The sequence below is a fragment of the Salinivibrio kushneri genome, from assembly GCF_005280275.1.
Classification (GTDB): domain Bacteria; phylum Pseudomonadota; class Gammaproteobacteria; order Enterobacterales; family Vibrionaceae; genus Salinivibrio; species Salinivibrio kushneri.
Map to the genome: position 1 here is coordinate 1,172,605 of NZ_CP040021.1, position 57,671 is coordinate 1,230,275.

Here is a 57,671-nt window from a genome sequence, read left to right on the forward strand (position 1 = left end):
TTGGCCAGTAATCCTCGGCGGCGAATACGCTCAGATCGCCCGCGTCACCGTCCGCCATGACCCACACTTGCGCTTTGGTTGCGCCTTCAGGCACATCGGCATATAGGTAGCGACGTTGATAAACGCTAATACTGTTGGGGCTGGCGACGTTAAGCTGAGCCGGGCGCAAGTCATCGGTGCCAGCTGGCGTTTCAGGCTGTGGTTCTGGCGTTGGCTCGGGTTGCACTTGGCCTTCCGCATTCACTTTGACGGTGACATCGGTAAAGTCACCACGCCCGGTGACACTTAAGGTATAGCGGCCTGGCTCTACATCGTTAAGGGTCACGGTTTCATTACTCGTCTGGTTCCACTCGGTGGCGTCAAAATCGTAATAGTGCGCTTGACGATCTTTCGCCACGTAGAGATCGGCATTGCCCTGTCCTTCAATGCTAAATGTCAGCGCGCTAGCAGGTTGGGTAAGGTCAATTTGATACAGGTGCTCACTGTAGGCTTGTCCACTAATGGTGACGGTTTGACCTAGAGACAGGGTTGTGATGTCTGGTTGTTCTGGTTCCGGCTCTGGCTCGGGATCAGGATCTGGATGAGGCGGCTCGCCGCTATCTGAACTATCCAGCGTGGTCAGCCATTGTGAAAATGCGGGACCATACTGTTCACCATAATCCTTTACCAAGTTCGACCATTTTTCAAAGTGTCCAGCTCGGCCGGCTGCGAGCAACGCATTGATAGCTTCTGGGTGCTTTTCAAACAAGAAGCGTACCGCCAAATATCCCCAGCGATAAACGCGGTTCACATCGTGCTGATAGGTGGTGGCAAATACGTCACTGAGTGAATAGCCGCCTTCTTTGCCCAAGCGTATGGCGTCGGCATAGTCATCGCCATGGGCCATGTATTCAGCAAAGCCTTCTAGCCACCATACGGTGTGGCCGTGGCGAAGTACGTCGTTAAAGTCGCCATACATATTAAAGCGGCCATCGAGATAATGAACGTACTCGTGCTCGAGGTTCCAAATTGAAAGCGATTGGCCATTATCATTGCGGTAAGCGATAAAACGGGCTTGGTTGTCTGGATCGGCAGGATTTCCTTCTAGGTATTGGCCGCCATTATCGGTCGAGTTACCAAACAAAAAGGCTGAATAGGTTTTGTAGTCCGATGGGTTATCAAACACCACGACTTCAACGCTGTCGTTCAGATCGTCGGCGACCGCTTGATAACCTGAGTTCACGGTTTGATGAAAGGCCACTTCTTTATCGTGCAGGCTTTCACATGCCTGCTGCGATTGCGCTTGTGTCATGCTTTGTGAACGAATAATGGCCGGGCCGTCACATTGATGGCGATAAGGCACCACTTTGGCTTCCAGTGTTGCTTTGGCATCAGACAAACCTAATTCCGTCACCTTGTCGGGAGCGTAAGCATCCACCATTTCTGCCATGCCCACCCATACGGCGTCGTTTGTGCCGCCTAGCGGGAAACGCGGTAATAGATCACGATAATGGCTAATCACACGATCTCGCACGCTGGCTTGGGGGGCCATCAATAGCCGTCCCATTTCGCGGACAGTGTTTGATACCAATAACGCCCCATGGTCGCTATTGGATAGCTGAGGATGATTAACAACGAACTGATAAAGGCGGTCAATCAAGGAGAGATCGGCGGCGAGCACATCGTAAAAGGCTTGACGAGACTGGTGACCTGCCATGGCACGGAAAAGGTTGTTGAGCGCATCGGCGTAACGGCGGTCGTCTAGGCGGTCTGGGTTGAGGTTTTCCAGCAGTTGAATTTGTAGGTCCAAAGTTTGCGGCAAGCGCTTGATGCTATCGGCCATCAGCGTTAAGCCATGCAAGGCATCAGTTTGGGCGCGACCTTTTGCCGTGGCGTAAGGCGAGCGTAAAAATGCATTGATGGTATCCGCGAGGCGATCGTCTAGCGCATCAGAAAAATCAGCGTTCGCTTTGTCACCGTAGAAGCGTACATAGTAGGCCGCGCGCACGTACTCGGCTAAATTAGCAATTTGGCGAGCTTGGCTGTCATCACCCTGATAATGGGTAATGGTCTGCGATAAACGCTGTGCCACTTTACTCACAAAGGCTTCTTGGTAGAGATTGTTATATCGAATAGACGCGGTGTCATACCAGCTAGTAAAGCAACCGCGTTCCGCATCCATAATCGCTTGGATCGGCGTGTTGTTGGCCGCCAAATCGGCAATATCACATTGAGCGCTAGCCCATGCACTGGTGCTGCTAAAGGCGGCAAGCGCAATGAGTGCCGATAGCGGTTTGGGTCGGGAAGGAAATAGTGTATACATTTCAAGCTCCTAGATGTTTTTAGGCGGAGCCGTTATAACTATTTTCCCGACACTATGGGCTTAATAAGCCTAAAAATTAGGGCTTGGTTCCGTTTTCTCTTAAAAATTTGCCAGTAATGTATCATTGCGAGTCTTTTTCGCGCAGGTGTAATTTGGCGATACGTTTTGTCACTGTATACACACGTTTCAAAGACTCAGTCCACTCCATCTCAATGCTGAATAGCTGTAGACGGTTGGCATCATGCTCGATCAAGCGCTCGGCTTGGTGAGCCAACACTTTATCTAATAGGGCGTTGAGCGCACGTTTGGTGTGCAGTACTTGTTTCGCGCGGTTATTATCGCCACGCCGAATGGCATTCACACTATCTAGCAGTGCGTGAGTGACTTTATCTTGAATCGTATCAAGGGTCTCCCGCATCTCATCGCTGATATCGATCTCGGCATGCAGTGATTTATCCATGATAGGAACCAAAGTGTCCTCAATCAGGTCAGCAATGCTCTCGAGTTTATCAGTAATGCTAATCAGGGTGATCTGTCGGTCACTCTGTGCTTGTGTGAGTGGCTCTTTACGCAATCGACCGAGATAAAAAAGCACATGTCCGTGCAAAATATCGACTTGATGCTCAAGCTCGTCGATTTTTTCTAATGCATGAGTCGCCGCATCTCGCTCTTGCTGGGAGGCTAATTGAGAAGTGAGAGGGGGGAGCGTATTCATCATATTGCAAACCCGGCGTCCGATGCGGCCAATTTCGAGCTGGGCTTGATCCATGGCGATATCGGGTGTCATCAGCAGCTCTTTAGAGAGATATTTGGGTGAAACACTCGGACGTTCACTTGGGACAGGCTTAGGTTTTTTGGGGATGATTTTCTTGGCGAGCCAAACAAACCCGCCGACAAACGGCAACATGACCAATGTATTGACGACGTTGAATAGGGTGTTGGCATTGGCAATTTGGCGAGGCAATTCCGCGCCTAAGCGCTCAACCCCCGTGAGGTCAGGATGACTTGGCGACAGTGCGACGCTCCAATCACTCAACACACTGATCAATGGAAGCCATACCAACACCCCGATAATGTTAAACAGAATATGTACGCTGGCGGTTTGTTTAGCCTCTCGCGATTTCCCAATCGCGGCGAGGAGGGCGGTCACACAGGTGCCGACGTTGGCACCCATCGCTAATGCGATCCCGCCCTCGAGGGAGATAAAGCCTTGCCCCGCGAGGACGATGACAATCCCGGTTGTGGCAGATGAAGACTGCACTAGCGCGGTAAACAGGGCCGCCAGTAGAATGGCAAAAAAAGGATTGTGCATTTTCGCCATGGTATCAATAAACGGCTGATAATCGCGCAGCGGTGACATTGCCTCACTCATCACGTTCATCCCCGTAAAGATCAATCCCAACCCGAATAGCATTTTACCGTATTGCTTGGTTTTATCGGCCTTGGCGGTAAATTGAATAAAAAAGCCGACGGCAACCATCAGATAGGCGGCTTGAGTGATTTTAAAGGCGACAATTTGGGCGGTAATGGTTGTCCCGATGTTGGCACCCATGATCACGCCTGTTGCTTGCGCGAGCGACATTAACCCCGCAGAAATAAACCCGATGAGCAGCACAGTCGTGACAGAGGAAGACTGAATGGTTGCGGTCACCCCGGCCCCTGTGAAGACACCGGCGACTCGGTTAGTGGTGAGTTTGGCTAACAAGGCTTTAAGTCGGCTTCCAGCGGCGTTTTTTAGTGCTTTGGACATTTTATCCATGCCGTATAAAAACAGCGCCAGGCCACCGAGCAGCCCCATTAACATTGTGAGGGTATGGAGCGAAGACGCGTCCGTGTTCGCTGCCCATGTGAGGGAGGGCAGCAAAAATAAGAGGGTGGCCAAAAAGCGCCACTGCCAAGTATGACTCAACGCGGTTAGTCGCATTTATCGCCTCTACGTTGCTAGATTATGACCAATAATCATTAACATAGATGCAATAAAACTGTAATGCGAGTGGCGCAGTGACGTTAGGTGAGGCATTGACGGGAAGAATCGCTAGGGGATCACACTCTTAGAGTAACGTGAGACGGTGTTAACTCAAATAAAGCGGCCGACAAAAGGTCGGCCGCAGAGCACTTAGCTTTGGCAGCTGCCTTGATACTGCCAAACCCATTGGTTAGTGAAAGGGTCTATGCCCCAGTTGTCTTGCGTGGCCTGGAATAGATGCCCTTGATACTGAACGGTGACGCCTGCTGGATAATAGTTGTATCCACCCCAAGTCGGCATATTGGTACAGCGGTTGGTCTCAACCCCGCGATCGTCAAGGCGTGCTAATACGTTGGTCGCATAGTCACGCGCCCCCACCACCGTGACGTACAGATCCATGCCCTGAATTTGGCTAAAGCCACAGTACTCTTCGTTGCCTGCATTGGTTGAGGCGCAATCGTTGTCATTGACAGTTGCAGGGCGACCTACCGCGGCATATAAGTCTACTTCGCCGTGACCACGATAGGTTTGTAGCCAAACGGTGCCGCGAGGCGCATTTTTTACCACGAACTGGTAACCAGCGCCCGCACGCCCTTGGATTTGCACCGGCTGATCGAGCGTCAGCGGCAAAATCTCTGGTTCAGGTTGTGGCTCTGGGTCTGGCTTAGGGTTTCCTTCCGTCCCTTGGCAGCCCTGAGGTTGAATGCCCACTTCGGCAAAGGCTTGGCTTACTGCTCCGGCTGGGTAGTTAAGGTCTTTAGCGGCTTCGCAAACCCCATTCGCACCTTGTTGGAAACTGGAATTCGGACGCCAATAAAGCTGATTCGCTGTCGCAAATGCTTTAAAGGCCTTTTTGATATTCCATTGGTCGCTGGTGGCGAGATGGTAAAACGCTTTGTTGTAAATCCCCGAGCTTAAGTGGACATCGATGCCTTGATAGTAACGGTCAACGTGACCAATAGAGCGACCGTCTTTACTTGGGTTAATGAAATAACGCATGGCTTCGCTATGCTTCATCACGTCTTCACCCATTTTCCAGTTAAACTCACCAAACACGTACTGTCCCAGAGCCGCTGCGGCGACATCCGAGAATGATTCATTCATCCCACCGGACATACCACGGTACTCAAGTCCTGAGTTTTGCTCGGTAAAACCATGACTCACCTCGTGAGCAATGACATCCCACGTGGTGAGGGGATACATACTGCGATTACCGTCACCAAAGGTCATTTGCCGGCCATCCCAAAAGGCATTGCCGTAACCTTGACCGTAGTGGACGCGCATGGTGAGTTTCTGTCGAATTGGACGTATACCAAGCCAGTCTTGGTACATATCAAATACTTTCTGACCAAAAAACTGCGCATCATTCATCGGGGCATAGGCGCCGTTGACTTGGCGATAGGTGTTTTGTGGGCAATTAAACTGATGAACCTCTCCGCCCCATTCACGGTTATTCATATTAATGGTTTTCACGTCGGGGCTGTCCATTTGGCAGCGACTATTCACCTGAAATCCACCGAGTTGCGTGCTCGGGCCAAAGTTAAACCGGCCACTTTTTTGGTTCCCTCCTGGGCCACCCGCCTCTAGGTGCGCGATGCCGTCCCAGCTGTCGAGAATATCGCCAGACTTCGCATCAATAATTTTGATCGGACGCGACGGGTGACCATCGTCGCTGGCGAGGTAGTCGACTTTGTAGACCAGGCGGGCTGTTTGTTGTTTATCCAGCCAGACCAAAAGCTCTGTGTTTGCATCGTCTTGGTGAAAATGCTGACTGCCTTGGTGAGTCTGGCCTTGTGCAATCGCGATAGCCTGCTGTTGATTAATCATGGGGAGTGTGCCACCGATATCTTGTTCGATATCAGTAACAACGTCACCTTTAACGCTGGGCGCAAAGCCGCGTGCGGCGGTATTTTCAACCACCGAATAACCGTAAACAGGCACACCATGATGTAGCTGCTGCTTGCGCACCAAGGCTTTATTACCCACTTGTAGGCGTGACTTTTCACGAAAGCTTAATGCTGGCGATGAGCCCACCATCGCGCGAGGTTGATCATCATTTAATGCCGCGCTCAAATCTAAGCTTGAGGCGTCGACCACATTGGCAGCCTGAGCAGGTATCGCTAATGGAAGGGTTAAAGCGAGTAGCGTTTTACGCATAGTGTCCTCCTGATACTACAACGAGTTAAAAATCCTTGGTTACTATCCATCGTGTGCGTCTCAAGCGGGTTTTTGAGCGGTGATAATGAGGATTTGGTTCAAAAAGTGTCTAGAAAAGTGGAACTGGTGTTCGATTTTTACGTTATGTGCACAAAATAAAAGACAGCGCTAGCGTGTGTTAAAAAATGATTTAAGCGTTGTAATTTCGTGACTATGCTAGCTAGGGGATTCGATATTGGGAGTAATGCTGTGAGTCACTTATACTCGCGCCTTTTTCTGCGGGCAGTATTCTTAGGCTTTTGCCTAACCGTGACGCCTGTGATGGCAAACCAACAGGCTTGGCAGTCGCCTGATTATATTGTTGAGGCATTTTATCGTATCGCATTTCAGAGCGAGTATGTGCAAGGTGAACAAGGCGTCCGCAAGTGGGATGGCCCGATCCGCTATCATGTGGCGCATCCGATCAGTGCGAGCCAGTTACACGACGATCTTGTCACATATCATGTTGCACATCTTGAGACGCTAACCGGGATCGACTTTATCCCAACGCCGACTCTGCAGCGTGCCAATCTAACGATTATGTTCACCAATCATGAACGTTTTTTAGATGATGCGCGCAAACAGTTTAACAATGCCGATGTCTCACCATTACATGATGCCGTGTGTGCGGCTAACTTTCGAATCAATCAACATGGCGCGATTCATCATGCAGCGGTTGTTATTCCCGTTGATTTAGCACGCTCCAAAGGGAAACTCGTGGCCTGTGTGGTAGAGGAGCTGACACAAATTATGGGGCTGCCTAATGACGATGATCGGGTTTTCCCATCGATTTTTAATGACCGCACGCCACAACAGCTTTTGACTGGGCTAGATGGCTTATTGCTCAGGCTGTTATACCTCGACGAAATAGAAGCCGGGCAAGATTGGCAGACGGCACAGACCATCATTCAGCCAGTCGTTGAACAGTGGGCAAGTGACGGCACCATTGACAATGCACACCGCAGTGTCAAAACCGGTGAGCTTTATCGTTTACTGGGCTGGTAGCCGAGCGATTAACGCCATTCGTTTTCCATTGATTTGCTCAATAACACAAATTGTTTAAAGTGATTTAGACATTTCGCCATCTTCGACAACACTTAAAGAACAGGACAGTAAATTGTCATGACGGTCAAGGGAGGCGACATGGAGTCGATCACTGTTAAAGATTATATGAACAAACGCCCGGTAACCTTTTCACCGGATATGCCGCTTTCTAGTGCACTGGAAAAACTGCTTCGTAGTCAGCAAACGGGTGGGCCTGTGGTAGATGCCAATAAGCGGTTGGTCGGGTTTATCTCCGAGCAAGACATGCTGCAGCAGTTGCTACGTGACAGCTATCATTGCCAAGATTCACACGCCGTGGCGGATTGTATGACCAGCAACGCGTTGGCGGTTGAATCCGAGGACAGTATTATCAAGCTTGCGGAAATGATGGCGCCCACCAAGCCTAAACTGTACCCGGTGGTCGACGAGGGCAAGTTGGTGGGTATTATCACCCGTCGAGATGTCTTAAGAGCGATCAGTATGCAAATGGGTGAATGTCTGACCCATCCAGTTTGAGGTTTTTCATTACGCGCACCTTACTATTTGGGTAAGGGGCGCTTATTTGCTATCGCCACCAAGATGGCATCGCCTTTCTTGTTTCCCCTCCCATACTGACGGCTGTCCTTCCGCGCGTTGTGGTTGGTTGCGTACAAATATTGAACGAGTTGTGGTTGTTTTTCATTCAGTCTTATGTGCTGGTCAATCAATTTTAATCCTGCTTATTTAAGTAGTTACTTGCCATGGGGCAACATATAGTTCGATTATTAGTGCTCGTTTTGCGTTTTTCTGCTATTGTGCCGCCCGTTGGTAGCGGGCAGTTATCGCGAGGTTGAGGCGTACAAAAGCCCAAGCGCGGTAGCAAAACGATAAGCAGGATGCTGGAGTATCGTGACGTGTGGCTAACCCGTATTAACGTCAATGTGAATGTAAATGAGGTAACACAAAGGTCAAATTAAACAATCAGGGAGGATGAGGTGAGAGAAACAAAGAGGTTATATGTATCAACTCAATTCAATTGGTGCGCTAGAATCATTCCTGATTGCCATCGGTGTCCTTTTTTTAGGCCATTTTGTTAATTCAAAAACGCCCGCATTAAGAAAATTTAATATCCCAGAGCCGATTGTGGGCGGGTTAATTATTGCGTGTGTTATTTCTATATTACACTACAACGGTATTGATTTTAAATTTAGCTTGCCGTTAAAAGATACGTTTATGCTGATGTTTTTTGCGACCGTTGGTCTGGCAGCAAATTATAAACAATTAGTAAAAGGCGGCTTAAAGGTATTTTGGTTTCTTGCCATCGCTTCTGTGTACATCATTATACAAAACGCTATTGGTGTCAGTTTTGCGTCGATGCTTGGTTTAGATCCATTGATGGGGCTGGTCGCTGGATCGATTACCCTGTCTGGCGGGCACGGAACCGGCGCGGCTTGGGCCCAGATCTTGACCGATGAGTATGGTATTCAAAGTACCCTGGAAATTGCAATGGCGTCGGCAACACTCGGTCTGGTGATTGGTGGTATTATTGGTAGCCCAGTTGCCCAGCGTTTGATTAATAAACATCAGCTTGAGTCTGAATATGGGCGTGGCACCACAACACACGAAAAATATCCCGAACTTGTCACGTACAATGAAAATGAAGAAGATAAAGTGACAGCGAAGAAAGTCATTGAAGTCTTATTTATTTTACTGCTGTGTATTACGGGGGCTCGCCATTTATCTGAGTGGGTGAGCGGGTTTAATATTGAATGGCTAATGGTGCCTGACTTTGTTTATGCTCTCTTCTTGGGTGTAATAGTCACCAATACGCTTGAGGTTTTTAAACTCAGAAAGCTAGAGTCAGAAACCGTGGATATGGTAGGGACTGTCTCTCTCTCATTATTTCTAGCGATGGCGCTAATGACGTTGAAGCTATGGAACATTCTCGATTTAGCAGTCCCATTTTTAATTATTCTGGCGATTCAATCGGTGGTTATCGGCTTATTTAGTTACTACGTCACGTTCAAGTTGATGGGGAGTAATTATACAGGGGCCGTGATTGCTGGTGGACATTGCGGTTTTGGCCTCGGCGCTACCCCGACCGCGGTGATGAATATGGGCTCAATCGTGAATCGTTTCGGCCCCGCGCCTCAAGCCTTTATGGTGGTGCCGATTGTGGGGGCTTTCTTTATCGATATCGTCAACCTGCTAATTTTGCAGGGCTATATTTTTATTATCCAATAGGATCATTGCGCTCAGCCATCATCGCTGAGCGCATTTTTTCTGCTGTCGCGCAGCGTTTGGCAAACTCAATGAGCGTTGTTTTGATAAGCGCTTGACTCTGGAGTGGGCTCCAACCCTTATACTGACCACAAGTTAATGACACACCGACCAAAGAAGGAGTCGATTATGTGTAAGCATTGTGGACATCACCACTGTCATCAACCGCATCACCAAACGGTGTCTCCGTCTACGCAAACGGTAACGAATACCTGCCAAGCGTCGAGCTGCTGTTCCAGTCACCAAGAGGGTGAGGGTAGCGCGGGCGATGATGACCCCGACAGGCGACAAACCTCGTGTCACCATACCTGCCAGAGTGCGCCCTCGGCGTCATCTCCTCAGTTATCCTCCATCACCCATGAGTGGGTGGTTACTGGCATGGATTGCCCAAGCTGTGCCGCTAAACTTGAAAAAGCAATTCATGCCACGCCGGGTGTAGAGAGCGCACAAGTACTGTTTGCGACCGAAAAACTGCGGGTCTCTTTAGCGCACGATGCCTCAACGGAGATGCAATCGGCCATTGAGCAAGCGGCTAAAAAAGCCGGTTTTCCGCTCGTTACCTTGGATCAAACCGCCACTGCGCCTTCTGGTTGGCAAAAATGGCGCGATGACGCCCTATTGTTTGGTTTGATTGGCATTATGCTGGTCGCTTGGGGACTGCATTACTGGTCGGCTTCTTTATCCGATTGGCTGTTTACTGCGGCGACTGTAGTTGGCCTCGCTCCCATTGTGCTTAAAGCGGGTCGATTGGCGCGTCAAGGATCGCCGTTTTCGATAGAAACCTTGATGAGTATTGCGGCCATCGGTGCGTTATATCTAGGAGAGACCACCGAAGCGGCGATGGTATTAGTGTTGTTTCTCATTGGCGAGCGGTTAGAAGGGTATGCGTCCACGCGCGCCCGCGATGGCATTCAGTCGCTGATGGCATTGGTGCCAGAAACTGTGACGCGAATTGATAGCGACGGTTCACGTGAGACCGTGGCGGCCAGTGATCTACAGCCAAGTGACCGGATTGAAATTAGTGCTGGTGAGCGACTCCCCGCGGATGGGCAGTTAATGGACGCTGCGGCGAGCTTTGATCAGAGTGCACTGACAGGCGAACCAATCCCCGTCGATATCGAAGCCGGTGACACCGTGATGGCGGGCAGCCTTGCAACCGATAAAACCGTACAGCTGAATGTGACATCCGCACAGGGCGAAAATGCCATTGACCGCATTTTGCGCCTTATTGAGCAGGCCGAGTCGAAAAAAGCGCCGATAGAACGGTTTATCGATAAATTCAGCCGCTGGTACACGCCAGCAATGATTGGGCTCGCCGCGCTAGTTGTGGTAATTCCACCCCTGTTCTTTGCCGCCAGCTGGCAAGAGTGGTTATATCGAGGCTTAGCACTGTTATTGATCGCCTGTCCATGTGCGCTCGTGATTTCGACACCTGCGGCGATTACCTCCGGGCTCGCCACCGCGGCACGTCGTGGCGCTTTGATCAAAGGTGGGGCAGCACTGGAAACACTGGCGAGCGTCAATGCTGTCTCTTTAGATAAAACCGGCACGCTCACTGAGGGTAAACCCATGGTGACGGATGTGCGCGCCTGGCAAGGTGAGGAAACGTCGCTACTGCAAGCGGCGACCGCCATCGAGCGCGGTAGTCACCACCCATTGGCAAAATCCTTGGTCTTGTATAGCGCCGAGCGTGGCATCTCGGTGCCGGATGCCTCGCATATCCAGGCGAATGCCGGTCGCGGTGTGCAAGGCGTGGTTGAGGGACAAGCCGTCCGGCTGGTTGCGTTAGACAAGGTGGGTGAGTCGACGTTAAATCATGCGCAATATCAAGAGGCCAAATCGGTGGCCGAGCGCGGGGTGACGGTTGCGGTTGTGCTCATTGACGAGCAACCACAAGGGATGATCGGCTGGCGAGATACACTGCGACAGGATGCTCGCGAAGCCATTGAACAGCTACGAGCGATGGGTATTCAGCCTGTGATGCTGACGGGTGATAACCCGACCTCGGCGGCGGAAATAGCCAATGAGTTGGGCATTGATTACCGCGCGGGCCTATTGCCGGAGAATAAGGTTGAGGCGGTAGAAACGCTGGCGGAGCAATACCGCATCGCAATGGTTGGTGATGGCATCAATGATGCACCGGCCATGAAAGCATCGCACGTCGGGGTGGCAATGGGAAGTGGTACCGATGTGGCGTTAGAAACGGCCGAGGCGGCATTGAGTCATAACCGGCTGGTCGAGTTACCCAGAGTCCTGCAACTGGCGCGCGCGACCCGAGCGAATGTGCGGCAAAACATCACCATTGCATTAGGGCTTAAAGGGGTGTTTTTAGTGACCAGTGTACTCGGTATCACAGGACTTTGGGTCGCGGTGCTGGCTGACAGCGGTGCTACCGCGCTGGTCACGCTGAATGCGCTACGTTTACTTCGTGACTAGCGCTGAAAAACAGGGCAAAGGCTGTCTGCTTTTGCCTTTATAAAGTGATAACGATCTCTAAATTCTGAAATCTGTAATATCCAATGTAGTAATAGGTCGATGATGGTCACACAAAAGATGGCAAATTTGGGTATCCTAAATGCATAACCAATAACGAGTTCGGGCCTCATCAGCAAGGCCCACATTAATTCTAATGCGGATAAATGCATCCAGTGAGGAGACGAATGATGTCTGATACCCCTGTATTTCACCTTGGCGTAACAAAAGCGGATCTTCAAGGCGCAACCACGGCGATTATTCCTGGCGACCCGGCGCGCGTTGAAAAAATTGCTAACTTGATGGAAAACCCAACTTTTCTCGCCTCGCAGCGTGAATATACCTTGTATCTTGGTTGGCTCGATGGCAAGTCAGTGGTGGTTTGCTCAACGGGTATCGGTGGCCCATCGACCTCTATCGCGGTTGAAGAGTTGGCACAGCTTGGTGTTGGCACCTTCTTGCGTGTAGGCACCACGGGGGCGATTCAGCCGGACATTAATGTCGGCGATATGATTGTCACCACCGGCTCTGTACGCCTTGACGGCGCAAGCAGCCACTTTGCGCCAATGGAATTCCCAGCGGTGGCCGATTTTGACGTCGCCACGGCCATGAAAGCCGCCGTTGATGAAGATGGTGCGACGGTTCACACAGGCGTGACGGCATCTAGTGATACCTTCTACCCAGGTCAAGAGCGTTACGATACCTTTAGCGGCCGTGTAGTGCGTCGCTTCCAGGGTTCAATGCAAGAATGGCAAGACATGGGTGTGCTGAACTTTGAGATGGAATCAGCCACCTTGCTGACCATGTGTGCTAGCTCTGGCTTGCGTGCAGGTTGTGTGGCCGGTGTGATTATCAACCGTACACAAAAAGAGACCCCAGACCACGCGACCTTGAAAGAAACGGAAGCGCGCTCAATTAAAGTGGTGGTTGAGGCAGCACGTAAGCTCCTGTAAACAAGCGAGACATCGTTATCCTACTAAAACGCGGAGCCCCGAAGGCACCGCGTTTTTTATTGTCGACCGTTTAGCGAACCTGTCCTATTGCTTCGCACAAGCGATTAACTCGTTCTTACCTCAATCGTACCGCCTGCTGCGATAAACCAGTCATAAAGATGGGTTCGCAGGTTGGCGAGTTGGTCGGGGCCAATTAGAGCCAAGCCTAAATCGGTGGCACGGGTAATATCGTGATGCCTTAATGGACGGAAGCTCACCAACATCGCGCGCGCCTGCAATCCTCCGAGTAAATCACGCAAGGACTCCAGCTTGTATAGGGTATCGTCGCCATCACTCGACATGCCTTTGGTTTTGCATTCAATAATATGCAGCTTGTTATTCACCACCATGGCGACATCTAACTCATTGCGCACCTCGCGCTCACCGATTTGGCGATAAACCTGCAAGGAAAGTGCGCTGTCTTGGATGGTGGGAAGCTCTTGTTGGATGGAGGTAACAGTATGGTGCACGTAGCTTTCTAACCACTCGCCATTGGCAAAGCGTCGCGCTTCTTCACAGCTAAATGTCAGCACCCCTTGTTCATAACTGGCTAAGCCGGCATCCGAGAGGTCATCGAGAAGAATACCAAGCTCGCGATAACCTTGCTGTTTTTCACTGAGCGCGACGTTTAAACGCTGCTCTTTACGACAGGTGGTCGCGAGGTAGTTCAACGTGGCTAGGCCTGGGCCTAGCTCATAGGCATTGCTGGCCCACTTTTCTCCCAGCCGATAAATGTCGTTGGTTAAACACCCTGTGACTTGGTCATCTTGGTGCTCACAGCGCGCACCGAAAATCGTTAGATACTCAGTGAGACTAATATGATCTTCCACTTGTTGCTGGGGTAGGCCGTCAGGGTACAGCCAGCAAAGCTCGTCGCTATAGGGCTCAATCACATAGCTGGGCCACTGATAGGTACGAAATACTTCATAGGCGGAGAGTAATTGGTGGCGCAGGCCACAGCTCGCATTAAAAAGGATGTCTTCAGAAGAGTGACTGAGCTGCTCGGCCAGACGTTTTACCTGGCTTTTCACCTCGCGGATATTGATATCATCCGAGATTTCAAAAAACTCGGTTTCAATCCCCTTGGGCGCCAGCACACGCGTTAAACGCTCAAATTCCAGATCTTGCTCCAGCGTGCCAATGAGTATCAGCTTACTGACAGGCAATTGCTGATGCAAAACAGGGGTAACGAGACGGACAGGGTCAGAGTCGATGATTCCTACATGAATAGCCATAATTGCTCCAGGCGGGCTATGAGGCGGCATAAGGCCGCTTAATTATCGGTATAGTTGCCAGCCTCAACAGGTGGCGTAACTATTAATATCCGGCCTCGCGGTCAGGCTTTCAACCACTCGCTGAGTAAATAAGTGTAATTTTACACAGCGCTGACGTGATACCCGTTCTACTAACCCCGCAATAACCCGCCCCTTCTTCGTGACAGTGCCGCGCTAACCTTTGTGTAGCCGCTTTGCTTCCCTTCTAGGTGCGACTTTGCTTAAGTGCTTGCTGACGCAAGGTCTCGGTTAAACTATTTAGCTCAGGCAACATGCGTTGAATTAAGTGTAGCTGTTGTAGCACCATGCTGAGTGGGGCGTTATCAACAGGCACGTAAGTAGGAGACTGTGACTCGATGGTGGCATTGGCGTGGTGCTCATCAATGCTCACTGGCTCGCCCGTGGGTGTCTTGGTGCCGGTTGAGGGCACTTGTGCGGGTAACGCTGTAGGCAATGCTTGCCCCAAGCGCTCAGTCAACGTGTTGAGGGATTGATGAATTTCACGATGGAGCTGCGCCATCTTTTGATGATTAACCTCATCATCCATCCGGCTGCGATGCGCGCCTAGGGCCGAAATATAACTGAGCATGGCGTTGTTCAAGCACAAAAACCGGAAGGTCTCTTCAATATTGGTGCGATAGCGTCCAGGCTCCACCAGCATGTTACTGATCGCGGTGGTCAGCTCGGCATCGGCATTATGGGCATGTCGACGCGCGATCCGATAGGCAAGGTTGTCCCGCTTACCCACTCGGTATTGCGCAATCACATGAGCCAAGTAGTCACGGTTAGCTTGCAGCGCTTCAGTCATGATCCCGCGCAAGCGGTGGGCTTGCCAGTCGGGTAGTACATAACGGACGGCGGCGACCGCAATCAAACAGCCAATCACGGTATCGCCAAGGCGAGGAAGAATAACCGCGAAGCCTTGGCCAAATTGGCTAAAGCACATCAGCACCAGCAGGGTAATAAATAAAGTGGCGAGCGTGTATTGCACGGTACGAAACGCGAAAAACAGCACCCCAGTGATCACCATTAACGCCAATTGACTGCTGGGATCAGGGAAAAGATAGAGTGCGGGCACTCCCAAGAGTAAACCGGCGACCGTCCCTAAAATGCGCTCTTTCAACTTACTGCGCGTCGCAGAGTAGTTGGTCTGACACACAAATTGTATGGTCATCAAAATCCAAAAGCCGTGCTCTAACCCAAGCCCTTGGATCAGTGCATAACCGGTCAGCAGTGATAAGGACAAACGCACCGCATGACGGAAACGCAGTGATTTAACCGTGAGCTGCCGGCGAATGCGGTAAGCCATTTCCCCTAACGAGTGTGCATCCGGGTCGGCCAGTTCACTTTCTTGGAGGTTGTCCGTGCTGGCTAAGTGGCTCAAGCTGGCCAGTTGTTGTTCCACTGTCTCCAAGTTTTTGTAAAGAAAATCGAGTTGTTGCAGCAGCGCGAGGCGAGTGCTGTCTTGCTCCTCTTGTGCCGACAAATAGGCCATCGACTGTTTGATTGCCATGAGGGCTTGGTGGCCTGTTTTCGGGTGATGGTAGTGTGTACCGATCGACATCGCTTGCGCAACATCCCGGCAGGCTTGCGCTTGCGCGTTTAATAAGGCTTCAAAGCGAAAGAGGATATCGGAATGAAAAAAATGCGCCGCCAGATCCTGGTAACGATAATGGGATGAACTCACACGTTCGTGAATATCTTGGGCAATGAAATAGGTTTGTAGCAAGGTTTGATGCCGCTTTGTGAGTCGACCGCGTCGAGCACGGGCCAGTAATGACGCTTTCGCTTGATTGAGCGCGGCCACCACTTGCGCATTTTGGTTGGCGGCGGCAATACGCGTCGGTTGCGGAACCAACTCGGCGACCGGATGGAACAAACTGGATTTGGTTTCCATATAAGTGGCGGTTTGACGAAACACCGCAGCCAATCGGTGCTGAACCGGGCGGTGAGGCCATATCATGATCCAAGCCAGCGACAACAGCCCATACCAGAGCGCCCCAGATAACAGCATCATCGGCTGTAACCACATATCACTGCCTTGCTCCATCCCCAGCATGGTGTAAACCGCCAAAAGTAACGAGGCAAAGGCGATGGTGCCATAGCGCTCACCGATCGCGCCCAGCATGATAAAGCCAAAGCTGGAGGTCGTCAGGCCAATCGCGAATAGCCAAGGGGTGTCGTACAGTAGCTCGACCGAGAAGGCCGCGACGGTAAAGCAAACAAGGGTGACACCGAGCGCACGCAACCGCCCCCAAAAATGATCATCCACTTCCGCCAATGCCGAGGCAATGACACCGAGCACCAGTGGCGTCACAATATCTGTGCGTCCGGCGTATCCCGCGTACAACGCCACACCCATCAGGGCAATAAGGACGCGAATACTGTCATTAATACGATGGTTTGCCCAATACTCACGCACGGCGAGCGGCAGGAAAGGTAAACGTGGCAGAGAAAAAGGCATAAGTAAGGGTAATCGGCCAACAATGTTGGCAAGATAGCAGAAATAGAACCAGAAACTAAGCCTCAATGAGGGATTTTCTCGGGGAATAAGAAAAGGGTTGCGGCAGGTCAATTTCGTGTTGTCAGCGCACTGCATAGGCAGTGGCATCGCGCTAGTAAATTGATTTATCGAGCATTGAGAAGTAGCATGCCAAGCATCTTTTTAGGGCACAACGCGTGCGCTATTCGCTGAATAACGTTGAGATATGAAACTTACAGCCAATCGCTGGGCACAATGGCTTGTTTACGGCGATCATTACAGCTTGCAGCTTGAAGATGATGGCTTACTGCTCGAATCTCGTCATCACCGACAATACATTCCTTTCTCGGCATGGGATGGACAGCTAACGGTATCGCGTGGGTTGCTGTGGGGGACGATTTCGCTGACCGGTTATACCGATGAGGGTGACCCACTGCCATTCGAGGTCTTTGGCTTGCCATGGGATCACGCCCAACAAGCGGGACAAACTATCTATCGCCACTATCAAGCCTATATCGCCCGTTATCAAAAACGGCTGGCAATGATCCGCCCCAGTTTACTGGCAGAGTTTGATGCACTGGTGAATGCGCCAGGTTATGCGCGTGTCACACAATTACGCACCGCGCAGCAAACGGTAGTGAATAAGCTGGAAGGCGAGGGGATCCCTGCCTCGTTCTTGGCCAATTTGGACGAAAGCCTTGCTACCACACTATCGCCTGTGCTGCAGGCCGACTCAAGCTGGCTGAAAGCCCGCAATCAACAGTGGCAAGCGGCGATGCTTAACCAGTGGCAAACCTGGTTTGATACCATTGAATCGTCGCCATTGAATGCCGGGCAGCGCGAGGCCGTGCTTACCGATGAATCCCATACCCTGGTGGTGGCGGGCCCTGGCAGCGGCAAAACCAGCGTATTGGTGGCACGCGCCGCGTATTTAATTGAAAGTGGTCAAGCCAAGCCTGAGCAGCTTTTGTTGCTGGCCTTTGGTCGAGATGCGGCCACCGAGCTCAAAACTCGGATTAAGACCAAAACTGGCCATGAAGTGAATGTAACCACCTTCCATGGTTTTGCCCGCCAGCAACTTGTTGAACACCAAGGACAGGCGCCGATTATTTCTCCACTCGCCAGTGATGGGACGGCCAAAGCGGCGTGGTTGACTCAAATACTCGCCGAACAGTGGCAACAGCCCACTACCCGCAAACGCTGGGACAAATTACATCAGCAGCAAACACTGCCGCTTGATGATAACGCTGAACTGACGGCGTGTGCCCATGACAGCCGGTTGCACACCTGGATTTGGTCGCGTCTTTCACGGGTGATCCAAGCCAACACTACCAAGCGTGCGCTAACCGATAAACTGGCAAGCTTTGAGGCGCAGGCCGCCTTAAAAGATGAACTGGCCGTGATTTGGCCGTTATACCAAGCCTACAAACAAGCACTAAAAGCGGAGAACGCCGTTGATTTTGACAGCTTAATTACCCAAGCCACTAAGCTGTTTCAGCAGCGAAAATTCGTCACGCCCATTCAATTTGTGATGGTCGATGAATACCAAGACATTTCCCCAGCACGATTGGCGATGCTCGAGGCACTGTGTCACGGTAAAGCGGACAGTGAATCGCAAGTACCACGCGCTTCCTTGTATGCGGTGGGGGATGATTGGCAAGCCATTTATCGCTTTGCCGGTGCCGATGTCAACTTAACCACAGAGTTTGCGCAGCGTTTCGGCGACAGTGAAATTTGCTGGCTGACCACCTGCTATCGCTATCCGTCTACCTTGGGTGATGTAGCGCAGCAGTTCATTGAACAAAACCCCAAGCAGCTGAGCAAACAATTGGATTATGCGCGCGATAAGGCATCGGCGAAAACGCCCAAAACGATCAAGGTGATCACGGACGATAAGATAGAAAAGACACTGGCAAGCCTTGCCAAAAAGCACGCTAAAGCCGAGAAAGCAGTGAGTGTGATGCTGATAGGTCGCACGCATGCCATTTGTCCTGACGCGCTAGAAAACTGGCAGAATGCTTATCCGTCATTGGCGCTTCGCTATACCACCGCACACGCCAGCAAGGGGCAAGAAGCCCACTATGTATTTATCCTCGGCATGGATGAAGGCGTATTTCCCGCCAAGCCGCGCTCGCTTTCACTCGATGAGGCCTTATTAGGGAAAAATGAAGAACCGATTGATCACGCGGAAGAACGGCGACTGTTTTATGTCGCCCTAACGCGCGCACAAAAACAAGTGTGGCTGGTACACCAAAAAGGCCATGCCTCACCGTTTGTGGAGGAGTTGAAAGGGTACCTTTAAAAAACGGGAACCCACACTGTTAGCCATAGACGGCGTTAGTTACAGACGGACAATGCGGGGTAAAAGATCACAAACGCTCGTCTAAGTACGCTTGGTAATCAGGGATTTGAACATCCACCTCCTGGCCAAATAGCGGCGACGTGATCAGAAAGCGTGCGGTTGAGCGATTGGTGGCAACGGGAATATTCCAAACCGTGCTTACGCGGAGTAGCGCTTTGACATCCGGGTCGTGTGGCACGGCATTGAGCGGATCCCAAAAGAAAATCATCGCATCAATTTTTTGTTCAGAAATCATCGCCCCGAGTTGCTGGTCACCGCCCATGGGGCCACTGATTAACGGGGTGATTTTTAATCCGGTTTCTCGCGCAAGAATATGCCCGGTGGTGCCGGTGGCATACAGCTCATGCTGACTCAGTATCTCTTTATTTTCTTGTACCCACTCGCTCAAGGCGTTTTTGTAGTGATCGTGCGCCACTAACGCGACGTGTTTACGCGCAAGCATGGTCCGAGACGTTTGCTTCATACCCATTATCCCTCGTTAACAAGGTGGTTGCTATCAAACTGCCTACCGCAGCATTTACCGAAGCCTAAATCAATCCGGCGATGAAATATAGCGCCTAACTGACAAACTCCGACGGTCACTTGTCAGAATTATCACATTATCAATAAAAAAATAGCCAAGCACATGAAATAAAATCTATTTTTTCACCCACTTGTTAATCAAGCACGCAAAAGTAGCGCGACAACCCATCCAAGTAGCAACAAAAAGGCTACAGTTAGGTAATCAGGCAATGGAAGTGCCTAGTCATGCAGGAGTGTTTATGAGCAAGGAGTACGCGTATGTGGGTGACACTGGATTTTGAAGCATCCGGTTTGTCGTTAGTGTCTTACCCGATTGAGGTCGGGTACGTGTTACCAAGTGGTGACAGCCATAGTTTTTTGATTGACCCTTCCACCGCCAGTGGACACTGGCACCACTGGGACAATGAAGCTGAAACCCGAATTCATGGGATCTCGCGTGAACGTCTTTTTAGCGAAGGGATCAGTGTTCTTGAAGTATGCCAGCATCTCAACCAGACCCTTGCCCCCTTTGAACATGTATTGTGCGATAGCCAATGGGATCTGTTCTGGATGGGGCGACTTTATAAAGCCTGCTATATGCGTCCCTCATTCACCTTAATGGAGGTGAATCAATGGCTAAAAAAGCACAGCGATCTGGATCGGCGCGATTTTAGTCGCGAAATGGAGGCATTGGGGCCGACGCCGCATCGAGCAGAGGACGATGCGCGGCAAATTCGTCGCGCCCTTGATAGCTTGTTAAAATAGCTCGCCTTTTAGCTTACTCGTGGGATGTCATGACAACACCTTTTACCCTTAGGTTCGCGCAATTCAACCTCTCTCTAGCCGGGCGTCAGGCTGGTGACATTAAAGCAAAGATGCTAGCGTCTGCCCCCAGCCGACAAATTAAAAATCTCGCCGCAACCTTACAGCGGGTGCGCCCCGATGTGGTGGTGCTTTGCGAATTCGATCATCCAGGCGATGGCGGTGATGATGGGGCGATCGCTGCATTTTGTGAGCGTCACTTGGCCGAATCGCAACACGGTGACACGCCGATTGATTATCCGTATCGCTATTTACCCGCCACCAACACGGGGTTAAAACTCACGGTGCCGGTCAGCATGCATCAACGATTAAATCGAGCCCAGCAATGTCATGGCTTTGGCGACTATCATGGCCAGTTTGGTTATGTGATTTTATCGCGTTACCCTCTCGACGATGCGGCGATTCGCACGTGGCAAGACTTCGCGTGGTATCAGCTTCCTCAGCATCAAATTCCCGCGGAGTACTACACCGAACAGGCACAAACGGCGTTACGCCTCGCCTCGAAAAACTTGGTGTCAGTGCCGATTTTGGTTGGTGATAAACGAATACAGGTGGTGGCCTGTCATCCCACGCCGCCGGTGTTTGATGGGCCAGAAAAGCGTAACTGGCGGCGCAACAGTGATGAAATTCACCAACTGATTGGCCTTTTGGATAATGCCGATTGGCTGGTGGACGACAGGGGCGCTCACGGCGGGCTTTCTCCTGAGACACCGTTTGTGGTGATTGGCGATTTAAATGCGGATCCGAGCTATGGTGATGGGGACAAGCAAGCCATTGGCGCCTTGCTTCACCATCCGCGGGTGCATCCAGAGGTGGCAGTTGGGGCGCAGGTACCAAAAAGTGACGCGGCACAGTTTCATGCGTTCCGCTTTATCGAAGGGAAAGGGCGGGCCATCGCTACCCATAACGGTGGGTTACGCCTCGATTACGTCCTACCTTCGCGAGAGCTAGCGGTGCAAGCCTCTGGCGTATTTTGGCCGGCGTCTGATGATGCCGACTACCCACTGATTTGTGATAAAAACGGCCAAGAAAACGCGCGTGCTCACTCCGATCATCGTCTTGTCTGGGTCGATGTGGCACTGAGTTAGCGAGGCTGCGAGTCCAGCGCCACGCCTTCACGCTGACACGCGACTTCCGCGAGGCGTTTAGCTTGTTCGTCCGGCTTTAAAAAGCAGCAGGTTGAGCAATAACTGTGATCATCGACGGTAAAAATCCGACAGCAGCCACCGCGCAAACGGAAGCTGTGGGTTTGCAGCACAGTTTGGGTGTCATTCGGATCGTAGACGGTGACATCGTGAAAGCCACTGCGCTTGCTATAAAGTGGGGTGCCGCGTTGATGGACGATCGACAGCGCGGCTTCACGCACGGCCTGCTCACAATCACGATGTTTACCCACCATCAAAAAGGCAATACAGATTGAATCGGCAACCACTTTCCAAAGTGGCCCTTCACGCATACCACTTTGCTCGGCAACCGCATCGACGATCGGCGAAAAGTGGCGTAACAACGCGCCGTGCAAAATAGCCTGCCAATCTTCTGCCGCTGGCTGTTTCCAGCCAATCAAGGCATTGAGGTAAAAATGTGGTTTGTGATAAACCAGCTCCTCGCCATTCGGTTTGGTGACGCGGGTAGGCTGGTATTTGACCTGCCAATTATCTAAATCTAGCGAGGGGAGTTGTCCGCCCAGGAGCCAGCTAGCCAGCACGGGCAGCAAAAATTCATAGGCATAAGCGCCGATAAAGAGCGTGCCTTGGGCGCGGTTATCTGCGTCGCCATAGGTGGCGTTGACGGCGGAAAAACACTGCGTCAATCCGTGCTCAGTCGTGAGCTGTTCTTGAAGTGACGTGCCCACTACATCATCAGGGATCACAGACAAGCCTAAAGCAGAAGGGAAAGGGGCGAGTGCAACCGTGGTGGGCAGGCTTAACACATCAACGCTAGGATCGGCCGCGTTCATCAACACTCCTTTATGATAGGCGATCAAAACGCGAAATTTAGCATGTGCAGCAATCAATTGTAAGAGTGATTCGCATTTAGATGTCGATGCACTATCGTCACGATTGGGAACAAGGTGTCGCAGAGGAAGTGGTTGAAAAGAGAGGCGGACATCCACCTCTCACAGGTCGACAGCTATTATGCTGTTGAAGGAGGCTGGACTTGATAGCGCCCAGGCTTGTGGTTCATGGCGAGCACGAGGTTGGTGGTAATCGCCGCGGCGACAGATAAGGCAATCAGCCATGGGTCAACGATCATCAGCGACAACACCACAATCGAGCAATCCAGTGCCATTTGTACTTTGCCGGCGCGGATACCAAACCGTTGCTGTAAGAACAATGCCAAGGTGTTAAATCCACCCAAACTACACTGATGGCGGAACATCACTAACATGCCCATGCCAATTAACCCACCGCCAAACAGCGCCGCATACACAGGATGGATGCTATTGATGATTAATACGGCGCTTAGATGATCCGCACCGAATGAGACGATACTGACCGCAACCAAGGTACTTAAGGTAAAGCGTTTACCCATTTGGGTGTAGGCGAGCCAATAAAAAGGCAGGTTAATCACGAAGAAAAGCTCACCAAAACTGAAGTCAGTGACCCGTTGTAAAAACAGCGCCAACCCAGCAGTGCCGCCGGTCAGTAATCCCACTTGGTTGAAAAAGAAGATGCCGAGTGACACCAAACTGCTACCGATAAGCAGCGCGAGTGCGTTTTCACGCTTGGAATGATTTTTATCCATATTTGCGTTCTATCCCTATTAAAACGACCGCTATACCATACGCTGTTGGTTGAATAGGTCGAGTCAAACACCTGTTTGATAACAAGTGAATAACAATCCAATGCGTACATTATCATTTACGTTGTGGTTTTGATCACGATAAAAGTGCGTCGCTACAGACCAAAGTCTAATCTACATTGTCTACAATCTTGTTCTATTCTGGCTGTATTAAAGTTTTTAGGCGGTATTTATGTCTTTATTGTCGACAAATAACCAGGCTCTCGACCAACACACGCAATCGACTCCGGCTGAGTCACGTGAGCCCACCAAGTCAGCGAGCCTGACCGAGCAGCTTATCGAGGCGATTGTCACCGGCACCTATCCAGCAGGCACCAAGGTATCGGAAGCGGGATTAGCCGCCGCGTTTGGCGTCAGCCGAGGTCCACTGCGCGAGGCGATGATGCGGGTCGAAGCCTTAGGACTGGTAGAGCGGGTGCCTCATGTGGGCGCGAGAGTGGTGACGCTGACACATCGCCAATTAGCCGAGATCTATGCAGTGCGAGAAGCCTTAGAAGGCATGGCGGCAAGACTGGCGTGCGCGCACATCACCGATGTCGAGATCGATCAGTTAAGTGAGGTGCTCGCCACCCACCATGCCTATATCGAGCGGGTGGAGGGGGCGGCCTACTTTCATCAACAAGGCGACTTTGATTTTCATTATTGCATCATCAAAGCCAGCCATAACCAGAAACTGATCAACCTGTTATGTGGTGAGTTATACCACTTGCTGCGTATGTACCGCTTTCAATCGCCCCGGGCGCATTCTCGCCCCCAGCAAGCGCTGCAAGAGCACATGCAAATTTTGGCGGCAATTCGCGAGCGCGATGCCGAGCTGGCGGAAATGCTGATGCGTCGTCACATTCAGCGCAGCCGCCAACTGATTGAACAGCGAATAGCAGATTGAATAGTAAATAGCAGATTGAATAGTCACTGACGAATTAAAAATAGTGCGGTGGTGAGCCCCGCTAAGCCACGAATTTATAAGGAGAATACGATGAGTGCAGGTGCACGTTTTCGCCAAGCGGTGCGCAGCAATATTCCGCTGCAAGTCGTCGGCACCATTAACCCCTATTGCGCCATGATGGCAGAGCGAGTAGGGCATCAAGCCATTTACCTGTCAGGAGGCGGGATTGCTAATGCCTCTTATGGCTTACCGGATTTGGGGATCACCACGCTTAATGATGTGTTGGAAGATGTGCGCCGGATCACCGCAGCAACCGACGTGCCCTTGCTGGTGGACATTGATACCGGTTTTGGCGGTGCGCTCAATATTGCCCGTACCGTTCGTGAAATGGAACGGGCTGGCGCGGGCGCGGTGCATATGGAAGATCAAGTGGCGCAAAAGCGCTGCGGTCATCGTCCCAACAAAGAAATTGTCAGCCAAGCTGAAATGGTCGACCGCATTAAAGCCGCGGTGGACGCGCGCACTGATCCTGAGTTTGTGATCATGGCGCGCACCGATGCGTTGGCGGTGGAAGGCATGGACAGTGCCGTCGCCCGCGCCAGAGCGTACGTAGAAGCGGGTGCGGACATGATTTTCCCCGAAGCCATGCAAACGCTCGAGCAGTACCAAGCCTTTGTCGAGCAAGTAAAGGTGCCGGTGCTGGCGAATATCACCGAGTTTGGTCAAACCCCACTGTTTTCCAGTCAAGAACTAGCGAGCGTGGGGGTCAGCATGGTGTTGTATCCGCTCTCTGCATTTCGCGCCATGAATCAAGCCGCCCTCAATGTGTATCAACACCTGCTGGAGGATGGCCACCAGAAAAACGTGGTCGACGCCATGCAAACCCGTGATGCGCTCTATGACTTCTTGGGGTATCACGCCTACGAACAGCAATTGGATCGCCTATTTGGCAAAGAGTGATCACAGACGCACACCCACGGTGTGAAAACGTCGGTTACACCACTGGAATTATCATCACGTTCACGGATTCATGCAGCGGTTGAATCTGATGGCATCAAAGGAAAGGAGCCAATCATGACAAATGTCGCCGTCGCACCTAACGAGAAACCAACCTCTGGCGCAGGCCTGCGTGGCCAAAGTGCCGGCACCACCGCCTTGTGTACGGTCGGGCAAACCGGCACTGGATTAACCTACCGGGGTTATGACATTACCGATTTAGCCAATCACGCCCAATTTGAGGAGGTGGCGTACCTGCTACTCAAGGGTCAACTTCCCAATCGCCAAGCACTGGCCGACTACACAGAAATCTTGGTTGGCAAGCGGGGATTACCTGACGCTTTAAAAGCGGTGCTGGAACGGATCCCGGCCAATGCGCACCCCATGGATGTGATGCGTACTGGCTGCTCGATGCTGGGTAATTTGGATCAAGAAACCGATTTTAGTGAGCAAACGGATAAAACCGATACGCTGTTGGCGATGTTACCGGCCATTATCTGCTATTGGTACCGCTACTCGCATGATGGCGTGCGGGTCGATACCTATCAGCCAGAGGTGAAAAGCATTGGCGGTTACTTCCTGAAAATGCTCACTGATGAAACGCCGTCGCCACTGCATGAATCTGTGATGCATTGCTCGCTGGTGCTGTATGCCGAGCATGAGTTCAATGCCTCGACCTTTACTGCCCGTGTGTGCGCCTCCACCTTGTCCGATTTGCACTCTTGCATTACCGCCGCCATCGGCAGTTTGCGCGGCCCATTGCATGGCGGTGCCAATGAAGCGGCGATGGCGATGCTAGAACAGTGGCGCACGCCTGACGAAGCTGAAGCAGGGTTAATGCAAATGCTCGCCAATAAAGACAAAGTGATGGGCTTTGGCCATGCGATTTACCGTGAGTCAGACCCCCGCAATGCGCTTATTAAGCATTGGTCGAAACAGCTTGCCGAAAACGCACCGGATGCTTGGTTATATGACGTGTCTGAGCGGGTTGAGCAGGTGATGAAGCGCGAAAAAGGCTTGTTCCCTAATGCCGATTTTTATCACGCATCGGCCTATCACTTTATGGGGATCCCGACCAAGTTATTTACCCCGATTTTTGTGATGAGCCGAGTAACGGGCTGGGCGGCGCATGTGTTTGAGCAGCGCGCTAATAACCGCATTATTCGCCCAAGTGCCGATTACGACGGCCCTGAACACCAAGATTGGCTACCCATCGATCAGCGCCCCTAATTAGCGCGCATTTACCCGATTGAAATTACAGAAGGAATTGACCATGAGCAACAACGTAGAACTGAACCAGCGCCCTGACCCTGATGCCTTATTGGTGCAAATCGCTGACTATGTCGATAGCACGCCGATTGCTTCGGCAGAGGCCTACAACACCGCACGCAACTGTTTGATGGATACCCTTGGCTGTGGCTTGCTGGCGCTACGTTTCCCTGAATGTACCAAACACCTGGGGCCACTGGTGCCGGGCACCACAGTACGGCATGGGGCGCGGGTGCCGGGCACCTCTCACGAGCTTGATCCGGTCACCGCGGCGTTTAACATCGGTTGTATTATTCGCTGGCTCGATTTTAACGATACTTGGCTTGCCGCCGAATGGGGCCATCCATCTGATAACCTAGGTGGAATTTTGGCCACCGCCGATTACTTAAGCCGCGTGGCCGTGGCCGAAGGCAAACCACCACTCACCATGCGCGATGTATTGACGGCGATGATCAAAGCACATGAAATCCAAGGCGTGCTCGCCCTTGAAAATAGCTTTAATCGCGTCGGGCTCGATCACGTTTTATTGGTGCGCGTGGCGTCGACGGCAGTGGTCACCAAAATGCTGGGCGGTAATCGTGACCAGATCATTGATGCCGTTTCACAAGCTTGGGTGGATGGTTGTGCGCTGCGCACCTACCGCCATGCGCCGAACGCCGGTTCACGCAAATCATGGGCGGCGGGCGATGCCACCTCCCGTGCGGTGCGCTTGGCGATGATCACCATGAAAGGTGAAATGGGCTTGCCGTCGGTGCTCAGCGCACCTAAGTGGGGTTATTACGATGTGCTATTTAACGGCAACGCTTTTAGTGTCAAACAAGACTTTGCCAGCTATGTGATGGAAAACGTGCTGTTCAAGATCTCCTTCCCAGCAGAGTTTCATGCCCAAACTGCGGTAGAAGCGGCGGTGACCTTGCATTCACAGATGAAAGACCGCGTGGATGAGATTGAACGTATTGAAATCACCACCCATGAATCCGCCATTCGCATCATTTCTAAAGAAGGGGAATTGGCTAACCCGGCTGACCGTGACCACTGCCTGCAATACATGGTGGCAGTACCGCTACTATACGGTAACTTGGTGGCCGAGCACTACGAAGATGCCTTCCATCACGCCGATCCGCGTATTGACGCGCTACGGCAAAAAATGGTGATCAAAGAAGACCCACGCTATAGCGCGGAATACCTAGAAGATGACAAGCGCTCGATTGCCAATGCGATCCAAATCTTCTTTACCGATGGCAGCCACACTGAACAAGTCGCAGTGGAATACCCGATTGGTCATCGCCGCCGCCGTGAAGAAGGGATCCCCGTACTGGAGCAAAAATTCCGCTCCAACTTGGCGACCCGTTTCCCGCAAGCACAGAGCGATAAAATTGCCGCCTTGTGTAGCGATCAGGCCGCGCTGGAAAAAACCCCGGTGCACGAATTTATGTCGCTGTTTGTGATTAACTAAGCACGTTCTCAACACGTTGCTTGCTAACTCATCGCTCGCTGATAGCGGGCGATAAGGAGCCGCTTATGCAAGAAGCCAGTTACCAACACCATGCGGATTGGGCCAGCCGCGATCCCGAGGGGTTTTGGCAGGCGCAGGCCAAACAGCTTGATTGGTTTACCTTTCCACAAACCATTCTCAGCAAAGACGATAATGGCATTGAGCGCTGGTTTGCCGATGGCACCATGAACACCGCGTATATGGCGCTTGATGCCCATGTCGAACAAGGTCGGGGCGAACAAACCGCGCTGATTTACGACTCACCGGTTACCGATAAAAAAACCACTTATACCTATGCGGCGCTGCGTGACTACGTGGCGAAAGTGGCGGGGATGCTGGCAGGGCTAGGGATTGAAAAGGGGGATCGGGTGGTGATTTATATGCCTATGATCCCAGAAGCAACCGTAGCGATGCTCGCTTGCGCACGGCTTGGGGCAATCCATTCGGTGGTGTTTGGTGGCTTTGCCCCGAACGAGCTGGCCGTACGGATTGAAGATGCGGAGCCTAAAGTGGTGCTCACCGCCTCATGCGGCATCGAGGGCGCGAAAACCTTGGCCTATAAGCCGATGGTTGATCAGGCCATCATGGACAGTCGCTACAAACCCAATCATGTGGTGGTCTATCAGCGTGCGATGTGTCGTGCCCATTTAGACAATCCACGTGATGCCGACTGGGCGGCGCTATTAGCTGAAGCAACGCCTGCGCCGCCGGTGCCTGTTAATGCTACGGATCCCTTATATATCCTTTATACCTCCGGCACCACGGGCAAACCCAAAGGCGTAGTGCGTGATAATGGCGGTCACGCGGTGGCGATGAAGTACAGCATGAGCGCGATTTATAACGTCAAACCCGGCGAGGTGTTTTGGGCCGCGTCGGATGTCGGCTGGGTGGTAGGGCACTCGTATATTGTCTATGCCCCTTTGCTACATGGCTGCACCACGGTGATGTTTGAAGGCAAGCCCGTCGGCACACCGGATGCGGGTGCGTTTTGGCGCGTGTGTGATGAGTATAACGTCAGCATTTTATTCTCGGCGCCTACCGCCTTTCGGGCGATTAAAAAGCAAGATCCAAACGGTGAGCACCTTGCGCGTTATCCGATGACATCCTTACGCACGGTGTTTATGGCGGGTGAGCGGCTTGACCCGCCCACATTGGAGTGGGTGGAAGAAAAGACCCAGCGACCCGTGGTGGATCACTGGTGGCAAACCGAAACTGGCTGGGCGATTGCGGGCAATCCATTGGGATTAACCTGCTTTGCGACCAAGCCCGGCTCGGCAACCATGCCAAGCCCTGGCTATCAAGTGCAGATCCTTGATGAAATGGGCGAACTGGCGGCGCCAAACCAGCAAGGATACATTGCCGTAAAGCGCCCTCTGCCACCCAGCTGCCTGCCGACGGTGTGGCGCAACCACGATCGTTTTGAAGCCGGCTACCTCAGCCAGTTCCCCGGTTATTATGTCTCCGGTGATGGCGGCTACATGGACGAAGATGGCTACGTGTTTGTGATGGGACGGATTGATGATGTGATTAACGTCGCGGGTCATCGTTTATCGACCGGCGAAATGGAAGAGGTGTTAGGCAGTCATGAAGCGGTCGCCGAGTGTGCGGTAGTAGGCATGCACGATGAGCTTAAAGGCCAATTACCGATCGGTTTGGTGGTACTGAAAGACGGTTTTGTCTCTGTGAGTGGCGAGATCGAACAGGCATTGGTGCAGCGTGTGCGGGATCAAATTGGCGCGATTGCTTGCTTTAAACAGGCGGTTATCGTCGATAAGTTACCCAAAACACGCTCAGGTAAAATTTTGCGTCGCATTATTCGCCAAATGGCGGATGGTGAGTCTTATCAAGTCCCCTCGACGATCGATGATCCGAGCAGTTTGGAGGCCATTGCCTCTGCACTATCCGCTTCGTAGTCGGTCAGACTTTTAGTAAACGATGAGCATGGCTCAACGCAAAGCAAGGTGAGGCAATCAGTACCGCCGGTGGCCTACACCTTGGCATTTTTTTGTTGAGACATCTTGGTATCCGCTTCATCCAACAAGTCATCTAAACTGCGGTGCGAGGTGGCCGAGCTGTTTGCAATCCCTTGGCTAAATGAAAGGGGGTAGGTATGGCGATTAATCCGATTAAATTGCTCAACCACGCCCGCAAAGCGCTCGAGTGCGTTTTTTGCTTCTTGGCGGCCAGCACCGTAAAGAAACACCACAAACTCATCGCCACCAAACCGCGCAAACACATCCGATTCGCGCATATTGGCGCGCAGCAAGTTAGCCATATGGGACAACGCTATATCCCCTTCAGCATGGCCATAGGTATCATTAATCGCTTTAAAGTTATTTAAATCCAAAAACGCCAATGAATAGGGGGCATTAATCGACTGGCAATGCTGCACTGCTCGGCTCGCCAGTTGCATAAAACCGCGTCGATTAGAGATACCGGTAAGACTATCGGTATAGGCTGTCTGAGCCGATGACAACTCGCTTTCCGCCAGTAGCGCCAGATCGTTTAAAAAGCGCAAGTCTTCTTGGCTAAAGCGCCTAGGTTGAGTATCAATGACACACAGTGTGCCGACATTGGTGCCATCACTGAGAGAAAGCGGATGTCCCGCATAAAAGCGAATATGTGGATCGCCCGCAACGAGGGGATTATCGGCGAAACGTGGATCGAGGCTGGCGTCTTTCACCACAAAGGGTTGATCCCCCAAAATGGCATGGCCGCAAAAAGAAATATCGCGGGAGGTTTCGCGCACAGTCAGGCCAAAACAGGATTTAAACCACTGACGATCGTTGTCGATTAAACTCACGAGGGCGATCGGGACGTTGAATAAACGTTTCGCTAAACGTGTGATGCGGTCAAAACGCTCTTCGTCTTCGCTATCGAGCAGGCCTGTTTCTTCCAGCCTTTTTAAACGTTGCTTTTCATCTTGTGGTTTAATGGGACTGAGCATTCACACACTCCTGTTGCTCGCTCTACAAATGCTGACTCTCTAAATACAGTAGAGGGGCTAGACAAAAGTGTCTAGGGCAGAAGACGACATAAGTCGCCTACTACCACAAAATGTGCGATACCGCTTGCGGCTTATTGCACCAGACAAGCAAAGCCTTTCAGATAAAACCCTTCTGGGTAGGCACTGTGAGTGGGGTGGTCGGCAGCTTGTGTAAAGCGCTCGATAAATTGTACGTTTTTACCCGCATCCAAGGCGGCATCTGCCAGTATCTTTTGGAACAGGCCCGTATCCATTAAGCCCGAGCAAGAGTAGCTGAGCAGCACACCGCCTGGATTCAGCAGCTGCATGGCGAGCATGTTAATATCTTTGTAACCACGGCATGCACCGTTCAGTTGGGATTTCGACTCGGCAAACTTCGGTGGGTCCATCACAATCACATCAAAGCGTTCACCTTGTTCGCGATAAGTGCGCAGCAGCTTGAACACATCGGCATTAATAAACTCAGCACGCGTGAGATCAAAGCCGTTTCGCGCCGCATTGGCTTTGGCTCTATCGAGCGCCGGCTGCGACACATCGACATTAGTGACGTGTTTGGCATTGCCTTTTTGCGCATACAAGCCAAAGCCGCCCGTATAGCAAAAGCAGTTTAAGACGCGTTTGCCATCCATGTATTTCACCGCTTGTTCGCGGCTATCACGTTGGTCGAGGTAAAAACCGGTTTTATGGCCGTTAGCAATATCGACCTCAATCGCCACGCCGTTTTCTTCTATGGTGACAGTGGCCGGCGGCTCCTCACCGTGTAACACTCCCACGCGAGGCTTGAGGCCTTCTTTCTTACGAATCGCCACATCCGAGCGCTCGTAAATATGGCAGTCAGGAAATTCGCTGCGTAGCGCGGTGACTAGGTTATCGCGTTGGGCATCCGCGCCGGCGCTGAGCAATTGGCACACCAAGTAGTTATCGTATTTATCCACGGTAATACCGGGCACACCGTCTGACTCAGCGGCCAAGAGGCGGTATCCGGTTAAGCCATCACGTTTAGCGAGCATGGTACGTAGCGATTTTGCCGCACGAATACGGGCAAGGAAAAAGTCACTGTCGATGGCGGTTTTTTCAAAGCACCACATGCGTACCCGAATTTGTGATTGCGGCGAAAATGCCCCCATGCCTAAAAACTCGCCTTGATAGTCACAAACCGTGACAGTGTCACCTAGTCCGGGCTTGCCTTCCACGCGGGTGATCCCGCGTGAGAAAATCCAAGGATGGCGGCGTTTGATGGATTTATCGCGGCCTTTGGCGAGATACACAGTGGCAGTCATGATGGTTCCTAACAATGGGTGGTGCAAAACACGTCAAAATGCTGAGTGGGGCACCTGCATCATGACGTGACTTGCGGCTCAAGAAAAAAAGGGCGGGTATTGTCGAGCAAGGTGAGTGACATTGCAATAAAAACGCGCCCAGAGAAGGGCGCGTGATAACAAGCGTGAGGGGGGTAGACCAAGGAATTAGGTGCGAAGCCCTGCCACTAAAGTTTTTAATTGATGCGCCTGTGCGCCCAGCTCGCTCACTTCAGTGGCGGAGTCACGCAGCATTTGGGCAACCTGGGTAGACTGGCTGCGTACTTGCTCCACATCTTGCGAAATCGTACCCGCGACATTGCCTTGCTGTTCAGCAGCGGCAGCAATCTCGGTGCTGCGATCGGCAATGGTGCCACTGCGCTCAGCGATTTGGCTAATTTCGGTATCAATTTCCTGCACCGCCGCTTCACTGGACGACGCATTTTCAACCGTGCCTTCCATCACCCGGCGCAGCTCCGCGGTATGCGTTTGCAGTGACTCAATCATCGACTGAATATCTACCGTGGACTCTTGGGTGCGACTGGCCAGTGTGCGTACTTCATCGGCCACCACGGCAAAGCCGCGGCCTTGCTCACCGGCACGTGCCGCTTCAATTGCGGCGTTAAGGGCCAACAAGTTGGTTTGTTCACTGATGCCATTGATGGTGGTTACCACGGTGCCAATTTGCTCGGCGTTTTTGCTCAGCTCGCTGACTTTATCTGCCGCTTGGGCAATTTCAGCGGCAAGGCCGTTAATCGCGCTCATGGTTTGTTGAACTTGCTGACGCCCCTGGTTTGCCGCCTCGGTGGCCTCTTGCGTTTGGGTCGAGGTGTCCGTGGCATGGCTGGCTACTTCGCGAATCGAGCCGGCCATTTCTTCGGTGGAACTGGCCAGTGAATCAAGATACTGGCGCTGACTCTCACCCAAGGCTTCACTTTCATCGCTACGCTGCTGCAGACTGGAGGACAGACCATCCATCATTTCCGCGCTTTCCTGGATCGCCTTCACCAAGTTTTGCTCGCGCTCGAGCACTTTATCGATAGTAACGGCAATTTGGCTAAACTCATCACGAACAGGGATAAAGTTCATTCGGTAACTCAGTTCACCCTCTGCTAGCTTTAATAAAGCTTGGTTCATGGTGTACATCGCACCGCCAATAAAGGTCATGATGTAGTAAATCAGCACCGCAATCACCAGAATCATACCAAGGAGCAGGCTCCAATCGGTGGCACTCATATGGCTAAACAGCGAGCCGTCGACTTGGTAGGCAAGCTCATTGCCATTAAACGTAAAACCGGTTTGCTGGTTATTGAGTAAGGTTTGCACCTCGCCTTTCGGGAGGTCGTATTTTTCAACCATGGCTTGAATGGCTTGACCTTCCGCTTCCATTTTGTGTGCCACACGGGTATCCGAAGCAGCATCCAAGGTAAGCGCAATCACAACCATTGCGAGCAAGGGGAGGAAAAAGATAAGGTAAAATTTTTCTTGTAGCCGAAGGTGGATAAAGTATTTATCAATCCATCGAAACGCAACTTCTTTCATGACGCCATCCTGTCAAACGACTTGTCTCATGTAGCGTTATACAGGTGTCGTTTTGCAATGGGAATATAGCAGAGGTGACAGATGTCTCAAAAATGTGTCAAAGCCTATGTCACAGGTCACGTTCAGGGGGTTGGCTTTCGTTATCACACCGCCCATGAAGCGTTAAAGCTTTCATTGACCGGATACGCGAAAAATCTGCCGGATGGTCGCGTTGAGGTATTGGCCTGTGGCCGCGAGGAGTCAGTGGACGCGTTAATGACGTGGTTAGATAAAGGGCCACCGACAGCAGGCGTCGATCAAGTTGACAAAGAAGGAGCGGAATGGCGCGCCGTTGATGGGTTCGCCATCTTATAGCGTCTTAATAACAGGTCTCAATAACATAGAGCCTAGTGCCAATCGTTACATGCGCCGCGAGGGTGTGGCGGCGCTTGATTTATCGGCCTCGAGACTTGTCGGCCTCGATCACTAGAGGCATTTAGCGGGCTTGGGTAAGCCTGCCAGCTTGGTGGCCTGTTTGGCTGGGCCTTTCGGGAACAGCTTAAACAAGTACTTGCTGTTGCCTTTTTCTGGGCCATATTCTTTTTCCATCGACTTAACCAACAAACGCACCGCCGGTGAGGTGTTGTACTCTTGATAAAAATGGCGGACAAAGTGAATCACTTCCCAGTGTGCCTCGGTCAGCGCAATGTTTTCTTGTTCGGCAAGCAGCGGCACTAGGGCTTCGTGCCAATCGTCCACATTTTTTAAAAACCCTTGCGCATCCGTCGCAATGGTTTCACCTTCATACACCAGCATAGTCTTACCTTTGTTCGTCATCTGACCGGACGTTATCGCTTTGATTAAGGCTGCAAAGCATAGCGAGCAGGGAGGGCGAGTGCAACTGGCGTTCACCGTGCGGGATGTGGCGCGCCGCACTGAGTGGGTGCGCTTTGCAATCACACGCTTTTAGGGATAAAAAACGCAGCCATAAAAAAAGCCGGCGCGTGCCGGCTCTTTGTGTGTGCTACTGACTAAACCTTGGGGGTTAGTCGTCGTTCATAAAGCCAAGAATGCTTAGCATGTGAACGAAGATGTTGAAGATGTTCAAATACAGCGACACGGTGGCGCGGATGTAGTTGGTCTCGCCGCCATTAATGATGTTGCTGGTGTCATACAGAATAAAGGCTGAGAAAATCAGTACCGCGATAGTGCTGATTGCCAGACTCAGCGCTGGGATCTGCAAGAAGATGTTCGCGACCATTGCCACTAGAAGGGCAATCACACCGGCAACCAAGAAACCACCCATGAAAGAGAAATCTTTCTTAGAGGTAATGGCATATGCCGATAGGCCTAGGAACACCATACCTGTGGTGGCGAGCGCCTGCATCACAATCCCTGGGCCGCTAGATAGGCTCAAGTAGTAGGTCAGCGTTGGGCCTAAAGAGGCACCTAAAAGGCCGGTGAACACGAAGGTCCATACAATACCGGCAGAGGAGTTCATGGTGCGTGGTAGCACAAAGAACACGATCGCCAACGCACCTAGGGTCATACCTAGCGACATCATTGGGCCGATGCCGACAGCGATAGCGATAAAGGCCGCGATAGCACTGGTGATCAGTGTCATCGATAGCAGTGCATACGTATTACGTAGCACTTTGTTTGTAGATAACGCACTCTGCTGTGACTGGCTGTGCGAAACGATACGATCGTTCATAACGTTCTCCCGGTTGGGTTAACAATCCATTTCTATATACGACAGTTATGTGGGCAGTCGTTCACTTTTTCAAGCCGCCCACGTCCTTAACCTAAACCACGACTGGCTTTTATAAAGTCAATAATACCTTATCCACGCCTAACACCGTTGCTGAAGTTGTAAAAGGATGTTAACCCAGCCCTTTAAGCGTGAACAAGGTAAACTTTGTTACATCAACCACTTCCACCAGACGAATACGGCCAAAAAGCCGAACAAATACACTAATCCGGTGATTGCCAATGCGCGCATCGCTTTGCTCATGGTCACTTCAGGCGGCAAGCGGTGTTTGGTCACCAAAATATAGTTGAGCAATGCAAAGAAAGGCGTGGTGACAAACGCGGCGACCATGGCGAAATCAAGCATGGTCAGCAGTGCGCCGGTCCAAAACGCCACAATCGCCAGTGCCAACACCGAGATCAGCATCATCCAGCCTTGTGCGATACCCGAGTGCGCCTCGGCTTCTGTTTGTTCACGCAACAAGCGTTGTGATTCAGATACCACGCGCGCATAGCCATCAATCACGGTAATGGTGCTGCCGAAAATACAGAAAAAGGCCACCACCGCAATCAAATAGCGCGACCATTCACCAATGGTGGCGGCATACAGACCCACTAACTGATGCGAAAAGCCAATACCTGATTGCTTTAACTCCACCCCGCTGCCATGCAGAAGCAAGGCACCGAGTGATAAGAACACAATCGCCAACAGCGCGGTACCGATGTAACCGACGTTAAAATCAAACAGCGCCGCTTTGGCGTTAATCGGCTCAGATTGCGCTTTACGCTTGAGCCACACCGAGGTGATGCTAGAAATTTCAATCGGAGCCGGCATCCAACCCATGGTCACCACAATAAAGCCGATGGCGGCGACAGACCAAATCGAGGGTGCATTGAAGTTGGGCTCAACCGCGACAGGATTCCCCACGGCAATTGTCACCGCCACCAAGGTGGCGCAAGTCAGCGTCGCCATGATCACTTTCGATAAGGTATCCAGCGCTTTGTAATGTCCCGCAATCAAGATGACTAAGCAGGTAGCCACAATAATGCTCGAGAGCACCGTCAGTGAGAGATCAAACGGCACAAAATAGCTGAGCAAGCTGGCACTAAATAAGGTCAAGGCCGCGGTGTTAATCACCCCAGATACGGCACTCAGTGCGACAAACAGCCACAGGTAAGGGCGACCTAAACGCGCATAGCCCTCGACCAAGGTTTCACCGGTTCCCGCAGTATATTGTACGCCTGCTCGAAAAAAGGGGTATTTAAACAAGTTAACGAGCAGGATCAATGCCGCGAGCTGCCAGCCATAAATGGCTCCGGCTTTGGTTGAAGCAACAAGGTGAGAGCCGCCTACAGCTGCCGCGGCCATCATGATACCTGGCCCCAATGCGCGTAGACGTTGCATCACCGACAAGCTAGATCCTGCCTGATGCGAAGAGACGGTTTGCATGTGTGTTTCCTTTATTATGGTTGCGTTGTTGTGTTTGCTTTGTTTTATGTTTTTTAGCGCTATTGCTTTTGTTTTTGCCATTGAGGCTTATTTTTATCACTTTGCCTTCAATAATTTTGTCAATATCCACCCATGAATATCATATGAGCCAAACGTGTCAACTAATCTTGCCAAATTTGTTAAGCGTAGGCGTGATGCCGAGTGTGAATGATAGACACTGACAACGTGACACAAAAAGAGAGGGATAAACATCCGACCATTGTCTGAGGGACAAGACAAAGCCAAAAGGGCCGTTTGCAATGGTCAACAACCACTCAATAAGTGTGATCGAGCGTCAAATTATGCTGGAAATGAGAGCTTAATCACAATAGAATGCTCGCCCAACATGTGCTCTTTGCACAGCGATAGCCAAAGAGTGACTGTGTCGCGATTCGCGGCTGAAGAAAAAGCGTCCAAGGTCGGGCCCACCTTCACCGAACCCGCGGTACGATGTAACGCATGATGGAACCTCTTGCCACCCCGGCAGCGTGTCGTACTCATCCGTACCGCAAGTGCAACACAACGGCAAGGTAATCTATTTATGCAACTTCTCTATAGTGCGGCAGGTCTGGTCGCTCTGTTTCTGTGCGCGTGCGCATTTTCCACCAATCGCAAAGCTATCAACTGGCGAACAGTGCTAGGCGCGTTTGGCTTGCAAGCTGGGTTTGCTGCCCTGGTGCTCTATATTCCCTTTGGTCAAGCCATGCTTGGGGCAATGAGTAATGGCGCGGCTAAACTACTCTCATTTGCCAACGAAGGCATCGAGTTTGTGTTTGGGCCACTGGCGAACGATGGGTTTGTTTTCGCTGTTAAAGTACTGCCGTTAATCATTTTTATCAGTGCGCTGATTTCTCTCCTTTATCATCTCGGCATTATGCAGTGGGTTATTAAATTGCTCGGTGGCGGCATACAGCGATTACTCGGCACCAGCCGCGCAGAATCCTTGGTCGCGACCAGCAACATCTTTCTTTCTCAGGGCGAATCTCCTTTGGTAGTTCGCCCTTTTCTTAGCAAAATGACCCGCTCTGAACTCTTCGCCGTAATGGTCGGCGGTATGGCCTCAGTGGCCGGCAGTGTGCTTGGCGGATATGCCGCCATGGGCGTGGATTTGAAATACCTGATTGCCGCGAGCTTTATGGCCGCGCCCGGTGGATTATTGATGGCCAAAATCATTGTCCCTGAGACGGAAACACCGGCTGAGCAAAACCAGGTGGAGATCAGCGATAGCGACCAAGCGAACGCGATTGATGCCTTGGCCAGTGGCGCGATGAACGGCATGAAAGTCGCGGTGGCCGTGGGCACTATGCTGGTGGCCTTTATCAGTGTGATTGCGATGCTAAACGCCGGACTCGGGAGCATTGGCGAGCTGCTTGATTTAGAAGGCTTAAGCCTAGAAAGCCTGTTCGGCTATTTATTCTCACCCTTGGCATTGCTTACTGGGGTGCCGGTGCATGAAGTGTTTGCCGTTGGTAACCTATTAGGGCAGAAAATCGCACTCAATGAGTTTGTCGCCTTCTTATCCTTTGCCGATATCAAAGCCAACTTGTCGGTGCAAAGCCAGGTGATAGTGACCTTTGCCTTGTGTGGCTTCGCCAACATTGGCTCAATTGCCATTCAACTTGGCTCGATTGGTGCCATGGTGCCCGAACGCCGCAAAGATGTGGCAAGCTTAGGCGTGCGCGCAGTGATTGCCGCCACCTTTGCCAACCTAATGAGTGCGGCACTGGCGGGTATTTTTATCGCGCTATAATTACTGCGCGGTAAAGAGACTCAGCTAACGTCTCTCAGTTAAAAGCAGGGCGGTTGGCGGCAAGCTAATCGCTTTTTGCTACCAATATCGCCAACCTGATCACGGCTTGAGCGAGCAGACAAAAAGCGGCAAATAAAGGGTTTACAAGCCACAGCGAACCCAATATTATACGCCGCGTTCCGGAGAGATGGCTGAGTGGTTGAAAGCACCGGTCTTGAAAACCGGCAAGGGTTAATAGCCCTTCTAGGGTTCAAATCCCTATCTCTCCGCCACATACCGAAAAGCCGCTGCCCAGTCAGCGGCTTTTTTGCATTTATGCCTCCAAAACCTCCCAAACCCTGACCGCGCCAACATTTTAGACCCCTTTGCCTAAACACACTGCCCAGCATCTGATAACCTAGCGCGCAAAAATCGCTCTGTAAGGCCTTTTGGACGCCGCGAACCAGAGGGCGGTAGCGTGGGTGTTGAAGCGCACTCCATTAAACTGCCAAGCTGTATATTTACACAGCTTATCGGCGAGGGAAGCCAGATCGTGTGCACGATTATTCGAAACGCATTCACATTATCACCAAACGAAAAAATAGAAATGCTATTTAATCAATGGGTTACATTTTACTGCTTGGGGATAATGTGAACGCGTGAGCCGGGATAGGCGGCATGCTCACTTTCGCAGGCGAGATGATTGCTTAAAGCATTGAAAATGATTTTAATAACAGTAGCTTAGACGACAAAAAGTGCGTACAACGGTTTTGACAAATCGAGCACGCGCACTAATACAATGTTAGCCAGTCGTCAGTAGTAACTAGAGGAAATAATGGAAAAATTACTTTTGGAATGGGATGAGAAATCCATAAATATTAAAGAGCTTGTAAGCAAGATTAAAGAAACTCTCGCGGACAGACCTGTTCCAAAATCTATTCGAGACGGGCTTGAAAAATTTGACCGAAGTATCGCGAGCTACGCTCAGGCTGTTGACTCTGATGATATAGAGAAAATTGCGCAGTCAGCCAAGATGGTAGCGGTTTATGGTCAGGCCGTAGCCCAAGGTATTCCAAAGTTTAAAGAAGCAGATGAGAAGTTAAAACGTTTAGGTTACGATTTGCTAGAACATTCAAATGAATTCCGAAGCAAGGTGGAAGATAGCCCACTAGAATATAAGCCACTTGATAATGAGAAAATGAATGAAATATCTGTAGATCTACATAGCTTTCAGTCTATCAAGAAAAATTTGAAGCTTTTAGCTGATGATCATGAGAGACATGATCAGAGAGTCAAGAAATTGTTGAATGAAAATGAAGTCAGAATCGAGAGTATAAGTTCCCAGTCTGAAAAACTTCATGCTGACGTAATTAATGAAGTTAAGAAAGCAGAAAGACTATATGAAAGCAGTTTAGCTGATCTCGAAAGTAAGAAGGCACAAATTGATGAGATATTAGGTCATGTATCAGGTAGGGCAATAGCTGGAGATTTTGAAAAGAGCGCTGAAGATGAGAAGAATATGGCCAACTGGCTACGGTACGCATCTCTAGCTTGTATGTCATTAATAGTATTAGTAGTTGCATATTCGTTCTGGGAAACAACGAGTGAAGATTTTAGCTGGCAAAGTTCGATCTTTAGAATAGTTCTAGCTTTTATATTGTCTGTGCCTGCGGCATATCTTGCAAGAGAGTCTGCAAAACATCGAGAACAACAATATGCGCATCTACAAACATCATTAGACCTGAAGGCTATAGCCCCATACATTGCATCGTTGCCTGAAGCTGAGCAGCATAAGATTAAAATTGAAATAGCAGGTAGGCTTTTTGCGGCTAAAGACTTTTCCAAGGTGAGTTTAGACTCTTACCCGATAAATGTCCATGAAATACTGATGGAAATAATAAAAAAACTAGATTTCAATAAAAGCGAGCCTAAGCCTTGAAGGGTATTTCTTGGCTAACAAGGCCATCAAATTCGCTTCCTTCGGTCGCCGGACGCTCGCAAGCTCGCGCCGTTTATGGCAGCTACATGGATTCCCCCGTTCGTCAAGCATCCGCGAAGCGTATTGAGTTTGGTTTGGACTGCCGCTCTACATTCGGCCTTTTACTGACTCACGTCATGGCCCTGATGACATTGCGCGGTTGCAGTGCCTAATTCGTTAGAAGGCATCAAGGTGCCCGCCGCATTAACAGGCTCTCTGCAAATGGTCTTCACCGATACTCATCAACTTGCGTGTGCAATGACCCGGTTGGTGTATTTCTCCTTACGACAGCGACGAGTTAGGCCGCGTAGTCTTGATAATCCGTTTGATGGTGCAATAACGCCCACACAATGCGTGCATTTTTGGCCGCGAGAGCGACAATGGCGCGATTCATGCCACGTCGCTCAAGGACATTTCGCCCCCAGACACTGAGCCTATCTTGCTTATCGCCTAGGTTCGTGATGACGGCTCTCGCACCATGCACTAAGAGCGTTCTGAGGTATTTATCTCCTCGTTTACTAATACGACCCAATCGCGGTTTTCCTCCGGTTGAGTACTGTTTGGGCACTAATCCAAGCCAAGCAGCAAAGTCTCTACCGGAATCAAACTGCTCGCCTTTTCCGATAGTGGCGATAATCGCCGTTGCTGTTTGTGGGCCAATGCCGCGAACATTAAGAATACGCTGGGCATTAGGACTGGCCTTGGTAACCATATCGAAACACTGCTCGGTATCGGCGATACGCTGATTAAGTGTTTGTAGGTGGTCAAAGCAATCTGCCACGACGGCACGAGCGATATCAGGCAGGCCATTTTCTGCTGCCTCGAGAATGAGTGGTACTTCTCTGTGAATGGCGGCTCGTCCCGTTGGAATAATAATGCCGAACTCTGCCAGTAATGCACGAATACGATTAATGAGGGCGGTACGTTCATTGACCCAATGCTCACGTACACGATGAGTCGCGAGAATCGCTTGGCGTTCGGGTGACTTAACAGGAATAAACCGGCTATTTGGACGCTGAACAGCGTCACAAATGGCAACGGCATCGTTCAGGTCATTTTTTCCTTTTGTGCGATAAGGACCGACATACTTTGCGGCCATGATACGGGTATCGTGACCGAGCTTGTTGAATTCTCTGGCCCAATAATGTGCCCCACTGCAGGCCTCAATACCTATACACATCGTAGGCATATTTGCTAATGTAGCCAGTAATTTAGCGCGTGAAACAGATTTATGGAGAATGACTTTTCCGTGGTCATCCACCGCGTGAAGAGAAAAGTGGTGCTTGGCGAGATCAACGCCACAAAAGAATTGAGTAGACATGGTTATCTCCGGTATTAAAGGCCGCACCTAAGTGTGGCAGATCTTCAAGAGGGGGAATCCATGTCATTCGTTATGTTCTTGGAGGATATATTGGAATATCAAAGGGACAGGGTAACTTCTGGAGTTTTTCAGAAACTTGTTGTAAAGCTGTATAAAGCCCTCGTATTCAAGCTTTCAAACAAAAAAGAGAAGCTGGAATGGCAGCTAATCTTGATAGCCGATTGTTTACGAATCATTGGGCTTTGTAGGTTAGCTTATCGGATGGCTTTCAAAGTGCATACTTCAACGTCTAGTGTTAAGAACAAGTTCTGGTCAACCCATGTTTCAGGTCTGGCTCTGCAATATTCAGGTGACATGATTGGCGGTGAAAAAGCATTCTTAAAAAGCCAGGACTTTGCTTGTGAGCTTTCTTTGAGTTTTAGCTTGCAGCATTTGGGTAAATTGAACGTTGAGGTTGGCAACTATTAACTGGCAGAGCAACAGTTCATAGAAGCATTAGCAATTCGAGAAAAATTGAAACGGGCTGACTTGGTAGAGTCGACTAACAGGGCGATTCGAGGACTACAAAAGCTACGAACATAACAATAAAATTTAAGGGTGATTCACAACGCGCGGCGCTCTTAATTCAAGCAAGTTTAGTGTTTATGGCACAATGCATTAGGTAGGTGGTTAGCGTTGTTCACACCTTAATTTGGCGTTAAGTTTCTTTATCGAGATCGAACATGGACGAAAAAGTAAAAGCGTCATGGGAACGGGCACTTCACCCTGAGACGCTTAAAACAAATATTATTACCGCCTCTATATTCTCGATGGCCTTCGAAATGCTCAAGAGCAGCATTATTGAAAAGATAGAAGGCTTTTTCACAAATGGATTTGACGAAAATGGGATGATTGTTAGTCCTGAATATAAAGAAAAGGTGCTTAGCCTAAACAGAAGTCCTCTCTACGCATCATTGAAATGGTTGCAAGATATGCATGCTATTGATGATAAAGATTTAGAGAGATTCGAACATATTAAAAAGTGTCGTAACACATTAGCTCACGAAATGCTCACTTTTGCCTCGTCAGGTGTAGACTTTGATGTCGCTGAAGCGTTTGAAGAAATGGTCGGTCTACTGAGAAAAATAGAAATTTGGTGGTTTGAAAACTTAGAAATGGCTATAGACCCAGATGCTTATCCCGAAGACCTAGACTTAGAGCAGGTGATTCCCGGCCCTGTATGGAGTCTTCAAATGCTTATTGACGTTGCGCTAGGGCCAGAGGAAGAAGCGCGAAAATATTATGATCACTTTGTCGCAAATGCAGAAAAAACTTAACAAGCACATGTTGTCGGACTGGTTTTCCGCTGCGCTCGAAACCAGCCGCAAATGCGGGCGTTAAGCATTTCAGGGGGAAATAGTGACAATTGAGACAATATTGCAGCCAGCGGTTGTCGCTGCCATCGTTTCCGCCATTGTTGGGCCGCTGATCTTCTTCCTTTTGAAGCGCTGGGATGACAAGAAACGAAGAAACTTCGAGATACGTTATGAAGAGTATAAGCACTACCTAAAGGCATTAGAGCAGATTGCCTCGTCTAGCCATGCTGATTTTGAGCGCTTTATGAGCGAAACTTATGCAAGTTGCATGAATGAAATTCTTACTTCGGAGGGGCAGTCTTCTGATCCGTTGATTCGCCTTAATCAGGAGGTGAACAATCTTACAGCAGATGTCCGGAAACCCTTCACTCAAGCAACACAAGAGCTTCACGGTCTGCGCTTGGTCTGTTCCAAGAAGCTTCTCCAAAAAGTTAACGAGTACGTAAATGTACAGCGCGAGCTTATAGATTCATCGTGTTCCGTATTGGGAAATCTGGATCAAATGGACATCAATAATCCAAGCGTGAGCCTATCTGGCGAGATGGAGGAAAAAGGCGAAAGAACCCAAGTGCTGTTTGAGGAAATCGTGCAGCAAATGAGAAAGGAGCTAGGAATCAAATGATGCTTAACAAGGCCAGGCATAGCGACGGCTTTTCCGTTATGGCTTCGCCTCCACTACAAAGCCGCGCGTGCTGGCGGCGTTATGCGCAAAAGGAGAAGGCGTGCATCATATAGCAGCGCGATGGATTGTGGGATTACTAAGAGACAGGAATATCCCCTTTTTGATCTGTGGCGGGCTCGCAGCAAAAGGGTATGGCTCAGAGCGGGATCTGAATGACATAGACCTTTTCGTCCCCGGTGAACATTTTCCGTCTGTGGTACAGGCCGGCCAGGAATTTGTATCCAAAGCTGCCGCTCACCGCCAAGAAGAAGGCTGGGATCTAACCTACGTCCAGTTCAAGTACAAAGGCATCAAGGTCGAGGTAGGTAGCGCTGATCGTCCCAAAATCTTCGATGCAGGCAGCGAAACTTGGGTTCCCCTCAACATAGATTTTTCTCGCTATACGCCTGCACATTTGCTGGGCCTTGAGCTTCCCCTTATGTTGAAGGATGACTTAATTCAGTATAAATCTGCGCTCTCACGTCCGGTGGATATCCAAGATATCCGTGCTATCTGTGAGAGCGCATAACCAGGCCATGCACCGGATGCCAAAACCTCTGCGTCGCGCCGGTTTTGCCACCAGTGATGGCGGGCGTTACATGCATAGCATAGGTGGAGCATCATATTTACAATGAAAGAAACGATCTCTTGGGCATTTTCAGGCGTTGGAACGTCAGTGCTGGTTGGTTTGGGTAGTATTTCCATAGCTATTGGAGTCTATCTATACAAAATGCGGAGCCATCGAATACAAGAAGCCTTTGAAAAGTACGACAACTTATATGAGCGTGGTGGGCATAGGCTAAAATGTTTAATCCCTTCTGGAATTCATTGCTTGAAAAGTGACAGAGAAATTAAACACTATTTTCAGTTGGTCATGACTATTGAGCCGCACCATCCACTCAGACAATGGAAGGGACGGATAGAGAAAATAGGATATAAGAAATTTTTCGACCATGTTTTCAAAAGTGGTCTAGCCCTAGATAAAGAAAGCATTGAAGGGTTTATTTCGGATCTAGAACGGTAAGCATGTAACAAACCAAGGCAGTGGGACATCTTTTGCTTCGCTGCGCTCAAAAAACGCAAAATATGCCCCTGCTTGGGGCGTTAGCACTCTAAATATGAGGTCTATATGAATAAAAAAGGAATCGTAGTATCTCCGCCTTTCAAGCCTATTTATACGGGGGGAATTAGTTGTGGCGGATCACCTGACCCAATAGAGTTGCGAAAGTACCTTATGTATTGGGACGAAATTGATTATCCGTCAAATATGCTAATTCATATTTCCTCGCCTGAAATCGATTACCTTGAACAATCAGGAAAACTAAAACGTACTCATGTTCGCTTTCAAGGATCAATAAACTCAGGTCAAGGTGAGTTCTTCATTCAGGCTCAAGAAGCTGCATTTAGGAAAAACCAAGAAGAGGAGCCTGGTTGCTGGACAATCGCGCAACTAGCTGATATTCCTTTTTACACTCAACAAAGTGCTAGTGTTGGTGTTGAAGTTGAGCTTTATGACATGCTACCTGTACCAAGTGCGGATACACCGTTAGCAGACATTTTAGAGTTTAAAGAAAAACGACAAGATGAACTCACTGCATTCCGTTGTCACATGGATGAAGTAAATGAAAATATCTTGAGTTCAAGAGATGTACCACGGGCTAGAAATGCTCAAATGGCTCGTGTTGAATTGGCGTTGAAAGATATTGATAAAACTTTAAGTGAATCCGGTATAAAACGAATTACAACTCATTTAAAAAATGTAATTAATGCTGATTTTTCAGGTATTGCTGGTGCGGGTTTAGGGAGCGCAGGTGTTTCCGCATTTATTGGTATGTCTCCTTTAATTGCAGGCGTCGCTGGAGCTGGTTTAGTATTTGGCGTTAAAAGCTTAATAATGCCATCAAATCAGTGTCCTACTGATTTAAGCTATATTAACAGTATCAGAAAAAATTTTCGGTAAACGAGTGCTAACAAGCACTTTAAACGGAACAAAAACAGTTGGCTATTGTTCGTTCCTCACAAAATTATAGCCAACAATTTTTATCCGCTTAAGTGGGCGTTAGGGCACACAAGGATTAGAGCATCAAATTATGCAATTGGCATTGGTCAATGAAAAAAAGTTAGAGGCATTTCCAAAAGGTAGAGGGTTTTGCCCTATTTGTGGCGCAGAAGCTATAGCCAAGTGCGGCCCGAGAGTTATGCATCACTGGGCACACCTCAGAAAAAGGAATTGCGATCCCTGGTGGGAGAATGAGACTCCTTGGCATCGAGAGTGGAAGAATAGATTTCCATTGGAATGCAGGGAAGTATCTCATGTTGCTGAAGATGGAGAAATTCACAGGGCAGATATAAAGACTCCAACAGGGATCGTTATTGAAGTTCAGCATTCCTCAATGACTGATGCTGAAAGAATATCCAGAGAAGAGTTTTATAAAAATCTTGTTTGGGTAATTGATGGCTCCGTTTTTAAAGACAACTTTGATATTTATCACATGCTACCCGATCCACGATCTGAGTTGGCTCAAGATTTAGTGTGGAGTAAGGCCAAAAGGCATATGCATGGAGCCAACACTGGAATCTTTTTCCGGCTCTCTGAGGCAGTTGAAGAATACCCAGAGGTTACGAAATCAACTCTCAGGGGAGGTCGGATACATGGGATATATGATATTGAGGAAGAAGTAACAGAATCATATAACGGCTACCATCAATATGATTGGGTACGACCAAGAAAAACATGGCTAGATGCAAATTGTCCAGTTTATATTGATTTTGGTGATGAGTACCTTGTCAAACTAGAAATATATGATGAGTCTAGCCTCAAATGTATACGTTTAGTTTCAAAGCTAAAGTTTGTGCATGATGCGATGACAGAATCAGATGCGAAAAATATTGCTACTAGATTTTATCCGATTAACAAAGGTCAGCCCTAACAAAGTGCTGCTAGGGACAAACCTACGCTGTGCTCCGGTTTGCCCCAGAGCACGGCTACATGGATTCCCCCGTTCGTCAAGCATCCGCGAAGCGTATTGAGTTTGGTTTGGACTGCCGCTCTACATTCGGCCTTTTACTGACTCACGTCATGGCCCTGATGACATTGCGCGGTTGCAGTGCCTAATTCGTTAGAAGGCATCAAGGTGCCCGCCGCATTAACAGGCTCTCTGCAAATGGTCTTCACCGATACTCATCAACTTGCGTGTGCAATGACCCGGTTGGTGTATTTCTCCTTACGACAGCGACGAGTTAGGCCGCGTAGTCTTGATAATCCGTTTGATGGTGCAATAACGCCCACACAATGCGTGCATTTTTGGCCGCGAGAGCGACAATGGCGCGATTCATGCCACGTCGCTCAAGGACATTTCGCCCCCAAACACTGAGCCTATCTTGCTTATCGCCTAGGTTCGTGATGACGGCTCTCGCGCCATGTACTAAGAGCGTTCTGAGGTATTTATCTCCTCGTTTACTAATACGACCCAATCGCGGTTTTCCTCCGGTTGAGTACTGTTTGGGCACTAATCCAAGCCAAGCAGCAAAGTCTCTACCGGAATCAAACTGCTCGCCTTTTCCGATAGTGGCGATAATCGCCGTTGCTGTTTGTGGGCCAATGCCGCGAACATTAAGAATACGCTGGGCATTAGGACTGGCCTTGGTAACCATATCGAAACACTGCTCGGTATCGGCGATACGCTGATTAAGTGTTTGTAGGTGGTCAAAGCAATCTGCCACGACGGCACGAGCAATATCAGGTAGGCCATTTTCTACTGCCTCGAGAATGAGAGGTACTTCTCTGTGAATGGCGGCTCGTCCTGTTGGAATAATAATGCCGAACTCTGCCAGTAATGCACGAATACGATTAATGAGGGCGGTACGTTCATTGACCCAATGCTCACGTACACGATGAGTCGCGAGAATCGCTTGGCGTTCGGGTGACTTAACAGGAATAAACCGGCTGTTTGGACGCTGAACCGCGTCACAAATGGCAACGGCATCGTTCAGGTCATTTTTTCCTTTTGTGCGATAAGGACCGACGTACTTTGCGGCCATGATACGGGTATCGTGGCCGAGCTTGTTGAATTCTCTGGCCCAATAATGTGCCCCACTACAGGCCTCAATACCTATGCACATCGTAGGCATATTTGCTAATGTAGCCAGTAATTTAGCGCGTGAAACGGATTTATGGAAAATGACTTTTCCGTGGTCATCCACCGCGTGAAGAGAAAAGTGGTGCTTGGCGAGATCAACGCCACAAAAGAATTGAGTAGACATGATTACCTCCGGTATTAAAGGCCGCACCTAAGTGTGGCAGATCTTCAAGAGGGGGAATCCATGTCATTCGTTAGGTTTTTTATCAGGACTTGGTGCAAACTTCAAAAAGACGTATATTAGTCTTGTTGCTTATCCGTAATAAGGAGGTTGTGTGTGAGCAATTTAATAGGTCTAGTCTTGGGTTTTGTGTTAGTAATGCCATTGGCCGTGCTACTTCATGAGTTAGGGCATGCAACTCCTCAATTAATGACAGGTCAGTCGGTAGAAATTCGATTGGGAAGTGGAAGTAATGCTAAGGAATTTCGGGTTGGTAAATTAAAGTTATTAATCACACCATTGTCGATGAATGTTGGCTTTGCTTCAATAGAAAGAGATGTGAGCAAAAATTTGCAAGTTGTTTCGTTGTTAATGGGACCTGTTGTATCTCTAATTTTATGTATCGGGTTATATTTACTTAGTCGCTATGAATTACCGTATCTAGCTCAATATTTGGTAAATTTTGGACTGTACTTTTCACTGTTTCAATTTTTATTTACAGCAATGCCCATATACTATCCAAGTTACTTTGGTGCGTATGAGGGTATGCCTAGCGATGGGAGGCAAGTGCTAGAGTTACTTGGCTTAATGAAAGGTCAAGGGGCATAAACCTAACAAATATGAATAAGTGTCGCGCAGCCGACACTTTATTTTGGTGTTGAGCAAGCCCGTTGCTTTATTAATTAAATAGTTCGAATGCGCATAGGCAGGCGCTGCGTCTGGCACTTTTTTCAGCGCGAGCGCAGCCTAGAAGTAAGCGGATACATTGTTACTTAAAAAGTGATGCTTGGCGAAATAAACACCACAAAATAATTGAGTAGACATGGTTGCCTCCGCTATTAAAGAACGCACCTAAGTGTGGCAGACCCTAAACAGGGGGATCTATGTTATTAGTTATATCTATACAACTACTTGAAACGATAAAATATGCCTACATATTGATATCGTCAATTAATTAAATATAGGGGAGAATATGTCAATTCAAAACCTAAATGCTGGCGATATTGTTGTCAGCAACTTCGGTGTTTATCAGCACTGGTCTTTAGTTTCAGACGCTTTGTGTGAAAAGGGGCTGCCTATGCTCATTTCTGCAACTCAGCGAAATTGTACCGTTCAAGAAGAAAACTGGGATGTAGTAACCCAAGGTAAACATACCTATCCAGCTAAAGTTACTTACGACCGCCCAGTACCAGAGGTACTCGAACTCGCTCGTTCTCAAATTGGACAGTGGAAATACTCACTAACAGACCGAAACTGTGAGCATTTTGCTAAATGGGCGACAGGATTAAAAATGTCTTCGACTCAAGTTGTTGCTGGTGCAACTGGTGCTGTTTTGGGTGCAAGTTTAATTGGTTTATGCTCAGAAAATCCGAAGTTTGCTAAGTTTCTCGGTGGTTCATTAGCTCTGGGTGGTTTAGCAGTCTTAGCTACTAAAGCCGTTGAGGAAAAATAGGTAAGACAAACGACTATTTCGTCAATCACTAGAGGTTTGCGAGGCTTTTATCCCACATCATTCCTCCTCTAAGCATTGAACCTAAGTTCACCATCATCTTACGCACACAGGCAATAATGGCGAATTTTCTCATCTCCGTTAGGCGTTAGTGACTCTAACACTTATATCAATTTTCAATTAAAACACTATGGAAAGTAATAATGAAATATAACAACCCCATCAACCCAAATTGTATAGATAACTTGCTGGGTGAACTATGGCTCAATGAGGACTCTTTAGTCTTAGATGTTGGTTGTGGTAACGGCGAATTAATTAAAAGCGTTTTAGAAAAGTTTAACTGTCGGGCGGTAGTCATTGAAATTGATGAAAGGGAGATTGCTAAAGCCAAGGAAAACTTGGAGCCTTATTTAGATAAAGTCACCTTTCATAATGCAGCATTCAAAGATGTGGAACTGCCTAGGGGCGTATTTGATGCGTGCTTTAGCTTAGGCTCTACTCATGCTTTTGGCGATGTTGGTGAAGCTTTAGACCATGCATTGTCTGACATGAAGGCTCTCATAGCGTCTAATGGCGCAATTGTACTTGGGGATGCGTATTGGCGAAAAGAACCAGATAAAGAGTACTTACTCGCAACAGGTATTGACCCGCTAGAGTTACGCTCAAACCTTCAAAACATAGAAGTAGGAAATCAACTAGGCCTTGAATGCGCTTATGTCGTCCATTCTTCTTATCAAGATTGGGATACGTTTGAAAGCTCGTTTTGGCTAGCTGCTGAACGCGAGTTGTTGCTAGACCCTGAAAATATCGAGCTATTGGATAAAGTAAAAACGAGACGACATTGGAAAGATGCGTATTTGAGGTGGGGGCGAGAAACAATGGGGTTTGCTCTATACCTGTTCATTCACGCTACACCCCAAAGCATCTAAAAAATGAGTCTGAGGCTCTCCCAGTCTGAATAAGGCTATGAGCCTGGCACACTCAGCGCCATGGAGGGCATAACAATATGAGACCGAGCAGATTCAATCTCTCTGCGTTGCTCGTTGGGGCGATGGCAACATTTGTGGGAATAGGCGTAGCGCGCTTCGCCTACACACCAATTATTCCTGTACTCGTAGAAGCCAACTGGTTTACGGCAACGGAGGCAGCATACCTGGGTGCCGCGAATCTGCTCGGCTATCTCGGTGGAGCGATTGGCGCGCACACCCTCTCTGAACGATACAAACTCCGTTATGTGCTTGGCGGCGCTTATATCGCAGTCGCGTTGAGCTTCTTTCTTTGTCTGAGCCCGATCGGCTTCGCGTGGTTCTTTATCTGGCGATTTGTGTCTGGTTTTGCCGGTGCAACCTTGATGGTTGTCGGTCCGTCTCTGGCTCTCTCAAGTACGCCAGCGTCACAACGACCAGCTACTGGAGCGATGGTTTTTACCGGTATCGGAATTGGGGCTTTTTTGTCGGCCACCGCGATTCCGTTATTTTTAAATGTGGGGCTTGTTTTAGCCTGGATTGGGCTCGGGGTGCTTGCTGTTGCGGCTGGTCTTGTCGCCGATAGGGCGTTCGCAGGCTTGAAATCATTACCAGCTATTCCCCATGCAGGAAATGGGTCAGAGGGCTTAACCGCTGCACAGAAGTGGAGCATAGGAATAGTCATGGCAGCGTATGCGATGGACGGAGTCGGCTTTGTTCCCCATACGGTTTTCTGGGTAGATTATCTTGCACGTGAAGTCGGTATGGGGCAGGCCATCGCGAGTTTCCAATGGGCTGTTCTGGGTGTCGGTGCTGTTTTCGGACCTTTCATTGCCGGGAGGGCGGCCAAAAAGTTCGGTTGGCACGGGGCTCTGCTGTCAGGGTTTCTGGCAAAGTCCATCGCGACGGCATTACCGGTTATATCGGTATCGATGGCCAGTATTACCGTTTCATCCTTTATCGTCGGAGCCATGATCCCCGGCATTGTTGCGCTCACAGCAGGACGACTTTCAGAAATTATGGGGCCTGCTGGTCACAAAAAGATATGGGGTATGGCCACAGCCATGTTCGCTGCATTTCAAGCAGCAGGTGGGTACTCTCTGGCATTTGTCTACTCCTTTCTTGGTACCTATGAAGCTTTATTCAGCATTGGTGCCGTTATTCTAGCGAGCGGCGTCCTCTTGCTATCAACCCGATATCTTATCGTTCGAAAAGCCACACAGATGGAGAAAAATTGATATGGAACTGTATCTGAACACGACGTCGCCTTATGCAAGAGTTGTCCGAATCTGCGCGATTGAAAAGCAGTTGGATGATGTGAAGCTCATCTGGGTAGATCCTTGGGCGGATGACAATGCGTTGCTCACCGCCAATCCGAATGGAAAAATTCCCGTGCTTGTAACGGATAGGGGAGAGACTTTATCAGAATCCCTTCTCATCGCGTCATACTTGGACGGGCTTTCCCCGACTCTCAGCTTGCTTGGTGCACCCAACTACACTGATGTCTTTGCTCTCTCGGGGTTGAGTCAGGGCCTTACCGATGCAGCTTTTATGACGGTTATTAATCGGAAGCACTTTGGGAAAGAGAGCGATAGTACGGTCCTTGGGGTTCGTCGACAGAATGCCATTGTCAGGTGCCTTCAGCGGCTGGAAGATAGGGTGAGTACTGACGTTATGCAGTCCGACATTAACCTTGGCCAGATTGTTACTGGCGTTGCCTTGAGTTATATCGATTTTCGATTACCGGAGCTGCAATGGGGTGAAAGCCAGCCACTCCTCGCTGACTGGTTAACGAGGTTTTCAGAGCGTGCAAGTGTCAAAGAAACGGCCTTTACCTAGCCCCTAGAAAGAACGTTTTTCGTGAATATCAATAGTGGTCTAAGCCGTGAATTTTTAATATAGTAATGAGCGTGACTCTTTTAAGAATATGTTAATTGATCCTAAATCTCACTGACGATAGTAGCATCGGCTACTTACTGATATAGCTTGATGCATTACTAGGTTTAGATAATTTACTTTTTCGAGAAATTTTGCGAGTTACTTTCAATGAATAATAAGCAAGGTTCTTCCAATGGTATATCCGTTTATCCATCTGCGTTGCTTGTACATGTACCTAACGTAAATGAAGGGCTAGAGTGGTATCGCAAGGCTTTTCCTAATGCAATGCCTATTTATTATCCAGACTTTGATTTTACCGCCCTCGATTTAAATGGTTTTCAGTTAGAAATTGTGCAAGCCGATGAAAAAGTCCGCAATGGTAAGTGCGGAACTGTGCTGTATTGGCTGGTAGATGACTTGTTAAGCGCTCTAGATCACTTTAAGGCAATTGGCGCTGAGTTATACCGTGGTCCAATGGCGATCGAGCATGGACTATCAATGTGCCAAGTCACTGATCCATTTGGAAACCTAATTGGTCTCCGAGGACCTGTTTGATGAACAAGAAGACTTAGCAAAGAAAAATCAACGAGTTGTCACCTTAATGAAGCACAATGGAGTTGCTTCTTGGATACACTATTAGGGAGTGTTGATAATGTTATATCTCGGTATTTTGATCGTTTTTATCTATCTGGTGTGGAAGTTCACAAAGGATAGCCAACCAACGAATACTCCGTTGAATAGAAAGGAGCCGTCTCTGAGTAGAGAGATGGAGCGTTCAAAACACGCTGATACTCAACTAGATAATGCTCATCCGCATAAACGTCGGGTTGAGCATAAACGCCAATCACACCTTGCGACTAGAAACGAGCAGAAACTCTATTTTGCTCTCCAAAATGCACTTCCCTCTGACTATGTCATTCATAGTCAAGTGTCTCTTATGGCGCTAGTTAAGCCCGTTAACTTTCGGCATAACTCTCGTACATGGGCGAAGCGTATGGATTTTGTGATAACTGACAAAACGACAAGAATACTCGCTGTGATTGAGTTAGATGATGCGACGCATCAATGGAAGAAAAGACAGGAACGCGATCAGTACGTAAATGAAGCGCTTTTTGGTCATCATAAACTGATACGTATTCCGTCAGCGAGTTTTTATGAACCATCAAAGATCGCAGATATATTATCCCGTGAAGTAGGCATTAAGTGTAATAACCTTGAAGAAAAGCATTCCCTAAATGATGCTAGTAAACATAATGTCACTTAGTGTTTGAAAAAAGTAAGCTCGTAAAGTGATTAAGAGTAAAAAGTTCGTTGTTTATTATATAAAGGGATTTTATGGAAGAATATTGGAACCCAATGGTGCCAGAGTTAACTGTTAGTGATTTTGAAAGGTCGCTCCATTTTTATCAGGATTTGCTTGGGTTCAAAATTAGAAATCAACGCACCACACCAAAATTTGCTTACTTAGAGTATGAGAAGGTTCATATTATGATTGAGCAAATGCATGATGCCGGATGGGAGCCAGGGGCACTCGTCTACCCACTCGGACGAGGTGTTAATTTCCAAATAGAGTTAAGTGATATTTCGCCGATTTTGGAACGCTTGGCTGCGACTGAAACGTCTCTTTATCAAGAGCCACAAGAAAATTGGTATGACGAAGGGGCTGTGCTTTGCGGTCAACGAGAGTTCTTAGTTCAAGATCCCGATGGCTATTTATTGCGCTTCAGTCAATTCCTCGGAGAGAAAGAAAAACGCATAAATAATAATGCCCTATAATTGGATGGAATGCAGATGCGTAAAAAAACGGTATTGATAACAGGTGGCGGGCGAGGCATCGGTGCTGCCACTGCCAAGTTATTTGCACGAAACGGATACGTAGTTTTTATTAACTATAAGTCTAATCATCAGGCCGCATCTCGTGTCGCAGACGACATAGCGGCCGAAGGAGGGGAGTGTTACCCAATCCAAGCCGACGTTTCCAAAGAGGAAGATGCCATTAAATTGTTTTCGTCTTTGGATCAGCGAGTAGATCAACTGGATGTGCTAGTCAATAACGCTGGTATTTTGCGCCAGCAATCGCGCTTAGAAAATATGACTGCAAGTCGAATCAACGCTATTTTGCTCAACAATATCACAGGGTATTTTCTTTGCTGTCGCGAAGCCGTTAAACGTATGTCGACGAGATTGGGTGGAGAAGGTGGTGCGATCATAAATGTCTCTTCTGGTGCGGCCCGCACTGGTTCCCCCAATGAATACATCGATTATGCCGCCTCTAAGGGAGCAATCGATACACTGACTAAAGGCTTATCTAAAGAGGTGGCAGCAGAAGGTATTCGCGTGAATTGTGTACGTCCTGGCTTAATTTATACCGACATGCATGCAGATGGCGGTGAACCGGAGAGAGTCAAACGATTAGAAAGTAAAATTCCGATGCAAAGAGGTGGGCAGCCAGAAGAAGTTGCTGAGGCCATTTTTTGGCTAGCGACTGATAAAGCTTCCTTTTCGACCGGTAATTTTTTAGATTTATCGGGTGGTTTGTAGTCAATCAGTGCCCTTACCAAACTAAAAAAATAATTTAAAGATAAACTATATGTCAAAAGTCATTCTAGAAGGTTTTATTCTCGTGCCAGACGCTGATCTTCAGGCCGTGACGCGAGAGCTTGTTAATCATGAAAAGTTGACGTTGGAAGAGCCGGGTTGCTTGGTCTTTAAGGTTCAGCAACATTCGGAGAATCCGCTGCGATTTGATGTTTATGAAGAGTTTACCGATCGCTCAGCTTTTGATAAGCACCAAGAGAGGGTTAAATCATCCTATTGGGGAGCGGTTACGAAAAATGTCACGCGTCACTATCAGATCAGCGAATAGAGCCTGGGTTGAATACCAGCGTTATTTATCGCGCATAGCCGCTAAAGCGTAAGGATACACCCATGCACCTGACTTTCCGCCCCATTAATCTTGAAACCGATTTTGCTTATTGTGTGGCTGCACGTCGGGACGCTTTTGTGTGTAGCTTTGGCTCCGATGAGGGATTTGAAGACTTGCTGGCTGGCTATTTTGAACGAGTGAGTGAACGCATGGGTCAGCCTGAATGGTTTTATCGGCATATTTTTGTCGATGGAGGATGGGCTGGGCAGCTTGAATTTCGCAGCACGTCGCCAGAGCCTGAGACGGGTTATGTGCATCTCATCTACCTTGCACCTGCCTTTCGTGGCCGAGGGTTAGCTCCTTTGCTGCAGCGCTATATCGAAACCACCTTAACAAACGCGGGGTGTCGCCGAGCAATGCTTTCTGTAAGCCGTGACAACCATCGCGCGTTAACCTTTTATCGCCAGCACGGCTGGGAATTTGTTCGCGCCAACCCCAAACATGCGAAGACTGATTTTTATCAGTGTTGGTTGCTGGCGTAGATACTTATTCGCGCCAATATGCGATTATGGCGCGATAGAATGTTTCAGTAGGCGAGTGGTTTATGACACTGATATGCCAGTCAAAAAGGCTCAATGTGCGACAGTTTACACTCGACGATGCGCCGTTTATTGTGGGGCTGCTTAATGATGCGTCGTTTATACGCTATATCGCAGATAAAAAGGTGCGCACTGAACAAGATGCGACCGAGTATCTCCGTCACGGGCCGCTTGCGAGTTATCAAGCACATGGTTTTGGCTTAAATCTAGTAGAACGGCGGGAAGATGGTACGCCCATCGGTATGTGCGGCGTGCTCAAGCGCGATGAATTGGCATATCCAGATTTAGGTTACGCGTTTTTATCGCGTCACACCGGGCAAGGGTACGCCACAGAAGCCGCCGAGGCGGTGCTTGAAGCCACTCTGTTAGCGAGCGGACTGAATACCGTTCAAGCGGTGACCTTACCGGACAACCAACCCTCCAACCGCTTGCTTGAAAAGCTAGGGTTTCGGCTACAACGCCAAATCATGCTTTATGGGCATAGCAACAATCTGTATCAATATACCCGCGTCTGAGCGCCATGAGTTGTTACTGAGCACTGTCACCCTGAACGGTGACGCGGTGTAATCGTCTGGGCGCGTCGCCATAATCGGTTACTGCGTAGTGTTGGGTGGCGCGATTATCCCAGATCGCCACCGAGTGTTTTTGCCAGCGAAAGCGAACGTGATATTTCGATTGGCGTGCTTGACTAAACAGCGTCGCAAGCCGTTGTTGGCTAGCAGCTTCTGGCCAGTCAGCAATCGTGCGAGTAAATTGCTCGTTAATAAATAGCACTTCTTGGCCGGTTTCAGGGTGGGCTTGCACCATGGCACGGCGAATCGGTGGATAGTCTTGAGCGCGTTTCGAGACGACACTCTGGCCGTCGGTGTCTTGATGATCGTAACGGCTGCCTTCAAAGGCGTGCAGTGCGTGAATGGTGTCGAGCTGGCGTAGCTCGGTTTTTTCTTCGTCGGTTAGATCGGCCCATACTGCTGCCATGTCACACCAAATGGTATCCCCGCCATGTTCTGGTACATATTGCGCGTGCAAAATCGAGCATTTGGGCGGCACCGCTTGCCATGTCATGTCGGTGTGCCAATAGCTTTGGCTGGGTGGATTACCGCGGCTGGTTTCAATCACGACCACTTGGTCGTTGTCGGGTAGGTGTGGAAAAAACGGGTGAGGAGGCTCAAGCTCGCCGAAGCGTTTTGCCAGTACGACATGATCGTCGGTAGACAGGGGCTGCTCGCGAAAGAAAAGCACTTTGTAGCGTAAAAATGCTTGGTACAGCGCCGCAAACTCGGCCTCTGAAAGCTGGGATAAATCGATATTATCGATTTGCGCCCCTAACGTATCGCCTAAAAGGGTTATCTTCATTTGAACCATACCTTACCGCCAATAAATTTGTAGGCCGGTGTGCCACGCACC

At 49.5% G+C, this 57,671-nt stretch carries 52 protein-coding genes, 1 tRNA gene and 2 pseudogenes (2 of these 55 only partly in view); 36 read left to right on the forward strand and 19 right to left on the reverse strand.

Going from position 1 to position 57,671, the window contains the following annotated elements; genetic code table 11:
* From FCN78_RS05630 to FCN78_RS05640, 3 genes are all read right to left on the reverse strand, one after another.
* Positions 1-2,302, reverse strand: the 5' portion of a protein-coding gene (locus tag FCN78_RS05630; protein WP_077659520.1) for a M9 family metallopeptidase. Its footprint begins 146 nt before the window's first position; the window shows 2,302 of its 2,448 coding nt (coding positions 1-2,302); the start codon lies at positions 2,300-2,302; its stop codon lies off the left edge, out of view.
* Positions 2,303-2,423: 121 nt separating this feature from the next.
* Entirely contained in the window at positions 2,424-4,226 is a 1,803-nt protein-coding gene (locus FCN78_RS05635) for a Na/Pi cotransporter family protein (RefSeq protein WP_069362809.1), read from the reverse strand.
* Between the two features lie 192 nt (positions 4,227-4,418).
* Positions 4,419-6,425 (reverse strand): M4 family metallopeptidase, encoded by a 2,007-nt coding sequence (locus tag FCN78_RS05640; RefSeq protein WP_077659521.1) that lies wholly within the window; start codon positions 6,423-6,425, stop codon positions 4,419-4,421.
* A 249-nt stretch (positions 6,426-6,674) separates the two neighbouring features.
* Between FCN78_RS05640 and FCN78_RS05645 the strand changes: the two genes are divergently transcribed.
* The 5 genes from FCN78_RS05645 (at position 6,675) to udp (ending at position 13,192) form a co-directional block, all read left to right on the forward strand.
* The gene (locus tag FCN78_RS05645; RefSeq protein WP_158014712.1) at positions 6,675-7,469 is read left to right on the forward strand and encodes a DUF2927 domain-containing protein; all 795 of its coding nucleotides are present in this window, start codon (positions 6,675-6,677) and stop codon (positions 7,467-7,469) included.
* A 138-nt stretch (positions 7,470-7,607) separates the two neighbouring features.
* The gene (locus FCN78_RS05650; RefSeq protein WP_046073384.1) at positions 7,608-8,024 is read left to right on the forward strand and encodes a CBS domain-containing protein; all 417 of its coding nucleotides are present in this window, start codon (positions 7,608-7,610) and stop codon (positions 8,022-8,024) included.
* Between the two features lie 480 nt (positions 8,025-8,504).
* Positions 8,505-9,731 (forward strand): sodium/glutamate symporter, encoded by a 1,227-nt coding sequence (gene gltS / locus FCN78_RS05655; protein ID WP_069362811.1) that lies wholly within the window; start codon positions 8,505-8,507, stop codon positions 9,729-9,731.
* Positions 9,732-9,896: 165 nt separating this feature from the next.
* Entirely contained in the window at positions 9,897-12,203 is a 2,307-nt protein-coding gene (locus FCN78_RS05660; protein WP_077659523.1) for a zinc/cadmium/mercury/lead-transporting ATPase, read from the forward strand.
* Positions 12,204-12,430: 227 nt separating this feature from the next.
* Entirely contained in the window at positions 12,431-13,192 is a 762-nt protein-coding gene (udp, locus tag FCN78_RS05665) for a uridine phosphorylase (RefSeq protein ID WP_077459398.1), read from the forward strand.
* Positions 13,193-13,296: 104 nt separating this feature from the next.
* On the opposite strand, the gene FCN78_RS05670 is transcribed toward udp, so the two are convergent.
* Together FCN78_RS05670 and yccS are read right to left on the reverse strand one after the other, a co-directional pair.
* Positions 13,297-14,466 carry a Card1-like endonuclease domain-containing protein gene (locus FCN78_RS05670; protein WP_077459400.1) on the reverse strand — a complete coding sequence of 390 codons (1,170 nt, stop codon included), beginning with the start codon at positions 14,464-14,466 and terminating at the stop codon, positions 13,297-13,299.
* A 244-nt stretch (positions 14,467-14,710) separates the two neighbouring features.
* Complete coding sequence (gene yccS / locus FCN78_RS05675; protein WP_077522531.1) at positions 14,711-16,969, reverse strand: YccS family putative transporter; 2,259 nt, start codon at positions 16,967-16,969, stop codon at positions 14,711-14,713.
* Between the two features lie 244 nt (positions 16,970-17,213).
* Between yccS and helD the strand changes: the two genes are divergently transcribed.
* Positions 17,214-19,289, forward strand: a complete 2,076-nt coding sequence (helD, locus tag FCN78_RS05680; RefSeq protein WP_077659524.1) for a DNA helicase IV — start codon at positions 17,214-17,216, stop codon at positions 19,287-19,289.
* A 67-nt stretch (positions 19,290-19,356) separates the two neighbouring features.
* On the opposite strand, the gene FCN78_RS05685 is transcribed toward helD, so the two are convergent.
* Positions 19,357-19,812 carry a methylglyoxal synthase gene (locus tag FCN78_RS05685; RefSeq protein WP_046073377.1) on the reverse strand — a complete coding sequence of 152 codons (456 nt, stop codon included), beginning with the start codon at positions 19,810-19,812 and terminating at the stop codon, positions 19,357-19,359.
* Positions 19,813-20,129: 317 nt separating this feature from the next.
* On the opposite strand from FCN78_RS05685, the gene FCN78_RS05690 reads away from it, so the two are divergent.
* Together FCN78_RS05690 and FCN78_RS05695 are read left to right on the forward strand one after the other, a co-directional pair.
* A complete protein-coding gene (locus tag FCN78_RS05690; protein WP_069362819.1) occupies positions 20,130-20,615 on the forward strand; it encodes a 3'-5' exonuclease family protein in 486 nt (161 codons plus the stop codon).
* A 29-nt stretch (positions 20,616-20,644) separates the two neighbouring features.
* Complete coding sequence (locus FCN78_RS05695) at positions 20,645-21,760, forward strand: endonuclease/exonuclease/phosphatase family protein (protein ID WP_077659525.1); 1,116 nt, start codon at positions 20,645-20,647, stop codon at positions 21,758-21,760.
* Here the strand turns inward: FCN78_RS05695 and FCN78_RS05700 are convergent.
* Positions 21,757-22,629 carry a (2Fe-2S)-binding protein gene (locus FCN78_RS05700; RefSeq protein ID WP_077659526.1) on the reverse strand — a complete coding sequence of 291 codons (873 nt, stop codon included), beginning with the start codon at positions 22,627-22,629 and terminating at the stop codon, positions 21,757-21,759. The genes FCN78_RS05695 and FCN78_RS05700 overlap by 4 nt on opposite strands.
* Positions 22,630-22,805: 176 nt before the next feature.
* Positions 22,806-23,417, reverse strand: a complete 612-nt coding sequence (locus FCN78_RS05705) for a DUF6198 family protein (RefSeq protein ID WP_077659527.1) — start codon at positions 23,415-23,417, stop codon at positions 22,806-22,808.
* Between the two features lie 229 nt (positions 23,418-23,646).
* Here FCN78_RS05705 and FCN78_RS05710 point away from each other — a divergent pair, with 229 nt between their 5' ends.
* From FCN78_RS05710 to FCN78_RS05730, 5 genes are all read left to right on the forward strand, one after another.
* Positions 23,647-24,360 (forward strand): GntR family transcriptional regulator, encoded by a 714-nt coding sequence (locus tag FCN78_RS05710; RefSeq protein WP_077659528.1) that lies wholly within the window; start codon positions 23,647-23,649, stop codon positions 24,358-24,360.
* Positions 24,361-24,450: 90 nt separating this feature from the next.
* A complete protein-coding gene (gene prpB / locus FCN78_RS05715) occupies positions 24,451-25,320 on the forward strand; it encodes a methylisocitrate lyase (RefSeq protein ID WP_077659529.1) in 870 nt (289 codons plus the stop codon).
* Positions 25,321-25,434: 114 nt separating this feature from the next.
* Positions 25,435-26,586, forward strand: a complete 1,152-nt coding sequence (prpC, locus tag FCN78_RS05720) for a bifunctional 2-methylcitrate synthase/citrate synthase (protein ID WP_077659530.1) — start codon at positions 25,435-25,437, stop codon at positions 26,584-26,586.
* Positions 26,587-26,629: 43 nt separating this feature from the next.
* A complete protein-coding gene (locus FCN78_RS05725) occupies positions 26,630-28,081 on the forward strand; it encodes a bifunctional 2-methylcitrate dehydratase/aconitate hydratase (RefSeq protein ID WP_077659531.1) in 1,452 nt (483 codons plus the stop codon).
* 65 nt (positions 28,082-28,146) lie between these two features.
* Entirely contained in the window at positions 28,147-30,033 is a 1,887-nt protein-coding gene (locus FCN78_RS05730) for a propionyl-CoA synthetase (RefSeq protein WP_077659532.1), read from the forward strand.
* A gap of 74 nt (positions 30,034-30,107) precedes the next feature.
* On the opposite strand, the gene FCN78_RS05735 is transcribed toward FCN78_RS05730, so the two are convergent.
* The 3 genes from FCN78_RS05735 to FCN78_RS05745 all read right to left on the reverse strand — a co-directional run bounded on the left by FCN78_RS05735 (position 30,108) and on the right by FCN78_RS05745 (position 33,946).
* The gene (locus FCN78_RS05735; RefSeq protein ID WP_077659533.1) at positions 30,108-31,067 is read right to left on the reverse strand and encodes a sensor domain-containing diguanylate cyclase; all 960 of its coding nucleotides are present in this window, start codon (positions 31,065-31,067) and stop codon (positions 30,108-30,110) included.
* Positions 31,068-31,198: 131 nt separating this feature from the next.
* Positions 31,199-32,386, reverse strand: a complete 1,188-nt coding sequence (locus FCN78_RS05740; RefSeq protein WP_077659534.1) for a class I SAM-dependent methyltransferase — start codon at positions 32,384-32,386, stop codon at positions 31,199-31,201.
* Between the two features lie 186 nt (positions 32,387-32,572).
* A complete protein-coding gene (locus FCN78_RS05745) occupies positions 32,573-33,946 on the reverse strand; it encodes a methyl-accepting chemotaxis protein (RefSeq protein WP_077659535.1) in 1,374 nt (457 codons plus the stop codon).
* An 81-nt stretch (positions 33,947-34,027) separates the two neighbouring features.
* On the opposite strand from FCN78_RS05745, the gene yccX reads away from it, so the two are divergent.
* Positions 34,028-34,300: an acylphosphatase gene (gene yccX, locus FCN78_RS05750; RefSeq protein WP_069362831.1), complete on the forward strand. Its 273-nt coding sequence runs from the start codon at positions 34,028-34,030 to the stop codon at positions 34,298-34,300.
* A 111-nt stretch (positions 34,301-34,411) separates the two neighbouring features.
* Here the strand turns inward: yccX and FCN78_RS05755 are convergent, their stop codons facing one another.
* The 3 genes from FCN78_RS05755 to FCN78_RS05765 all read right to left on the reverse strand — a co-directional run bounded on the left by FCN78_RS05755 (position 34,412) and on the right by FCN78_RS05765 (position 37,124).
* Positions 34,412-34,741: a TusE/DsrC/DsvC family sulfur relay protein gene (locus FCN78_RS05755; RefSeq protein ID WP_077659536.1), complete on the reverse strand. Its 330-nt coding sequence runs from the start codon at positions 34,739-34,741 to the stop codon at positions 34,412-34,414.
* A 229-nt stretch (positions 34,742-34,970) separates the two neighbouring features.
* Positions 34,971-35,639 (reverse strand): Bax inhibitor-1/YccA family protein, encoded by a 669-nt coding sequence (locus FCN78_RS05760; RefSeq protein WP_046073363.1) that lies wholly within the window; start codon positions 35,637-35,639, stop codon positions 34,971-34,973.
* Between the two features lie 207 nt (positions 35,640-35,846).
* Positions 35,847-37,124, reverse strand: a complete 1,278-nt coding sequence (locus FCN78_RS05765) for an NRAMP family divalent metal transporter (protein WP_077600298.1) — start codon at positions 37,122-37,124, stop codon at positions 35,847-35,849.
* A 580-nt stretch (positions 37,125-37,704) separates the two neighbouring features.
* Between FCN78_RS05765 and FCN78_RS05770 the strand changes: the two genes are divergently transcribed.
* The 3 genes from FCN78_RS05770 to FCN78_RS05780 all read left to right on the forward strand — a co-directional run bounded on the left by FCN78_RS05770 (position 37,705) and on the right by FCN78_RS05780 (position 40,831).
* Positions 37,705-38,913 carry a NupC/NupG family nucleoside CNT transporter gene (locus tag FCN78_RS05770; protein ID WP_077638991.1) on the forward strand — a complete coding sequence of 403 codons (1,209 nt, stop codon included), beginning with the start codon at positions 37,705-37,707 and terminating at the stop codon, positions 38,911-38,913.
* 181 nt (positions 38,914-39,094) lie between these two features.
* A tRNA-Ser gene (locus tag FCN78_RS05775) sits at positions 39,095-39,185 on the forward strand.
* 542 nt (positions 39,186-39,727) lie between these two features.
* Positions 39,728-40,831, forward strand: coding sequence for a hypothetical protein (locus FCN78_RS05780; RefSeq protein WP_077659813.1), 1,104 nt, complete (start codon positions 39,728-39,730; stop codon positions 40,829-40,831).
* 337 nt (positions 40,832-41,168) lie between these two features.
* On the opposite strand, the gene FCN78_RS05785 is transcribed toward FCN78_RS05780, so the two are convergent.
* A complete protein-coding gene (locus tag FCN78_RS05785) occupies positions 41,169-42,191 on the reverse strand; it encodes an IS110 family RNA-guided transposase (RefSeq protein WP_077674137.1) in 1,023 nt (340 codons plus the stop codon).
* 72 nt (positions 42,192-42,263) lie between these two features.
* Here FCN78_RS05785 and FCN78_RS05790 point away from each other — a divergent pair.
* From FCN78_RS05790 to FCN78_RS05825, 7 genes and pseudogenes are all read left to right on the forward strand, one after another.
* Positions 42,264-42,773, forward strand: a pseudogene (locus FCN78_RS05790) (hypothetical protein).
* A 140-nt stretch (positions 42,774-42,913) separates the two neighbouring features.
* Positions 42,914-43,507 (forward strand): hypothetical protein, encoded by a 594-nt coding sequence (locus FCN78_RS05795; protein WP_077605793.1) that lies wholly within the window; start codon positions 42,914-42,916, stop codon positions 43,505-43,507.
* A gap of 82 nt (positions 43,508-43,589) precedes the next feature.
* Positions 43,590-44,168, forward strand: a complete 579-nt coding sequence (locus tag FCN78_RS05800) for a hypothetical protein (RefSeq protein ID WP_131825575.1) — start codon at positions 43,590-43,592, stop codon at positions 44,166-44,168.
* A gap of 100 nt (positions 44,169-44,268) precedes the next feature.
* The gene (locus FCN78_RS05810; RefSeq protein WP_167483327.1) at positions 44,269-44,736 is read left to right on the forward strand and encodes a nucleotidyltransferase family protein; all 468 of its coding nucleotides are present in this window, start codon (positions 44,269-44,271) and stop codon (positions 44,734-44,736) included.
* 102 nt (positions 44,737-44,838) lie between these two features.
* On the forward strand, positions 44,839-45,231 hold the full coding sequence (locus FCN78_RS05815; protein ID WP_077650298.1) for a hypothetical protein: 393 nt from the start codon (positions 44,839-44,841) through the stop codon (positions 45,229-45,231).
* A gap of 105 nt (positions 45,232-45,336) precedes the next feature.
* Positions 45,337-46,167: a DUF6236 family protein gene (locus FCN78_RS05820; RefSeq protein ID WP_077659804.1), complete on the forward strand. Its 831-nt coding sequence runs from the start codon at positions 45,337-45,339 to the stop codon at positions 46,165-46,167.
* 130 nt (positions 46,168-46,297) lie between these two features.
* Positions 46,298-47,137 carry a competence protein CoiA gene (locus FCN78_RS05825; RefSeq protein WP_077659803.1) on the forward strand — a complete coding sequence of 280 codons (840 nt, stop codon included), beginning with the start codon at positions 46,298-46,300 and terminating at the stop codon, positions 47,135-47,137.
* 310 nt (positions 47,138-47,447) lie between these two features.
* On the opposite strand, the gene FCN78_RS05830 is transcribed toward FCN78_RS05825, so the two are convergent.
* Positions 47,448-48,470, reverse strand: coding sequence for an IS110 family RNA-guided transposase (locus tag FCN78_RS05830; RefSeq protein ID WP_137317899.1), 1,023 nt, complete (start codon positions 48,468-48,470; stop codon positions 47,448-47,450).
* Between the two features lie 153 nt (positions 48,471-48,623).
* Here FCN78_RS05830 and FCN78_RS05835 point away from each other — a divergent pair, with 153 nt between their 5' ends.
* Both FCN78_RS05835 and FCN78_RS05840 read left to right on the forward strand, forming a co-directional pair.
* Entirely contained in the window at positions 48,624-49,115 is a 492-nt protein-coding gene (locus tag FCN78_RS05835) for a hypothetical protein (RefSeq protein ID WP_077650276.1), read from the forward strand.
* Between the two features lie 364 nt (positions 49,116-49,479).
* Positions 49,480-49,959, forward strand: coding sequence for a lecithin retinol acyltransferase family protein (locus FCN78_RS05840; RefSeq protein ID WP_077658557.1), 480 nt, complete (start codon positions 49,480-49,482; stop codon positions 49,957-49,959).
* 28 nt (positions 49,960-49,987) lie between these two features.
* Here the strand turns inward: FCN78_RS05840 and FCN78_RS16140 are convergent.
* Positions 49,988-50,086, reverse strand: a pseudogene (locus FCN78_RS16140) (IS110 family transposase); the annotation flags it as partial.
* Positions 50,087-50,159: 73 nt separating this feature from the next.
* Between FCN78_RS16140 and FCN78_RS05845 the strand changes: the two are divergent.
* From FCN78_RS05845 to FCN78_RS05890, 10 genes are all read left to right on the forward strand, one after another.
* The gene (locus FCN78_RS05845; protein ID WP_077658558.1) at positions 50,160-50,885 is read left to right on the forward strand and encodes a class I SAM-dependent methyltransferase; all 726 of its coding nucleotides are present in this window, start codon (positions 50,160-50,162) and stop codon (positions 50,883-50,885) included.
* A gap of 122 nt (positions 50,886-51,007) precedes the next feature.
* Positions 51,008-52,159 carry a YbfB/YjiJ family MFS transporter gene (locus FCN78_RS05850; RefSeq protein WP_201258635.1) on the forward strand — a complete coding sequence of 384 codons (1,152 nt, stop codon included), beginning with the start codon at positions 51,008-51,010 and terminating at the stop codon, positions 52,157-52,159.
* Position 52,160: 1 nt separating this feature from the next.
* Positions 52,161-52,760: a glutathione S-transferase family protein gene (locus FCN78_RS05855; protein WP_077658560.1), complete on the forward strand. Its 600-nt coding sequence runs from the start codon at positions 52,161-52,163 to the stop codon at positions 52,758-52,760.
* Positions 52,761-52,967: 207 nt separating this feature from the next.
* Positions 52,968-53,354: a VOC family protein gene (locus FCN78_RS05860; protein ID WP_077653442.1), complete on the forward strand. Its 387-nt coding sequence runs from the start codon at positions 52,968-52,970 to the stop codon at positions 53,352-53,354.
* A 97-nt stretch (positions 53,355-53,451) separates the two neighbouring features.
* Positions 53,452-54,063 carry a DUF2726 domain-containing protein gene (locus FCN78_RS05865; protein WP_077658561.1) on the forward strand — a complete coding sequence of 204 codons (612 nt, stop codon included), beginning with the start codon at positions 53,452-53,454 and terminating at the stop codon, positions 54,061-54,063.
* A 71-nt stretch (positions 54,064-54,134) separates the two neighbouring features.
* A complete protein-coding gene (locus tag FCN78_RS05870; protein WP_077658562.1) occupies positions 54,135-54,575 on the forward strand; it encodes a bleomycin resistance protein in 441 nt (146 codons plus the stop codon).
* Positions 54,576-54,590: 15 nt separating this feature from the next.
* Positions 54,591-55,340 (forward strand): SDR family oxidoreductase, encoded by a 750-nt coding sequence (locus tag FCN78_RS05875; protein WP_077650269.1) that lies wholly within the window; start codon positions 54,591-54,593, stop codon positions 55,338-55,340.
* A 49-nt stretch (positions 55,341-55,389) separates the two neighbouring features.
* A complete protein-coding gene (locus FCN78_RS05880) occupies positions 55,390-55,665 on the forward strand; it encodes a putative quinol monooxygenase (RefSeq protein ID WP_077608808.1) in 276 nt (91 codons plus the stop codon).
* A gap of 62 nt (positions 55,666-55,727) precedes the next feature.
* The gene (locus FCN78_RS05885) at positions 55,728-56,207 is read left to right on the forward strand and encodes a GNAT family N-acetyltransferase (protein ID WP_077658563.1); all 480 of its coding nucleotides are present in this window, start codon (positions 55,728-55,730) and stop codon (positions 56,205-56,207) included.
* A gap of 62 nt (positions 56,208-56,269) precedes the next feature.
* Positions 56,270-56,779, forward strand: a complete 510-nt coding sequence (locus tag FCN78_RS05890; RefSeq protein ID WP_077658564.1) for a GNAT family N-acetyltransferase — start codon at positions 56,270-56,272, stop codon at positions 56,777-56,779.
* 13 nt (positions 56,780-56,792) lie between these two features.
* On the opposite strand, the gene FCN78_RS05895 is transcribed toward FCN78_RS05890, so the two are convergent.
* The gene (locus FCN78_RS05895) at positions 56,793-57,620 is read right to left on the reverse strand and encodes a TauD/TfdA dioxygenase family protein (protein ID WP_077658565.1); all 828 of its coding nucleotides are present in this window, start codon (positions 57,618-57,620) and stop codon (positions 56,793-56,795) included.
* Positions 57,617-57,671 carry the final stretch of a hypothetical protein gene (locus FCN78_RS05900; RefSeq protein WP_077658566.1) on the reverse strand. It continues 197 nt past the right edge of the window, so the window shows 55 of its 252 coding nt (coding positions 198-252); its start codon lies beyond the right edge, outside the window; it ends in the stop codon at positions 57,617-57,619. Before FCN78_RS05900 ends, FCN78_RS05895 begins: the two co-directional genes overlap by 4 nt.

Coding starts and splice junctions, on each gene's coding strand:
- FCN78_RS05755 (WP_077659536.1), bottom strand. CDS start 34,741: ATGCTGGTGTATGAAGGTGAAACCATTGCGACGGATGCGCAAGGGTTT.
- FCN78_RS05785 (WP_077674137.1), bottom strand. CDS start 42,191: ATGTCTACTCAATTCTTTTGTGGCGTTGATCTCGCCAAGCACCACTTT.
- FCN78_RS05640 (WP_077659521.1), bottom strand. CDS start 6,425: ATGCGTAAAACGCTACTCGCTTTAACCCTTCCATTAGCGATACCTGCT.
- FCN78_RS05850 (WP_201258635.1), top strand. CDS start 51,008: ATGGCAACATTTGTGGGAATAGGCGTAGCGCGCTTCGCCTACACACCA.
- FCN78_RS05685 (WP_046073377.1), bottom strand. CDS start 19,812: ATGAAGCAAACGTCTCGGACCATGCTTGCGCGTAAACACGTCGCGTTA.
- FCN78_RS05865 (WP_077658561.1), top strand. CDS start 53,452: ATGTTATATCTCGGTATTTTGATCGTTTTTATCTATCTGGTGTGGAAG.
- FCN78_RS05710 (WP_077659528.1), top strand. CDS start 23,647: ATGTCTTTATTGTCGACAAATAACCAGGCTCTCGACCAACACACGCAA.
- FCN78_RS05840 (WP_077658557.1), top strand. CDS start 49,480: ATGTCAATTCAAAACCTAAATGCTGGCGATATTGTTGTCAGCAACTTC.
- FCN78_RS05635 (WP_069362809.1), bottom strand. CDS start 4,226: ATGCGACTAACCGCGTTGAGTCATACTTGGCAGTGGCGCTTTTTGGCC.
- FCN78_RS05815 (WP_077650298.1), top strand. CDS start 44,839: ATGAAAGAAACGATCTCTTGGGCATTTTCAGGCGTTGGAACGTCAGTG.
- FCN78_RS05735 (WP_077659533.1), bottom strand. CDS start 31,067: ATGCTCAGTCCCATTAAACCACAAGATGAAAAGCAACGTTTAAAAAGG.
- FCN78_RS05845 (WP_077658558.1), top strand. CDS start 50,160: ATGAAATATAACAACCCCATCAACCCAAATTGTATAGATAACTTGCTG.
- FCN78_RS05760 (WP_046073363.1), bottom strand. CDS start 35,639: ATGAACGATCGTATCGTTTCGCACAGCCAGTCACAGCAGAGTGCGTTA.
- FCN78_RS05895 (WP_077658565.1), bottom strand. CDS start 57,620: ATGAAGATAACCCTTTTAGGCGATACGTTAGGGGCGCAAATCGATAAT.
- FCN78_RS05855 (WP_077658560.1), top strand. CDS start 52,161: ATGGAACTGTATCTGAACACGACGTCGCCTTATGCAAGAGTTGTCCGA.
- FCN78_RS05690 (WP_069362819.1), top strand. CDS start 20,130: ATGTGGGTGACACTGGATTTTGAAGCATCCGGTTTGTCGTTAGTGTCT.
- FCN78_RS05825 (WP_077659803.1), top strand. CDS start 46,298: ATGCAATTGGCATTGGTCAATGAAAAAAAGTTAGAGGCATTTCCAAAA.
- FCN78_RS05820 (WP_077659804.1), top strand. CDS start 45,337: ATGAATAAAAAAGGAATCGTAGTATCTCCGCCTTTCAAGCCTATTTAT.
- FCN78_RS05740 (WP_077659534.1), bottom strand. CDS start 32,386: ATGACTGCCACTGTGTATCTCGCCAAAGGCCGCGATAAATCCATCAAA.
- FCN78_RS05890 (WP_077658564.1), top strand. CDS start 56,270: ATGACACTGATATGCCAGTCAAAAAGGCTCAATGTGCGACAGTTTACA.
- udp (WP_077459398.1), top strand. CDS start 12,431: ATGTCTGATACCCCTGTATTTCACCTTGGCGTAACAAAAGCGGATCTT.
- helD (WP_077659524.1), top strand. CDS start 17,214: ATGAAACTTACAGCCAATCGCTGGGCACAATGGCTTGTTTACGGCGAT.
- FCN78_RS05650 (WP_046073384.1), top strand. CDS start 7,608: ATGGAGTCGATCACTGTTAAAGATTATATGAACAAACGCCCGGTAACC.
- FCN78_RS05780 (WP_077659813.1), top strand. CDS start 39,728: ATGGAAAAATTACTTTTGGAATGGGATGAGAAATCCATAAATATTAAA.
- gltS (WP_069362811.1), top strand. CDS start 8,505: ATGTATCAACTCAATTCAATTGGTGCGCTAGAATCATTCCTGATTGCC.
- FCN78_RS05875 (WP_077650269.1), top strand. CDS start 54,591: ATGCGTAAAAAAACGGTATTGATAACAGGTGGCGGGCGAGGCATCGGT.
- FCN78_RS05660 (WP_077659523.1), top strand. CDS start 9,897: ATGTGTAAGCATTGTGGACATCACCACTGTCATCAACCGCATCACCAA.
- FCN78_RS05795 (WP_077605793.1), top strand. CDS start 42,914: ATGGACGAAAAAGTAAAAGCGTCATGGGAACGGGCACTTCACCCTGAG.
- FCN78_RS05730 (WP_077659532.1), top strand. CDS start 28,147: ATGCAAGAAGCCAGTTACCAACACCATGCGGATTGGGCCAGCCGCGAT.
- yccS (WP_077522531.1), bottom strand. CDS start 16,969: ATGCCTTTTTCTCTGCCACGTTTACCTTTCCTGCCGCTCGCCGTGCGT.
- FCN78_RS05870 (WP_077658562.1), top strand. CDS start 54,135: ATGGAAGAATATTGGAACCCAATGGTGCCAGAGTTAACTGTTAGTGAT.
- yccX (WP_069362831.1), top strand. CDS start 34,028: ATGTCTCAAAAATGTGTCAAAGCCTATGTCACAGGTCACGTTCAGGGG.
- FCN78_RS05700 (WP_077659526.1), bottom strand. CDS start 22,629: ATGAACGCGGCCGATCCTAGCGTTGATGTGTTAAGCCTGCCCACCACG.
- FCN78_RS05830 (WP_137317899.1), bottom strand. CDS start 48,470: ATGTCTACTCAATTCTTTTGTGGCGTTGATCTCGCCAAGCACCACTTT.
- FCN78_RS05745 (WP_077659535.1), bottom strand. CDS start 33,946: ATGAAAGAAGTTGCGTTTCGATGGATTGATAAATACTTTATCCACCTT.
- FCN78_RS05705 (WP_077659527.1), bottom strand. CDS start 23,417: ATGGATAAAAATCATTCCAAGCGTGAAAACGCACTCGCGCTGCTTATC.
- FCN78_RS05695 (WP_077659525.1), top strand. CDS start 20,645: ATGACAACACCTTTTACCCTTAGGTTCGCGCAATTCAACCTCTCTCTA.
- FCN78_RS05765 (WP_077600298.1), bottom strand. CDS start 37,124: ATGCAAACCGTCTCTTCGCATCAGGCAGGATCTAGCTTGTCGGTGATG.
- FCN78_RS05770 (WP_077638991.1), top strand. CDS start 37,705: ATGCAACTTCTCTATAGTGCGGCAGGTCTGGTCGCTCTGTTTCTGTGC.
- FCN78_RS05670 (WP_077459400.1), bottom strand. CDS start 14,466: ATGGCTATTCATGTAGGAATCATCGACTCTGACCCTGTCCGTCTCGTT.
- prpB (WP_077659529.1), top strand. CDS start 24,451: ATGAGTGCAGGTGCACGTTTTCGCCAAGCGGTGCGCAGCAATATTCCG.
- FCN78_RS05880 (WP_077608808.1), top strand. CDS start 55,390: ATGTCAAAAGTCATTCTAGAAGGTTTTATTCTCGTGCCAGACGCTGAT.
- FCN78_RS05860 (WP_077653442.1), top strand. CDS start 52,968: ATGAATAATAAGCAAGGTTCTTCCAATGGTATATCCGTTTATCCATCT.
- FCN78_RS05885 (WP_077658563.1), top strand. CDS start 55,728: ATGCACCTGACTTTCCGCCCCATTAATCTTGAAACCGATTTTGCTTAT.
- prpC (WP_077659530.1), top strand. CDS start 25,435: ATGACAAATGTCGCCGTCGCACCTAACGAGAAACCAACCTCTGGCGCA.
- FCN78_RS05725 (WP_077659531.1), top strand. CDS start 26,630: ATGAGCAACAACGTAGAACTGAACCAGCGCCCTGACCCTGATGCCTTA.